Here is a 56,611-nt window from a genome sequence, read left to right as displayed (position 1 = left end):
CACGGATAGATGCAGGTCGCGTTTGGTTGCGGCGCCACACAAGCTGTCTATATCCGCCGAACTTGCGTGGCCGTTGGTCAAGACCAAAACACTTGCTTTGTTCATCGCCATTGCTCCTCTTTCTGCGGAACAATGATGACGTATATCGCCGGATTTCTGTTGATCTGGCGCAACGCGGAGGTCGTTGGGTGCCATATCGTTCCCTTTTACAGCGGGAGGATGGTGACCTGGCCGCCTCGACCGCGGCAGCAGCCGCTATCGAACCAGCAGCCTCGTATTGAGAGAAAATCAAATCATCAGTGGTTTCCATCTCATTTGGAGCAGAAGTCTCCTCCTGATCAAAACTTAAGTCTTCTTAACCGCTTTCCGTCTGATCACCGGTGAATTGCTCCCAATCGGTCTCACGCTGAATGCGGTCGATCGCATCGTCCTGGGTCATGCCTTCTGGACAGCCAAAACCAGCAGCACACCATCGTAAAGACTGGTCCAGCGACACACCCATCCCGCGCATTGAACGAGCTTGAGATGGGGTAAGATTGGACGGGCACGTGATGTATCCTGCACACTGTTGAACGATGCGCTGTCACGCGCTGTCTGCGCTTGAAACTGAGGGCGTTTGAACAACAAGCGCACCGATCAGAAGGGCGTGTGCGAGCAGAGATATGCCCTGTTTGCTGCGGTTCATACCTGCACCCATCCGTTCTGAACCGAAATCGCCAGAGCTTGCTCGCGGGTGAGCGCACCGAGTTTTCTAGGTGCATTTTTGAAGTGAAACTCGACCGTTACTGGAGAAATAGCAATCTGTTCGGCAATGCGCTGCGTGCGCATTCCTTGTGCCAGAAGCGTCAGGCATTCCTTCTCGCGCCGACTTAGACTTTTTGGTTCAGCTTCAGAGGCCACTTGGTCATCCAGGATGCGCATAAAAAGCGCGTAGCTTTGAATCGCGATCCGTTTTGCCGCTACCTTGCGATCGGGTCTCATCAAGCTATCGCTATCAACTGGTTCCAGAATCCATCCAGCCCTCTGATCGACACCAAGAGAGATCGTGAAACCGCCACGACATGCGGCATCCGGAAGCTCGCGCACCGCCAAACCAGCAACGTTTGATAACGCCGTATTGGAGCGCAAAACACAAAGCCCCGTCGGCAAGTGTTGGTGGCGCAATATGCAAGTGGCATTGGGAAAACCCAGTCGCTCCAATGCCCCGAGAGCGTTGATCCAGGCATCCTCCAGCGATGGCAGGGATGATGCAGCATCTTCGCCAGACCGTTCGTAGCCCGTGGCGTTTTTTATCTGATGTTTCATAGCCCTGCTATCCAGCGGTTGTTGGTAGCAAGCGTGTGCGCCGATGCGGCGCCGAAGCAATGGGGCAGTTGCCCTATAGGCTGAAAAACGCTTAAGTTTCAGTGGGGAATTGTTGCGGAGATCCAAGCGAATGCTCGAAGCGATCAACAAGATTCAGGCCGCCATACTCTCTGGCTACGATTCTCCAACCGATGTGTGGGCCGACGATGTCTGTTCCTCCATGGGTGCACTGCTGGGCACAGACCATTTGTATTTCATTGAGCCGGAAGAGCCGTCTGACCAGTCTGGTCAGGAAAGATTGGGCGTCTACAGCCGGTCCATCGGTCAAACATTTGCAGATGGCATCGCTTCGCACTTTGAGGGCTTTGACGATGATGGCTTTAGCCTTTTTCGCGAGGACTATGCCTCGGCGTTGCACCGCATCATTCGGGCCAGCGGTGTGGGCGCCTACCATGATGCGCCGCTGTACAACCGCCGTATCCGCGAGTCGATGGAACTGCATCAAGAAGTTTTTAAGCCGGTCGGCCTGGAACGTCAGATGGCCATTTCCGCGCCGTTGGTTCGTGGCGAAGCGATGCTAATTGCTGGCTTTGGGCACAAGGATTTTCCTGAACATGACGATGAGCGCCACCAGATACTTCAATTGCTCACGCCGGCCTTTGAGGCTGCCATCGCCTTCCGCGCTCGCCTGAAGCGCAGCTATTTGGAAACCAGAGACGCCATGGAAGGCGCTGGTAAACCCTTAGCTGTGGTGAGCATCGATGGCGCCCTTCTGTTCCTCAGCGCAGAGCTTCAGACCTATCTTGCTGCAGACGACAATCGCAAAGACATGCTCGCGGCGATCCTCTCAATGGCGCAAGATTCGACGCAGGCCTTACTGCGAAATCCGGGCCGCGCTCTGGTCCAACCTGTACGTCGCGCCAAGATAGGCCAAAGGCACCACACGTTGCGCGCGCGCATCGGCAGAGCTTTCAACGGGAATCCAGAGGTCCACATCTGGGTCGAGCCGCAATCGGGTAGGGCACTTAACCGAGATCTGGCGCGCGCCTATGGCCTCACGCCCAGAGAATGCGAGGTGGCCGCGCTTATTGCCGAGGGTTTGCGCGACAAAGAAATTGCTCGGCGCCTGTCCATCAGCCCGCACACAGCACGGCGCCACAGTGAAGCGCTTCTGCGCAAAACCGAACTTTCCAACCGCGCCAACGTAGGACCACTGCTCTTCCAATACATCTAGTGGTTCGGCAGAGCGGTATCATCTCCCCTATGGATTTCAGTAGCTGGTCCATACTGGCCCTATCAGCTTTTTATAGCTGTTAAGTTGTGGGGCCAATGAGATAACCAGGATGATGCGCATGACCACCCTCGTGAAAACCGCCGTTTCCTTCGGCTTTGCCCTAAACTTGATGGCCGGTACTGCAAGCGCCAACGAACCAGTCAGCATCTGCTTGGCTGCTGGTAGCGAGGCTGATGGCGTGACAGCCATGATCCATCATGCAGATGATAGTTCGGTGCGCGTTGACAGCCCCTATTCAGATAATCCCAACTCGCGGATCACCCGTTGGACGGAAGATGGCTATTTCGCGCGGTTCTGGGGCGCAGTAGCGCCCGCCCTTCCCGATATGGAAGGCATAAGCCCTGACAGTTGCGATGATGGCTGGCGGGACACACTTGCTGTTACGTTCGAAGACGGCACAGTTGTCCGCCATGATGCATCATGCACGCGCAATCCCATCCATTTGCTGCGCAACGACCTGGCCATGAACATGCCGAGCTTCGTGGAAAACGCCACCCGTGAGGAAACCGAAGGCGCAATCGATGGGGTCTACGATCCATGCGTCCAAGACTGGTGACGAAGCAAAGCGATGTGACCGACGTCACAGCACTCACCCTGAAGCCGGTGATTACGTCAACGAACGCCGCATGGTCTCAACCGCGGCCCAACCGATTTATGCGAGGCTGACAGTGATTGGACTTCTCAAACGTGGGTGTGCAGCAGGCTTAGGGCTGCTGGCCTTTTGCGGTCTGCCTGCACACGCTCAACAAGCCGACTTGGAACGGGCAATTTTGGTTTTCGATGGCTCCGGATCAATGTGGGGCCAGATCGATGGGGTGAATAAGATCGTGACCGCGCGCGATACTCTGGCGCGCGTATTGCCATCTTTCCCACCTTCCATGGAACTGGGTTTGATGGCGTATGGCCACAACCGGCGCGGTGACTGCAATGATATCGAAATGTTGGTCCAAACGGGCCCAGTAGCCACAACGGCTGGGCCAATATCTCAGGCCGTCAACACGCTGAACCCACGCGGGAAAACGCCATTGTCAGAGGCAGTGCGCCGGGCCGCTCTGGAACTGCGCTACACCGAAGAACGAGCCACGATCATTCTTATCACCGATGGATTGGAGACCTGCGAGGCCGATCCTTGTGCGTTGGCCAACGAACTTGAGAGCTTGGGAATTGATTTCACAACCCATGTGATCGGTTTTGGGCTGACTGACGAAGAGGGTCAGCAGGTTGCGTGCTTGGCGGAAAACACCGGTGGTCGCTACTTCCAAGCCACAGACGCAGATGCATTGGGTGAGGCGTTGACGCAGACCGTGGCGTTTGTGCCGCCACAGCCGCCAGCACCTCCGGCAGAGCCTGAATTGGAACCGGTTGAACAAAACCTGTTTGCCACAGTTCGATTGGATGCTGCCAGTGAGCCACTGACAACACAGGACCCCATTCGCGTTGAATGGGATCTTGAGCCGCTCGATCCGCAGATTGACCTGGCCTCCGTTCCATTTTTGGCGGCCGTGCCAAGCTTTGAGCGTTTTATCGAACCTGGTCGCTATAGACTGACTGCGAGCACCAACCGGGGTTTGGAGGCCAGCGAAGACATCACGCTGACCGCAACAGAGAGAACAGAAGTTGATCTGGTCTTCGGCGCCGGAACGCTGGACCTGCATGCGGTGATGCTAAACGATGGGTTTGGTCTTTCGAACACGGATTTCAGTTGGAACATTCGCAATGTCGATACCGGCCAATCCTTCACCGTGTTCACGCAGACAGCGCGCGAGATTGTTCCGCCAGGTCGCTATGAGGCCGCGCTGATCGTCACCCGACTTGAAAGCATGTCGCCGGGCACAGCAGCCTTTACGGTTTCGACAGGGGACGTGGTCGAACAGGAGGTCATCGCATCAACCGCTCGGGTTGGTTTCCGAGCCTTCAACTCCGATGGAAGCGAGCTGACAAGTTTTGATCTGCGCCATCAGGTTTATCGCGGCCCGATCGATCAAAACGATCACATCGCAAGCAAAATCGGCAGTGATCAGTACTTCCTTCTGCCTGGCAATTACACCGTTCGCTTTGAGGCTTGGGATGACGGTCCACGCCGCTCGGCTGAAGCAGTGTTTGAACTGGGTCCAGGCGATGATCAGGTGATCGAGGTCACGATGCCCGATGCACCGCGGTGATCACCCCTTGCACGCCCAACCAAGCAACGGAGCCTATTCATGAGCTGGAAAACTGTTATCGCCGTTGCCATGGCTTTGGTGACCCAATTGGCGCTCACCTCATCGCCGTCGCTCGCCGACCCGAACACCTGTGTTGGCAGCGCTCCCAATGGTTCAGCCCTTACCATTCATGACCAACCCAATGCACAGAGCGCCGTGCTTGGTGGCATCGGCATCGGGCAATGCGACGTCACGGTTACCAATCAATGCGAAGGCAACTGGTGCGTTATAGTCTACCAAGGGCTGAATGGCTGGATAGAAATGCGGCATCTCACCGGCAGTCCAGTTCAACCACCGCAAGGTGCTTCCGGTCGCCAGTCAGGTGGTGCGCCTCAAACATTTGAGATCATCGGTGGCAGCGGTACGGTCACGATGATGGGGCAAACCCAACCGACGCCAGTTGATCCTGGTGGCACGGTAAGCCTGACGCCTGTTGATGATTCAACCGCACACCTCAACCTGCCAGCAGCAGTCTTTCCAGGCCAGCCAACGATGCGTCGCGGCCCTGGGGGTGTTTGGACAGGTTCCTTTGGGGAATGGGCCGGTATTCCAGCCACTGTGACGGTCACCATGCGCGATCTGAGCGGACCAACACCACTGCTGGTGCTTGATGGAACGAGCCCCATCGCGGAGTTTTTCATCGAAATGCAGCTCCGTCCTGTTGGAGGCGTGCCGGGCGTTCAGCAAGGTGGTGGGCAAGCCGTCACCCCAGGTTCATCTCCTCAGCCCGGAACCGTTGCGGGGGACAGCTGCGCACGGTTGGAGGCCGTCAGCGCGCGCATCAACGCAATGGGCAACACCGATATCATCCAAGAGCTGCGCGGTATCTATGTATCCACTGATCTGGCCTTTGGTGGCGTGCAAACCCCTGACAAGTGCCAGAGGGCACTCGATATGATCGCGGCCTCGCCAACCATTCAAAGTCTTCTTGCGTCTGGCGCAAACCAGCCAGCTATATCAACGCCCAGCCAACGTGCTGTTCGCAACACAGGAGCAAACTGCACAACCGTCAATGAGATTGCGGTGGCGATTGAGCAAGCCAACAATCGCCGTCTGAGTGGCCTGTTTGGCCAGCTGATTGATGAGGTTGGCATCATGGACCTCTTTGCCGCCAATGAAGACCAGTGCGGTCGGCTTCTGGATTTGCTGGAAATGGAAGGCATCGTGGATGCGCCGTCTGTCGCAGTGCAAGCAACTGTCGGACCGAGCAATGGTACGCCGCCATCACCGTCGCCAGTCCAACCTCAAGGTCTCAGCAATGCGTGCCGTGAGGTCCTGGTCATCGATCAGGCAGTAGAAGCGGTCAACAACCGCACTGTGTCGGCGATCTTCACCAGTAGCATGCAGTCAATCCCTATGACCGATGTGTTTTCAGCCACCGAAGGTGACTGCTTGGCGTTGTTGGAATTGTTGGCAATGGAAGGAATGAGTTCACCAGAGCAGGTTCGCTCGTTGGCGCGACAGTTTGGTGAAAACAGCACGCCCGTTGCGCCAACACCATCATCACAGCCAAGTGGCTCTTTGGCAGCTTGCGATGCTTTAGCTGGTGCGATCCGGCCTTTCTTGCGGGGAGGCGAGGCCGGCCCGCGTCGTGCTGTGCTCGGTGCACTTCAGTCAAACGGTATCAGTGATGTCAGGAACGCGTCTGACCAGGCTTGTGCTCAGGTGATGGCGCAACTGATCGCCGCAGGAATACTGGCCGATGATGGTGTGGCATGGGGTCCAAGTGCCGCGTCACAGCCTTCTCGTCCAACGCAACCTACTGCGCCGACGAACGGCGAAGCCTGTTTGGCCCTAGGCGACCGTATCGTTTCGGTCGTCAATCGAGGCATGAATCGAGAGCTAACCGCGCTGAGCGACATTCTCGCCGACACAGGTATTCGCTCCCTTTCGAGAGAAACCAACACAGCGTGTGCCTCCGCGCTGAACGATGCCGTTGCGGCCGGAATTGGACAATGATGTCATGAGGGGCGGGCGGTTCGCCCCCCCAATATCTGATCGGCCGATTAGCCGTGCTTCGCTAGATCGGTAGCCTCTTTCAGATCGTTGAGATCACCGATCTGATTGGCCAGGATCAGCACCAGCCGTGCGTTCATGTCGTTGGCTTCCTCGTCTGACATGTCGCGCTGCGCGTCCGTCAGCAGCTCGTAGAACGCATCGGGGTTTTTGATGTTGGACTTCAGAATCAGGCTCATGACACAGCTCCTGCGGTGGCGCGGGCTATGGCTGCCCGGATATTGTCGACATCAAATGTGCGCCAGCGCGCCGCAACATGCTGGTCGGGACGCAGAAGGTAGACCGCACCGGCCCGCCCATCATAGCGCTGTGCTGCCAGGCTTTTGGTATCTTCAAAGTCCTTGCCGGCAATGATCAGTTTGGGCGTGAACACACCAGCTTCGACCTGTTTAGCTTCCAACCCAAAGACCAGAAGAGCGAACCCTTCGCCAAACTGTTCCAGCAGCCACGCATCCTGACCACCCACTTTGACAGGCGCATCGGCTGCGCAGGTGCCAGGCACCATGAGCCCCTTCCAGTCATCCTGATCAGGTGTGTTCAACGGGCTCTCCACATAAGGCGTCGGTGTTGACAAGCGGCCCGAGTTCACCAGCGGGCGGGCAAACTCATGGCTCTTGGCAAGGCTCAGCACAGCGTTGCGGTACCGACGCGATGCGTTGTTTTTGGGCGTGATAAAATCCGTCGACCGGGTGGAGTTGAGCAGATTGTCATCAGCAGCAAATGCCCGTTCCTCATGATAGCTGTCGATCAAGGCTTCCGGCGCTTCCCCACGGATCACGGCTGCAAGCTTCCAGGAAAGATTGTCGATATCCTGCACGCCGGTGTTTGCTCCGCGCGCGCCAAACGGTGAAACCTGATGGGCGGCGTCGCCAGCAAACAGCACCCGCCCATAACGGAACTGATCAATCCGGCGGCAAGCGAACTGGTAGACAGATGCCCATTCCAGCTCGAACTCCACATCATCGCCGATCATCGCTTTGACCCGCGGGATGATATTCTCAGGCCGCCTCTCGACGTCCGGATCGCTGTCCCAGCCAAGCTGGAAATCGAGCCGCCAGACATCATCAGACTGCTTATGCAGCAAGGCTGATTGGCCACGGTGGAAGTCCGGATCAAACCAAAACCAGCGCTCGGTTGGGAAGTCGGCCTTCATGACGATATCAGCGATCAGGAAGCGGTCCTGGAAGAACTGGCCCTGGAACTGGCCGTCCACCATGCGCCTGATGTCAGAGTTTGCACCGTCGCAGGCAAGCACCCAACTGGCCTCCATATTGAAAATGCCATCAGGCGTTTCAACGGCAAGCTCGGCATGATCGTCGTGCGAATGCAGCGCCACAACCTTGTGCTTCCAGCGCAGATCGATGAGTGGGTTCTGCTCGCACGCGGCGACCATATATTCTTCAAGATAGTACTGCTGAAGATTGATGAACGCGGGGATCTTGTGACCCTCTTCAGGCAGCAGGTCGAACGTGTAGACCTCCTTGTCGCGAAAGAAGACGCGGCCAAGCTTCCACTCAATGCCCTTGTCGAGCATCGGTTTGGCAACGCCCAGACGATCCCAGATTTCCAGTGGGCGCTTAGCGTAGCAGACAGCACGTGAACCGACCGAGACCGTGTTGTTGTCGTCAAGGACCACAACCTTCAGACCGCGCGCAGCAAAATCGAGCGCAGCGGTGAGGCCCATCGGGCCTGCACCAACCACCACCACATCGTGGCGCAGCATGTCGCCCGACTTCTGCTCCGGCGACTGGACATAGTCAAACTCGGGAAAGTCGTAGGTATTAAGCATCGCCCGTTCCCACATTCTTCTTGTCCAGCTCTTTGGCGTGCAACCAGTCCGCGTGCTGGGGCGCTTTTTTCGTGCGCGACCATTCCTCCAGCATGTCCCATTTAACTTCGTCCAAGCGCTTGATCATGGCCTCTTCGTCAGGGTCTGGGCAGGCCAATTCAACGCGGTGGCCGTTGGGGTCAAAGAAGTAGATCGAATGGAAGATTGAGTGATCGGTCACACCCAACACGTCGACACCATTGGCTTCCAGATGCTCCTTGAAGCCAAGCAGGGTTTCCCGGTCTTTCACTTTGAAAGCGATGTGTTGCACCCAGATCGGCGTATTTGGATCACGACCCATTTCCGGCTTTGTTGGCAGCTCGAAGAATGCCAGCACATTGCCGTTACCGGCATCCAGGAACAGATGCATATAGGGGTCAGGCTCGTGGGTAGAGGGTACCTTGTCCTCAGCGATTGCCAACACGAAATCCATGTTGAGCATCTTGGTATAGAACTCGACCGTTTCCTTGGCGTCCTTGCACCGGTACGCTACGTGGTGGATTTGGTCCAACTTCAGGTTTTGCGCCGTCATGATTGTTTCCTCCTTTTAATCATTGCATTTGCAATGAATAGCGCAAACCACTACCTTAACTTTTGACGCAGGTCAATTTGTTGCATATGAAACAATCGAATTGACCGCTCTTCTGGAACCATTCATGAAGCTTGAAACTTACTTCCCCTATTTGCTGGCAGCCACTGCTGAAGCCTTTTCACGTAAACTGGTGGAGGTTTATGGGCGGACTTATGGCCTGTCGCGCGAGGAATGGCGGTTGTTGCTTCTGTTGGCCGATGCCGGCGAGTTGAGTTCGCTGGAGCTGGCCAAGCGCACTACGCTCGATAAGGTTCAGGTCAGCCGTGCCGCTCAGAAGTTGGAAGAGAAAGGACTGATCAGCAGGTCTGTTCCGGCCTCTGACAGAAGGCTGCGGGTTTACACGTGCTCGCCGGAGGGCCACACGCTGTTCTCAGAAGTCTTCCCTAGCGTGCAGAGTCAGGCCGACGCCATTCTGGGCAACATGACCGCCGAGGATCGGGCCAACCTAGAAGCCGGTTTGAAGGCGCTTGCAGCTGCCGTGGCCACACATACAGAAAAGACGGCGTAGCGCGACAGTTGACGCACCGACTAGTCGGTTTCTTCCATCAAACGGTCAAGTGCCAAGTGGAGTGCGTCGGTGTCCTCTCCAAGGATCTGGTTCAGCTCAGCCTGAAATTTATCAGCAATCGGGATAAGCTTGGTCAGCAACTCTGTGCCTTCAGGTGTGAGAGTTAGCTTCAGCAAGCGCTTGTCGCGAGGGTCGATCTGCTTGGCCAGATAGCCTTTGGCTTCCAGCTTTGTCGCGGCGCGGCTGACCTTTGAGCGCTCAAGGCTGACACGCTGCTCGATGTCCCGGATCGAAAGATCCTCGGTGTATCCGACATTCAAGAGCACACGCCATTCAGGGATCGATATGCCGAACTCCCTCTTGTACTGCCGGGCCAACTTGCTGCTTAGCCGCGCGGCCAGAACGACAAACCGATAAGGCAAATATCGCTCCAGATCGAAGTCCGGCAGGGCTGTAGTTTGGGCTGAGGTCATGGCGCACACCTTTTCTCGTTCTCAACACTTTGGCGGAAAAGTCGTTGCATGTGCAATAATTTTCTTGACTTTGGCAGCGCTGCGCTGAATGATCGTATCAAATGCAACGATTATTTGAGGCGCATCACAGACGCGGGGATAATCGTTGCAGCATTCCTATCGGCAATTTCAGCGTCCTGAGAGGCGCGGCCGATGTTTGAAAGCCAATCCAAAGGGAGGATGACCACATGAAACTCAATTTACTGAATGTCGGCAAGACGATGGCTGCTGTCGCGGTTGGAGCGACGTTCCTGACGTCGGGCGCTGTGCTCGCCGATACCACACTGGCCATGTCCAGCTGGCTGCCGCCACGCCACCCCATCGTTGTCGATGCGATGCGCCCCTGGGCTGAAGAGGTGGCCGAGGTCACCGAAGGCCGCGTGACCGTTCGCATTCTGGCTCGCCCGCTTGGCGCGCCACCTGCCCACTACGATATGGCCGCCGACGGCATCGCTGACATCACCTACGGCCTGCATTCCTTCACCACCGATGATCGTTTCGAACGGTCCCGAATTGGTCAGTTCTCATTCCTCGGCGATGATGCCGTGTCCGGCTCAACAGCCTTCTGGAATGTCTATTCAGGTATGCTCGATGCCCAGGCTGAGCATGAGGGCGTCAAGCTTCTTGGTCTCTTCGTCCACGGCCCTGGCGTGTTGCATAACAATGTCCGCCAGATCGAAACGCAGGCTGACATTGATGGCCTGAAAATCCGCGTACCAGGCGGCTACATTTCCGATCTGATGTCGGATCTGGGCGCGGAAACGCTGTTCATGTCCTCCGGTGAAGTGTTTGAAAAACTTTCCCGCGGCGTGATCGATGGCGTGACCTTCACCTACGAAGCTGTGACCGCCTTCAATCTCACCGAAGATCTGCAGCACACTTTGCGGGTGCCCGGCGGGCTCTACAACACCACCTGGTTCCTGGTGATGAACGAAGCAGCCTGGGAAGGTATCTCCGAAGAAGATCAGGCCGCCATTGAAGCCATTTCCGGTGAGGCCTTTGCCGAACGTGTCGGCACAGCGTGGAACAATTCCGACGAGCGTGCGCTGGTTGTCATGGAAGAAGCTGGCATCGCGATCAACGATGCGCCTGTTGAGTTGCTGGAAGCCATCAAAGCTATGGCGGCCATTCGCGAGGCATCCTGGGCTGAAGCTATCGCTGAAGACGGGTTTGACGGCGAAGCGGCTCTGGCCGAGCTGCGCGACCAGACCGGCGTGGACTTCTAAACAATGGAGCAGCTTCGGCACAAACACCGGGGAAATGACGGCGGGCTTGATATCAACAAGGTCCTTCAGAACACCCTGGGTGTCGGGGCTGCCCTTCTCCTCTTCAGCCTCATTCTTGTGACCTGTGTTGATGTGATCGGGCGGTACTTCTTCTCCGCCCCCCTCAGCGGCGCGTTTGAAATCACAGAACTTCTTCTGGCAGCTCTGGTGTTCGCGGCTTTGCCGCTGACCACCGAGCGTCGGGAGCACATCGAGGTCGATCTGCTCAACGTCATGATCAATGACACGAGCAAACGCTATCTCAGCGCCTTTGCCGGGCTGTTCTCAGCGGCACTCTTGGCAACGCTTGCCTGGCGGCTGGCCTCCCATGCCATGTCGGCAGCTGAAGATGGCGCCACCACCAACGCTTTGGGCATCTCGCTTGCACCGTTTGGCTATCTGGCAGCTTTCTCCTGCCTGGTGAGTGCTTTCATCGCCTTCATGCGCGGGATCTATCCTCCGTCTCACCTCACCGAAGACGGGCCAAACGCAAACGAGCAGGACGACCATGTTTGAGGCGCTTCTTGGGTTTGCCATCCTTCTTGGCCTGATCTTGCTGCGTGTGCCGATAGCCTTCGCTATGGCAGCGGTGGGCGGCATCGGTTTTGCCCTTTTGCGCGGCTGGCAACCGGCTTGGGCCATGACCGGACAGATCGCGTTTGACTCCGCGCTGTCCTACAGCCTGTCGGTCATTCCGCTCTTTATCTTCATGGGCAATGTGCTGGCCGCCTCAGGCGTGGCGCATGGCCTGTTCGCGGCCGCTGACCGCATGTTCGGTCGCACACGCGGCGGCCTTGCCATGGCCTCAGTGTTTTCCTGTGGCGGGTTCTCTGCTGTGTGCGGATCATCTCTGGCGACAGCCGCTACCATGTCCAAGGTGGCGATGCCGTCGATGCGCAAGTTTGGCTATGATGATCGCCTGGCCACCGGCTCCATTGCTGCTGGCGGTACGCTGGGCATTCTCATTCCGCCCTCGGTTATTCTGATCATCTATGGCCTGTTGACCGAAACCAACATTGCCAAACTTTTCGTTGCCGGCATCGTTCCGGGTATCCTGGGGATCATTCTCTACCTCCTGGCAGTGAAAATTGCTGTTTGGATGAAGCCGAGCCTGGCTCCTGATGTTGTGACAGACAGCGAGCCCATGACCCGCTCTGATCTTATCGGTGTGCTCTGCGTGTTCGGGCTTTTCCTTTTCATCATGGTCGGCATCTATGGCGGGTTCTTCACGCCCACCGAAGCCGCAGGCATGGGGGCGGGGGCTTCGGTGCTCATCGCCATCGGATTGCGCACGATGACATGGCGCGATTTTCTGGTGGCAACTTTTGACAGTGTGCGGGCAACGGCGATGATCTTCGCTGTGGTGATCGGTGCGGAGCTGTTCTCTAACTTCATCAACTTCGCTGGTCTTCCCGACGCGCTAGCCTCGCTTGTTTTCGACCTAAACATGCCAGTCTGGGCCGTCATGCTGGTCATTATTCTGATCTATATGATCCTGGGCTGCGTGCTGGAAAGTCTGTCGATGGTGTTGCTTACGGTACCGGTCTTCTACCCACTGATGTACCAGCTGCCGTTCACCAACGAGCTGCTGCTGGACCCGGAATTGGCTTTGATCTGGTTTGCCATCGTGGTGGTGGTCGTGACCGAGATCAGCCTCATCACTCCGCCGGTTGGCATGAATGTCTTTGTGCTGAAATCGGTGCTGCGAGATGTGTCTTTGGGCACCATCTTCAAGGGTGTGCTGCCCTTCTGGTTTGCTGACATCTTTCGTCTGACACTTCTGGTGACGATCCCCTGGCTGTCCTTGTGGCTGGTTACCGCAATGTAGCTGGAAGTCGTCGCTATCCCCCCTTCACCTCGCTCCTGCGGAGGAAACCATGAATGTATCAGCTTCGCCCACACCGATGATCCAGGCACCGTCCTTGCCGGGGCCACATCAAGGCTACATGCCAGGTTTCGGCAACGATTTTGAAACCGAAGCGCTTCCCGGCGCCCTACCTCAGGGTATGAACTCACCGCAGAAATGCGAGTACGGGCTCTATGGAGAGCAGCTTTCAGGCACTGCCTTCACTGCACCCAGCCACCAGAATGAACGCACCTGGTGTTACCGCATCAGGCCTTCGGTGAAGCACTCACACCGCTACGAGAAGATCGACCTGCCGTACTGGAAGTCCGCGCCGAATGTTGTCGGCGATGTCACCTCGCTTGGCCAATACCGTTGGGATCCGGTGCCCCATGCTGGCGAGGAAACAAGCTGGCTAACCGGCATGCGCACCATGACCACCGCCGGTGACGTGAACACCCAGGTTGGCATGGCAACCCACGTTTATCTGGTGACCCAATCGATGGTCGACAGCTATTTCTTCTCCGCCGACAGCGAACTGCTGGTCGTGCCGCAGGAGGGCCGACTGCGGTTCTGCACCGAGCTTGGCATCATCGATCTGGAGCCCAAGGAAATAGCGATCATACCCCGCGGTCTGCTCTATCGGGTGGAAGTGCTTGAAGGGCCTTGCCGCGGCTTTGTCTGCGAGAACTACGGTCAGAAATTTCAGTTGCCCGGGCGTGGCCCGATCGGCGCGAACTGCATGGCCAATCCGCGCGACTTCAAGGCTCCTGTGGCAGCTTATGAGGATCGTGAAGTGCCCTCGACGGTCACCATCAAATGGTGCGGGCAGTTCCATGAAACCAAGATCGGCCAGTCGCCGCTCGACGTTGTGGCTTGGCACGGCAACTATGCGCCGATGAAATATGATCTGCGCACCTATTGCCCGGTCGGCGCGATCCTGTTCGATCATCCTGACCCATCGATCCTCACTGTGCTCACCGCGCCATCCGGCCAGCCCGGCACGGCGAACATCGATTTCGTGCTGTTCCGCGAGCGCTGGATGGTGGCTGAAAACACCTTCCGTCCACCCTGGTACCACAAGAACATCATGTCCGAGCTGATGGGCAATATCTACGGCCAGTATGATGCCAAACCGCAGGGTTTTGTGCCCGGTGGGATCAGCCTGCACAATATGATGCTGCCTCATGGCCCGGACAAGAATGCCTTTGAAGGTGCATCGAACGCCAAGCTGGAAGCCGAGAAGCTCGACAACACCATGTCGTTCATGTTTGAGACCCGCTTCCCGCAGCACCTGACGGCGTTTGCTGGCAAAGAGGCACCCCTGCAGGATGACTACATCGACTGCTGGGAAAGCCTGGAAAAGAAATTTGATGGAACGCCGGGCAAGAAATGAAACTCTATTCCTACTGGCGCTCCACAACCTCTTACCGGGTGAGAGCGGCGCTCAATCTCAAATCCATCGCCTATGATCTGGTGCCGGTCGATCTAATCGCCGGGCAGCAGCGCGATGAGGATTATCGCGCGCTCAATCCCAATGCCGGGGTGCCGACCCTTGTGCTGGACGATGGCACAGTGCTCACCCAATCGATCGCGATCCTGGATTATCTGGATGCCGCCTGGCCAACGCCACGCTTGATTCCGCAGGATCCACTGGATCGAGCAAAAGTGATGGCGGCAGCGCACACAGTGGCGTGCGACATTCACCCGGTGAACAATCTGCGGGTCATCGCGGAACTGAAATCACGCTTTGGCGCGACACCAGACCAAGCGCGCGAGTGGATGTGCCATTGGATTGGTGAGGGTTTCGCCTCACTGGAACACCAGCTGGCTAGCGATACCGCATTTTCGTTCGGATCCAGCCCCGACATCGCTGACCTGTGCATCGTTGCGCAGATCTACAACGCCCGGCGCTGGGGCTTGAACCTCACCCCTTTTCCAAAACTGCGCCGCGTGGAGGCCGCCTGCCTGGACGTTCCAGCCATCATGGCCGCCCATCCGGACCAGCAGAATGAAGCGCAAGACATAAGAAGAGCATCCGCATGAGCAAAAGGCTGACATCCTGGGTGGAGAGCGCCAACAACGCTGACACACCCTTTCCCCTGAACAATCTGCCCTATGGTGTCTTTTCAACACCAGGCACTGAGCCGCGCTGCGGTGTTGCCATTGGCGACCAGATTCTTGATGTGCAAGCGCTCGAGGCAGCGGGCCTGATTGACGCCGGCGGTGCTTTCAAAGAGCCCACATGGAATGCGTTCATGGGGCAAGGCAAACCGGCTTGGGATGCTTTGCGCGCGCGCCTCACCGACATTCTGACCGCAGGTAGCGATGATCAGTCCAAGGCGGGCAAGCTTTTGACCCCGCAGACCGATGCCACCATGCACATGCCGATCAGCGTTGCCGAATACACCGACTTCTATGCAAGCCGTGACCACGCGACCAATGTCGGCACCATGTTCCGTGGCGCGGAGAACGCCTTGCCGCCCAACTGGTTGCATATCCCCATCGGCTACAACGGCCGGGCCTCCTCGGTTGTGGTTTCTGGCACGGATGTCCGCCGCCCTTGGGGGCAGTTGAAGAGTCCGGACGACGACAAGCCTCGCTTTGCACCCAGCCAACGCTTCGATATCGAGCTGGAAATGGGTGCAATCGTTGGCACGCCGAGCAACGGCCCGATCTCCGTGCAAGAAGCCGACGGTAACATCTTTGGCTATGTTCTGCTCAATGATTGGTCGGCCCGCGACATTCAGCGCTGGGAATATCAGCCGCTCGGCCCTTTTCAGGCCAAGGCAACAGCGACCACCATCGGTCCATGGATCGTGACGACGGCTGCTTTGGAGCCGTTCCGATGTGACACGCCGGCGCGAGAGTTCGAGCTGCTCGATCACCTGAAGGATCAGGGGCCGATGCTCTACAACATCGACCTCTCGGTCACTATAGCCCCAGCTGGCAAAGCGCCAACGACCATCGTGCGCACCAACTACAAGGAAATGTACTATTCCTCGGCCCAGCAGTTGGCGCACCACTCAACATCCGGTTGCCCCATGCGCACCGGTGACCTGTTGGGGTCAGGCACCATATCCGGCCCGAACAAGGAAAACCGTGGCTCGCTGGCCGAGCTGACCTGGGGCGGCAAAGAACCAGTCACGTTGGACACCGGCGAAACGCGTAGTTTCATCGAAGATGGCGACACGCTGGTGCTGCACGGTACAGCCAAGGGTGAGGACTACACCATCGGGTTTGGCTCCTGCGTGGGCACGCTTTTGCCAGCGCTCAAGGACCCGTTCGCGCGCAGTTAAGCCAGCTTAATCACATCACGGCGGCGTCTATTGACGCCTAGAAGGAACAGACACATGGCCAAGGCATTCGCATCGCAAGGCGATATGAGCGAGAAGACAATCACCTTCGATGAGATTGGAGAGGGCCTTTGGGCGTTCACCGCTGAAGGGGATCCCAACTCCGGCGTGATCATCGGCGATGAAAGTGTGATGATCGTCGAGGCACAGGCCACTCCACGTCTGGCCAACATGGTCATTGAGAAGGTGCGCACTGTCACCGACAAGCCGATCAGCCATGTGGTGCTGACGCACTATCATGCCGTGCGCGTTCTCGGGGCATCGGCCTACAAGGCCGATCAGATCATCATGTCTGATGTGGCGCGCGCCATGGTAGTTGAGCGCGGCCAGGAAGACTGGGATAGCGAGTTCCAGCGCTTCCCGCGTCTGTTCGAAGGCCATGAAAGCATTCCTGGCCTGACCTACCCCACCACGACGTTCAGCGACTCCATGACCGTTTATCTCGGCAATCGTCGGATCGACATCAAACATATTGGCCGTGCCCACACAGCGGGCGATGCGGTGATTCATGTGCCTGATCAAAATGTCATGTTTACCGGTGACATCGTTGAGGATCATTCAGCTTGTTATTGCGGTGATGGCTATTTTGGCGACTGGGGCGGCACACTGGACCGCATCAAAGCCTATGATGTGGACGCGATTGCACCGGGTCGAGGCGATGCTCTGGTTGGCCGTGAAGCCGTTGACCGTGCGATCGAAAGCACGTGGGACTTCGTGGACAGCACGTTCAAGCCAGCACAACGTGTCGCCATGAAAGGCGGTTCGCTGAAGGACGCCTGGGATGCGGTGCGCGCCTCATGCGACCCTAAGTTCAAGGACTATGCGATCTACGAGCACTGCCTGCCGTTCAATGTCAGCCGTGCGTATGATGAAGCACGCGGCATCTGGCACCCTCGCATCTGGACCGACAAGCGTGATCTGGAGATGTGGGAACAGTTGCAGGGCTAGGAGACAATAGATGCGCTGCGAGGTGGGATCGGCCTAAACGCCCAAGTGGGCGAGCAAGCCACCATCGACAAGATAGTCGCCACCGGTGCAGAAGCCAGATTTCTCGCTGCAGAGAAACGCAATCAGTTCGCTGGTTTCATCCACCGTGCCAACGCGACCAATCGGGTGAGCTTCACCAAACTGGGCAATGGCAGGTTCAATGTCATTGCCTGCTCCGACCACCTCTTGTGCTGCAAACTCCAGCAGGGGTGTGCGCACAGAGCCGGGACTGATCGAGTTCACCCGCACTTTATCCTTGGCGCAATCCACCGCCATCGCGCGGGTCATCGCGTGGATGGCTCCCTTGGTCGTGGCGTAGGCCAACACATTGTTTTGATTGCCGTGGCCCTGCACCGACGAGACGTGCACGATCGCGCCGCCATCAGCCTTCATGAAGGGATAGGCATGGTGGCTGGTGAGAAAGCAGGACCGCAGATTGATCGCCATCACCCTGTCCCAATGCGCACTGTCCGTGGTTGAGATATCACCGTAGGTCTGGATAGCAGCCGCGTTCACCAGGACATCAATCTGGCCTTCAGACTGCCCAATGGGTTCAATCCAATCACGTACACTGGCTTCGTTGGACACATCCACATGCGCAACGGTGATATCGAGTCCTTCAGCAGCAGCCTCGGCTTTCTGATTGTGCGCATCATCATTGCCGCAGAGGAAAACCTTCGCGCCGCCACGTGCCAGGCGAAGAGCTGCGCCCAGCCCAATGCCGCTGGAGCCAGTGACCAAGGCGGTCTTTCCTAGAAAATCCTGATCCATCACATGCTCCTCAGTTCGCGGCTGCGATCAACGCCTTCATGTAGCCAACGGCGAACGCCTTTCCGGCATGCCACGGCGCATCGCATTCCAACTCTGGGGTATGGTCCGGGATCAGCACGCCTTGATAGTTGGCAGCCTTAAGAATGCTGATGATCCGCGCCATATCGATGTCACCTTCATCGATGAACACTTCATGATAGTTAGGCACTTTGCCGCGCACATTGCGGAAGTGGATGTAGCCGATACGGTCAGTGTTGGCGAACTCTTCAACAGTTTCGTAGACATCGCCATCGGCCATTTCTTGTAGGCATCCAAGGCAGAGTTCGGCGCGATTGTTCGTCGAAGAGTTGGCTGTAAAGGCACGCCGATAGGCATCGTGTGAGTTGATGAGTTTGGCACTCATGCGCAGCGCTTCAACTGGCGGGTCATCCGGATGCGCGGCTAAGATCACGCCTGCCTCTTCAGAAACCGGGATCATCTCGTCAAGAAAGCGCTGATAACGATCCCATATCTGCGCATGGGTCGTCGGTGCCTGGTGATCTGGGCCGACTTCATCGCGATACGCCATGTTCCACACCATGCCCTCGGGGATAGGCTTGTCGGGATCAATGTCACCGATGTCAAAACCAACCGATTGTGCGCCACCGCGCGCGTAGGGACCACGAGTCCAGCCCCACACGCCTGTGACGGAAAAATTATAGCCGATGCATGGCACGCCGGCTGCACCAGCCGCTCGCACAATGCGCTTCAGATGCGCTATCTGTTCGTCACGCTTGGGACCATCCAGCAGAACGTCATGCCAGTGGCGCACCGCGAAGTTTTCGATGGCGGCGAGCTTCAGATCAAATCTAGCAAGGTCATTGATCAGGGTGGTGAACGTTTCTTCGGTCCAATCATCCACTTGACCCAAGCCCCAAGATCCACTGGTCAGCGAACTGTCATGAGCATCGTCCGCAAGTTTGGGGTCGGCGGAAAAATAGTCTTCCAAGTGCGCAACAATATGGGTCACCCCAAGCTGCTGAGCGAAGCGATAGTGTCGCTCATTGAGCATCTGGCGGTAAAGGCCGAGACCGATTTTCATGCAGCCCTCCTATAGGGTTATGCCGCCATCCAAGACGAACTGCGTTCCGGTCACATAGGCGGCGGCACCCGACAGAAGAAAAGCGGCAACCTCGGCGATCTCATCTGGCTGCCCCAATCGACCGACCGGCTGGCGGGCAATGAAATTCGCAAGGGCAGCCTTGGGGTCGGGCGCTCCCTCAATTCGTGTGTGAAGTGATGGGCTCTCTACTGTTCCAGGGCAAATGGCATTGGCACGGATGCCCTGGCTCACATAATCAGCGGCGATTGACTTGGTCAGCCCAAGGACAGCGGCCTTGGTCGCTGAGTAGGCGAGCCGATTGGGTATGCCTTTCAGAGAAGACGCCACCGACGCCATGTTGACGATCGACCCGCCGCCGCTGTCGATCATTGCAGGCACAAAAAGTTGGCTCGCCAAAAACATGGACGTAGCATTGATCTGCCAAGAACGATCCCAAGCGTCTCTGTCGGTGGTCGCAAGCGTGCCTTCGTGTACCCACCCAACACCGTTGTAGAGCCCATGCCAGTCTGCGCAGACGTTCAAGCAAGCTCTGAGATGATCGGCATCGGTTGCGTCGCCAGCGAGGGTCGTTAGTTGACCTGCATGGCTACCCGCATCTTTGGCTAAGGCCGTAAGCGCGTTATCATCAAGATCTGTTGCAACAACGTGCGCGCCGCCGCCAAGAAGTCGCAGGGCAATCGCGCGACCGATCCCGGCACCTGCAGCGGTACAGAAGATCGTTTTTCCGGAGAGGTCAATCAAAGTGTCAGGCATGATGTCGCCCTAGGTTGGGGTGGGTGAGGGCGGCCATGATGCCACGCAGTTCGGCCAGACCCTTCAGGCGGCCAATCGCTGAGTAACCTGGGTTAGTTGTCTTGGTCTGATCGTCCAGCAATAGCGGCCCGTGATCTGGGCGCATAGGTATCCGCCAATCGTCGTGCCCAGAAGCGCGGCGACGGTTCTGCTCGGCAAGCAGGCCATTCAAAACCGCAACCATGTCGACGTCTCCGTCCAGATGATCGCTCTCGATAAAGGAGCCATCCGGTTCACGCGTCACATTGCGCAGATGTACAAAGTGAATGCGGTCGCCGAATTGTTCCACCATAGCCGGTAGATCGTTGTCAGGCCGTGAGCCTAGAGAGCCTGTACACAGTGTCATGCCGTTGGCGGGTGAGGGGGCGGCGTCCATCAGGGCTTGATAGTCAGCCGCAGTGCTGACCACGCGCGGTAACCCAAACAGAGGGAAGGGCGGGTCGTCAGGGTGGATGCAGAGACGTGCACCGCAGGCTTCAGCACGCGGCACCACAACCTTCAAGAAGGTGGCCAAGTTGGCGAACATCTGCGCATCATCAATCGTCGCGAACTCGGTGATCTTCTGCCGGATGCCTTCGCGACTGTGGGACAACTCTGATCCTGGAAGTCCAGCGATAACGGTGGTTTCCAGGGTTTTGATCGCATCGGACGATAGTGTTGCCGCACGCTCGTGTGCCTTCGCCACCATATCGCTAGTATAGTCGGCTTCGGCATCTGCTCGACCCAGTATGCAGATGTCATAGGCGGCAAAATCCATCGCATCGAAACGAAGCGTCAGCCCGCCATTGCGCATTGGATAACGCAAATCTGTGCGCGTCCAATCCACCACGGGCATGAAGTTGTAGCAGATCGTTCGAATGCCCTGATCGGCCAATCGCTCCATCGTTGTTGCGAAGTGTTCCGTGTAGGTGGGTGCCTCATCTGTGCCGAGTTTGATGGAGGGGTGGATCGGAATGCTTTCCACGACACTCCATGCAAGACCGGCTTTTTCGATCATTTTGTTGCGCGAGGCTATAGCGTCGGAGGTCCAAGGGCGGCCATCATATGTCTCGTGCAGAGCGGTCACGATAGCTTCGGCACCCGCTTGGCGAATATCTGCGAGCGTTACCGGGTCCGACGGGCCATACCAACGCCAGGCCTGTTGTAAGCCTTGGTTCGCCTCTGCGCCGTCTGTTACTCTGTGTGGGTTCTCTAAGCTCGATTTGAACACCCCCGGCATTCTGTCCCTTTCTGATCAGTCTGTCGCTATATCCTTTCAATCTGGTCCAACAATATCAAGCCCTAAATGACAAATGAAGGACGCCTGCCCAACTTAGCCCGTCCAACTCGAGGCGTTGATCGAGCATGACTTATTGAAATAATTGAGAAAAATAATTTTCCATTGTGGGCTTGCCATAAGCCTGGTTTCACGCAACCATAATCTGGACCAACAAATAAGGTGATGGCGTGCCAACAAACGCATATCAAGATCGATCAATAGACGCCCGCGATGCTGGCGATGGCAGCGCGGTCGACAATCTCGTTGAACAGATCAAGGGCTATATTCAAACCAATGGTTTGACCGTTGGTGACACATTGCCGTCCGAACGTGAGCTAGGTGAAAAGTTCGCTGCCGCTCGCAACACTGTGCGCGAGGCAGTCCGCATTCTCAAAGCCTATGGTGTTGTGGATGTGCGCCCGAAAATTGGTGCTGTGATCGTCAACCGGCACATGGATGCCGTGCTTGACCTCTTCTCATTTCAGCTGTCGATCTCGCGTGAAACTTTCCTAGATATTCAAGGGTTCCGCCGTTTGATCGAGGTCGGTTCTGCAGACGCTATTTTGGCCGTTCTGACCGACGCAGATGTTGCGCGGTTCCATGCGATCAACGACTCCATTGTGCAGGCAAGGTCTGCCGTTGAAGCAGCCGAGCGCGACTTTGCGTTCCATGCAGCTCTTTTGGAGTTGGCCGACAATCAGACGGTGCTCAACGTCTACACAACGATGAAGCCGATCATCGTGAAGTTGATGGAAACCGGCAAAGAAACCCACGGTTTGCAAGGCACCCACGATACCCACGCGAACATTCTTCGGGCTTTGGAGAAACGTGATCGCTTGGCCTTCCAATACTGGATGTCGAGCCATCTCGACCACGGCCTCAACTTTATTGAGAAGACGATGCCCGCTGAGGCCGCAGCCATCAACGAACCAACCAGCGCTCCGTAAGGGGCGCATACACAATCGCCAGCCGCGCCCAGCGAAGCTGGCTAGAAAACCCGCCGAGACAACAGGCGGACCGAACAGGAGGAAGACATGTCTCTCAAACAAACCCTAGCTGGCCTCGCGCTTGGCGCGATGGTTGCAACCGGTGCCGCCGGGCCGACCATGGCGCAAAGCGATATGACCATCGCTGCTGTCGTGTTCCAGCAAGATCAATTTTTCCGCACCATTCAGCTCGGTATGAATGCCGCCGCTGATGCCGCTGGCGTCGAGCTTTTGGAAGGCAATTCCAACAGCCAGCCGGAGCAAGAGATCAGTCTGATCGACACCTACATCGCGCGCGGTGTGGATGCGATTGTGATTTCACCGGTTTCCGCCGTGGCATCCATCCCAGCATTGATGCGCGCTCGTGATCGCGGCATCCACATCGTGACATACAACTCCAACGTTGATGATACCTCGATCCCGGTCTCTTATCTCAACTCAGCGCAACGCGACTTGGGCAACTCCACTGGTATGATGGCTGCTGAGTTCATCGCCAATGAGTTGGGCGGTGAAGCCAATGTTGCAACGCTTGGTTTCCGCGCTTTGTTGCCAGAAATCTCAGCTGACCGCGTCGACGGCTTCGTTGAAGAAGCAGAGCAGGGCAACACGCTCAATATCGTCTCACAGCAAGATGCATGGTTGGCTGAAAATGCTGTCCAAGTGGCTGGCGATATCATCACGGCCAACCCCGACCTCAACATCATCTACGCCGCCAATGAAGGTGGTACAGTCGGCGCTGTGCAGGCTGTGCGAAATGCTGGCAAGGAAGGCGAAATCTACGTCTTTGGCGTCGATGGCACTGAGCAGTTGGTGTCGTTCATCTTGGATGATGACAATGTGCTTCAGGCCGTCACCGCACAGCAGCCTTATGTGATGGGTCAGATGGCCGTGGAAGCGGCGATTGCGGCGATCAACGGTGAAGCCACCGAAGAAGCTGTGATTGTGCCCGTGCTTGGTCTGTCGCGCACTGACCGCCCTGCGGTTGAAGAGTTCCAAGAGTACCTTCAGTCTCTCAACTAAATTCCCTCCCTGAACCGACTGGCGGGGCGGCCTAGGCTGCCCCGTCCTCTTACAAGCGTCTGCCAAGGCCACCGGCCAGAAGACTGTCAAAAGCCCTAATGTCCGCCGCGATCCAAACCCAGTCATTGACCAAAGTGTACGGCAACGTCGTTGCGCTCGATGATTTTAGCCACACCTTTGAGCCCTCGCGCATTCATGCGCTGATGGGAAAAAATGGGTCCGGCAAATCGACTTTGGTGAAGATGCTTTCTGGCGTCACTCAGCCGACCGAAGGCACCATGGCGCTTGATGGTGAAGCGGTAAGCTTCAAATCCCCACAAGAGGCATTTGACGCGAACATTGTTACCGTCCACCAAGAACTGTCTTTGGTGCCTGAACTCTCCGTTACCGAAAACATTTTCCTCGGTCGCTTGCCGCGGGCGAGCATGCTTGGCGTCAGTGCTATCGATTGGCGCAAGGCGCACCGTCAGACCGAAAAGCTTTTCGACCGCATGGGTCTGTCACTTGACCCCAAAGCGACCATTTCCAGCTTGAGTGTCGGTCAACAGCAGACGGTCGAAATTGCAAAGGCGATGTCGTTTGAGCCGACCTTGTTGTTGCTGGATGAACCGACATCTGCACTCGCCACCAAAGAGGTGGAGATGCTGTTTGGCCTGTTGCGTACTCTGAAAGATCAGGGCGTAACGATGATGTACATTTCCCACCGCATGTCCGAGCTTGCTGAGATCGCGGACACCGTCACCGTACTGCGAGACGGCCAACATGTTGGGTCGATTGAGATGGCGGCCTCTTCGCTCGGCACCGTGGTCGACATGATGTTTGGCGATGTGGCGCGCGCCACCCGTCCGGCGCGCAACGCTGCGATCCCCAAAGACAATCCTGTTCTGCAAGTGCGCGGCCTCACCCGCGAACCTGTCTTTCGAGATATCTCGTTCGACCTCCGACGCGGTGAGGTTCTGGGCTTGGCAGGCATGTTGGGGGCAGGGCGCACCGAGGTGCTGCGATCCATCTTCGGTGCTGATCCGCTGGATTCTGGCGAGATAGTCTTAGACGGCAACACCATCGCAGAGCCAACGCCGGAGTTCATGGTGCAGCTTGGTCTGGGTTACACGCCAGAGAACCGCAAAGAAGTGGGGCTCGTTCAAGAGCATTCGATTCACAACAACCTATCGATGGCGAGCCTCTTTAAGCTTGCCCCCAATGGCCTCATTACCAAATCTGCCGAGGCCCCGGGCGTTTCGAAACAGATCGATCAGCTGCATATCAAGGTTGATAGCCCCGATTTGCCAGTATCATCACTATCGGGTGGCAACCAGCAAAAGGTGGTGATTGGAAACTGGCTGAACACCGACCCGAAAGTCATGTTCTTTGACGAGCCAAGTCGAGGTGTCGACGTCAACGCCAAGCAACAGATTTTCCAGATCATTTGGGAGCAGGCCGCCTCTGGCCTGTCGTCCATCTTTGTCTCCACTGAGTTGGAGGAGATGCTGGAGGTCTGCGATCGCATACTGGTCTTGAAAGAGGGCGAACTGCTTAGCGAGCTTGACCCTGCTGAAACGACTCTGGCCGAACTCTACACTGCCTGCATGGAGGGCCTTTGATGGCGCTGAATCTGTTCCGTCGTTACCCGATGGAGATCATTCTGGTGCTGATGTACATCTATCTAAGCTTCGCCGCGCCTGGCTTTGCCACGCTCGACAACCAGATGAATGTGCTGCGCAACATCACCATGCAGGGCATCATCGCGTTCGGCATGACGATGGTCATCGTATCGGGCGAGATCGACCTGTCGGTTGGGTCCGGTGTGGCCTTTTCTGGGTGTGTGACGGCTTGGGTAACGGGCGCGCTTTCTGACAGCATCGGTCCATGGCCGGCCATCACGATTGGCGCGATCTGCGCTATGGTGCTCTTGTTCGGTGTCGGCGTTTTTACCGGAAAACTGCGCCAGCATTTCAACATGCCAACCTTCATCACGACGCTCGGGCTTTTGACGGTTCTGTCAGGTGCTGCCAACCTCATTACCGGCGGCTTCCCCATCACCAGCTTCCCCTTCCAGTTCAACTTCCTGGGTGCTGGTCTTCTCTTCGGTGTTCCCTTCCCGGTCTACATTTTTGCTGCCGTGTTTGGCTTTGTGTACTTCCTCATGAACTACACAAGCTTTGGACGGGCCTTGTATGCAGTAGGTGGGAATCTGGAAGCGGCGCGCCTCTCAGGCATTGATGTATGGAAGACCAAAACGCTGGCACTCGGCATTACCGGCGTATTCACCGCTATGGCTGGTGTCCTTATCGCCTCTCAGATCCTATCGGGCAGCGCCAGCGCTGCGCGTGGCTGGGAACTGGACGTTATCTCGGCCGTCATCATCGGAGGAACCAGCCTGTTTGGCGGCAAGGGTACGGTGCGTGGCACGCTGATTGGCGTGCTGTTCCTTGGCATTATCGTCAATGGGATGACGTTGCTAAACGTTTCAGAATACTGGCAGCTGGTTGTTCGCGGTCTGCTGATTATCGGCGCGGTGCTTTTGAACCACGCCCTCGATAGCTCGGCTAAGAAGCACTAGAGTGTGGCCATGATCGGCGAAGTCAGATGTGTTGCACCCACCGGAGATATCTGCGGCGAGGCGGCCACATGGTCAGCCGATGAGAACCGTGTCTATTGGGTGGATATCAACCGCTTTCTGGTCCACCGCCTTGACGTTGAGAGCGGTGCTGTCACCAGCCATCCATTTGATGAGCCGGTTGTTGCGCTCTCACTGACGACACGCGACGGCACTCTGCTCGTCGCGTTGGGCTCCAAGCTCGTCTTGCTCCAAGTGGAAACCGACCAACGTCAGGATTTGGGTGTTACGTTGCCCGGCAGTCCGACCGTTCGTTTTAATGATGGCCGCACCGATCCCAATGGCGTCTTCTGGATTGGCTCGATGGGCAATAATGTCGGGCCAAACGGCGAGAATCTTGATGTGACCGATGGGTTGGGCAAGCTGTATCGCTACACCGAGGGCGGCCTGCTGGAAGAAGTTGAAGCCAACATTGGCATCGCCAACACGCTCTGCTGGTCGCCAGACAAGTCCACCTTCTACTTCGGCGACACGCTGAAAAACGAAATCCGAAGATATTCTTTCGATGCGGCCACCAGTTCCATTGGTGAAGGCAAAACCCATTTTTCCGGTTTTGAACGCGGCTTCCCTGATGGCTCCACCATCGATGCAGATGGTTACATTTGGAACTGCCGTTTCGGTGGCGGCTGTGTCGTGCGCATCGCCCCTGATGGCAGCATGGATCGCATCATCGAGATGCCAGTGAAGAACATCACCACCTGCTGCTTTGGCGGAGATGACCTTTCAACGCTCTACATTACCACCGCCAGCGTGATGAAGGACGAAAGTGATCGGCTGGCTGGCAGCCTGTTCGCCATCAAGACCCAAACACGCGGTCTGCCAGAAAATCGTTTCAAGCTTTAGGAACCCGCCATGGATATCGCCAAACTCACTGAACGCTTGGACGCCTGTTATTCCGGCGCGGTTTATGACGTAATGCGCGCACGCGGATTGGAAAACTGTGTGCTGCCGCATTCCATTGTCGGGCTAGACAATGAAACCCGCGTCGTTGGCCCGATCTCGACATTGCGTGGTGTTGCGTTCGACGCGAACCGGCACGACGAGGAGGTGGATTACCTTTTGCCGTGGGTGGAGTTTCTCTCCACCGCGCCTGCTGGTCATGTGGTGCTCTGCCAGCCCAATTCTGAACGCTTGGCCTTAATGGGCGAGCTATCGGCTGAAACGCTAAAAGTACGCGGCGTTCGCGGCTACATCGTTGATGGTGGCTCGCGGGACAACAGCTTTATCCGCTCCATTGGGTTCCCGGTCTTTTGCCGCTTCCGGACACCGCGTGACATCGTCGCCAAATGGGTGCCGCAAGGCGTTGATGACCCCATCACCATTGGTGATGTGCTGATTGAAGCCGGGGACTTTGTTGTCGCCGATTTCGATGGTGTGGTGATCATTCCCAAAGGCATTGTCGAAGATGTGGTCACCGAGGTTGAAGAGGTGATCAGCGCTGAAGACAAGGTGCGCGCTGCCATCCTGGCTGGTACCGATCCAGTCGACGCTTACAAGACGTATGGAAAGTTTTGACGCTTCAAGAACGCTGCACTGGGCGCATGGATCGTTGACGGTTCAGCGCTTGGGAGCGATGCTCGCGCCAGTTCGCTTCGATCTGTCTGATGGACGATCTGCGCAACCAATGCACATTCCGCCTTGGGCGGATGAAAATCTGCCGCCTGACCTTCCACCTATTCTCCGTGGCTTACGAGGCGAATGGCCTTGCATTCCATTTGGGGCTGATGAGCCGCAGACGCTATCAGCGGACTGGCAAGCATCGATGGGGCAATCCTCGCCTTTGCCACCAAACGCGCCGCCACATGGAGAAAGCTCCAACTGTGTTTGGGATTGGGTCTGTGTCGATGATAAGCGTCTCGTGCTCAACCTAAGTTATCCTGATGGTCACCCTATCGCTTCGGTTGAACGCGAGATTGTTCCTGACCCCAGCGCGCCTGCCATTGACTGCGTATTGCGGGTGATGCCGCGCACCGATTGCCACTTGCCGATTGGGTTGCATCCAACCTTTGCTCTACCCACCACGATTGGAGCGGCACGTATCAGCACCTCCAAAGCAAACAGCATTCGCAGCTACCCAGGTTCCCTGGAACCAGGCGCAGACATCTTCCCGGCAGATGCGCTGTTTGATGATTTGCATGGGGCGCCAGCCCATTCCGGAGGGCAGATTGATGCAAGCCGCTTGCCCTTTGAGGCGCCGGGCGAAGACCTGCTTCAACTGGTAGGTCTGCAAGAAGGGTATGCTGCGGTGGACAATCACCAAGCCAACTATCGCGTAACGTTGACATGGAATGCGGAGCACTTCCCCAGCCTCCTCATATGGTTCAGCAATCGCGGTCGGAAACACGAGCCCTGGAATGGGCGTCACGCCGCGCTTGGCTTGGAACCGATCTGCTCAGCCTTTGATCTTGGTGCTGGCATTGCTTCGGCTGACAATCCAATTGCGCGGCAAGGCACGCCAACGAGCCATTCGTTTCAGGCTAGCAAAGTCTTTGAAACACGCTACCACATCGCTGCGTCGTCGCTCGTCTAGCCCGTAAACCATCGCCACTCTCAGGTAAGATCTTCGGCTTTTACCCGGAGCGCATTGACGTGCGCGTTGCAAATGTCTACAAATTTTCAAAACCTGTCATACAGGTTAAGGAGAACTAATTTGCAAAATCAAAGCAATCAAGCGGAAAAAAATGGCGTGGGCCGGGTCAGCGAGGCCATTGGCGCGATCACGCGTCATATCCGCGAGCACGAGTTGATGCCCGGTGACAGGCTGCCCTCTGAGCTTGCTTTGTCGAAGGATTTGAAGGTCTCACGCACGGTCGTGCGCGAAGCATTCCGCTCATTGGCAGCCATGCGGATCATCGAGCTTAATGTTGGTAAGCGTGCGACTGTTTCCAACATCGACCACGGCGCGATGTCGCTCATCATTGAGCATGGTGTGCACACCGAGCAGATCAATGTGCAGCAGATCTATGATGTCCGCCGTACGATCGAAACACGTATCGTCACACTTGCGTCCATCCGCAGAACCGATGAGGAAGCAAAACACATCCTGTCGCTTGCTAGGGGTATGCAGGATGCGGTGAGCCGACCGGAAGAGTTGATGGAACTTGATCTGGCGTTTCACACCGCGCTGGCGGGTGCATGCCGAAACCCGGTTTTTGCGCTCATCGTCGGTGCGTTCCAAGGCATCACGCGCCAGACATGGCCCATCGGTTGGAAGAGCAGATCCACGCCTGAAGCGCGCCAAACCATGATTGAAACGCATGGGCAGATTGCGAGCGCCGTGGCCGCTGGTGACCCTCAACAGGCCGTTGAGGCCATGAGCACGCATTTTGACGAGAGTGTTCGCGCGCTCCTACAGGCGGGTCTCTCATGAGGACTGTCTTGTGAAAATCACCGCTGTTGAGACCATACGCGTCGCCGAGAGGCCCAACCTGCTGTGGGTGCAGGTGCACACCGATGAAGGGCTGATCGGTCTTGGCGAAACCTTCTTTGGGGCCGCGACCGTTGAGGCGTATGTCCATGAGTACATCGCGCCGCGCGTCATCGGACGTGACCCCCTACAGATCGATCTCTTGGCCAGCGAGCTGGTCGGTTATGTCGGCTTTCGTTCCTCAGGTGCGGAGGTGCGCGGCAACTCAGCTTTTGACATCGCGCTGTGGGATCTTTTCGGCAAAGCCACAGGCCAACCCATTGCTCAGCTTCTTGGTGGTTTCACGCGCCAAAGCATCCGCACCTACAACACCTGCGCTGGAACAGAATACATCAAGAAGGCCACCGGCCAGACCACCGCCAACTATGCGATGAACGGCGATCGCCAGCAGTATGATGATCTTAATGCCTTCCTGAACAACGCTGAGGAGTTGGCACTTTCGCTGAAAGAAGAGGGCATCACGGCCATGAAGATTTGGCCGTTTGATATCGCCGCCGAAAAGACTCGCGGACAGTATATCTCGTCCGCCGATCTCAAAGCCGCATTGAAGCCCTTTGAAAAGATCCGCGATGCCGTCGGTGACAGCATGGATATCATGGTGGAGTTTCACTCCATGTGGCAGTTGCTGCCAGCCATGCAGATCGCCAAAGCGTTGGAACCTTTCCAAACATTTTGGCACGAAGACCCGATCAAGATGGACAGTTTAGCGAGCTTAAAACGCTACGCTGACATATCGCCAGCACCGATCTCAGCGTCCGAAACGCTCGCCTCGCGCTGGGGATTCCGCGATCTTTTGGAGACCGACGCAGCGGGTGTCGTGATGTTGGACATTTCCTGGTGTGGGGGGCTTTCAGAAGCGCGGAAAATCGCTGCCATGGCCGAAGCCTGGCACTTGCCCGTCGCCCCGCATGATTGCACCGGGCCAGTCGTTTTGGCCGCCTCCACCCATCTGTCGCTGAACGCGCCCAACGCCTTGGTGCAGGAGAGCGTGCGCGCCTTTTACCGCACTTGGTATCGCGACCTCGTCACCGCACTGCCTGAGGTTGAAAACGGCATGATCACGGTTCCACCAGGCCCAGGACTTGGAATGGAACTCAATCCCGACCTTGAAAAAGCTTTCACCACGTCGCGCAAAACGTCCGACGCAACCACGGTCTGATCAACAGGCTCAACCATGCTTCCGGGAGGAAACAAAGATGAAACTCAAATTGCTTGCCGCCGCGGCTCTACTTGCGTCCGCATCGACGCCAGCATTGGCGCTTGATGTCGTCTTCACCCATCACTCGTCGGCGTCCAACACGTTTTGGCAGGCCGTGCAGAAAGGTTTCGACGATGCCTGCGAGCGGGTCGACGCCAACTGCCAAATGATCTTCACACAGACCGAAGGGTCCGTTCAGGAGCAGCTTGCCAATATGGAAGCCGCGTTGGCACGTGAGCCCGATGCGATCCTAACCTCCATCGTTGACAACACGGCTCTCGATGAAATCGTTCAGCGCGCTCGCGATGCCGGTGTCATCGTTATTGGCGTGAATGTCGATGATCTAGAAGGTGCGGCCGGAAACGCCCGTCAGGCGTTCGTTGGCCAGGGTTTCTTACCCGCCGGCTACTCGCTTGGCGAAGCGCAGTCTGCCAACTTCCCAGAAGAGGGCCCGATCAATGTTCTGGTTGGTATTTCGGCACCTGGCCAAAACTGGTCTGAGCAGCGCGGCGCTGGCGTAATGAACTTCATGGAAGACTATGCCGCGGCCAATCCAGGTCGTGAGGTCAATGTGGAGCGGATTGATTCCGGCACTGACCTTGCCACCGTGTCCGACCGTGTTGGTGCGTATCTGGCTGCCAATCCAGAAACCACAGCTTACTTCGATACTGGGTTCTGGCACGCGGGCGTGGCTCGTGTCCTTGCCGATCGTGGCATTGAGCCTGGTGAAGTGCTGCTTGGTGGTTTTGATCTAGTTCCTGAAGCCGTTGAGCAAATGCAGGCTGGCTACATTCAGGTTCAGGTCGATCAGCAGCCTTACATGCAGGGCTTCATGCCTGTGATGCAGGTCTATCTCTCCAAGACCGTCGGGCTGGCGCCTGCTGACATCGATACCGGACAGGGTATCGTCACACCGGCTGACGCCGATGCGATCATGGAGTTGTCCGCACAAGGACTGCGCTAACCCCACATCCTCCCAGGCTCCCTTTTCGAGCCAACGGCGACCGGCCGAACCGCCGGTCGCCACCTTATCGACTGTTAGGAGCTCGCACGTCCATGAAACGGCTGCTCAAATTATCGCTTCAAAAACCTGAGTTGGCAGCGCTTCTGCTTCTTCTCATTTTGGTCGGCGTGTTCCAAATCACCTCAAACGGCTTTTTCCTAAGTTACGCCAACATGCGTGGCCTATTGGGATTCTTGCCAGAGATGGCACTGGTCGCCATCGGCGTCACCTTGCTGATGATCTGCGGTGAGTTTGACCTCTCCGTCGGTTCGGTCTTCGCTTTGATGCCGATGACCATGGCTGTGTTGATGGTGGACGGCTGGGCATTTTTGCCAGCGGTTTTGGTTGGTATCGGGTTTTGCGGGCTGATCGGTTTTGTGAACGGTTTTCTGACCATTCGCTTCGGCATCCCGTCCTTCATCACCACGCTCGGTATGCTGTTCATGGCGCGCTCGCTGACGGTGGTGATCTCTGGAGGGTTCCCACCGCGCTTGCAGATGGACCGCATCCCCGAACAGCTGTTCATCGCCTTCGTCGGACCAGGCGATCTGTTTCGTGCATCTTTTCTTTGGTTCGTTGGAATTGCTCTCTTTATTGCTTTCCTCTTGGGCAAAACCAATTTCGGCAATTGGGTGCGCGCAACCGGTGGCTTTCTGCCTGCCGCTCAAGCCATGGGCATCCCAACCGCACGTGTGAAGATTGCCTGCTTCATGCTCTGCTCCATGCTGGCGGGCTTCGCGGGGATGATCCAAGTCCTGCGCCTCGGCTCGCCTCTGCCGTCCATCGGTGAGGGGCTTGAACTCCAGGCCGTTGCAGCAGCCGTTATTGGCGGCACGTCGCTGTTCGGTGGGATTGGCTCCATCTTTGGCGGCATCATCGGCGCCACGCTTATCCGCGTGATCGACAATGGCATGGTGCTCAGCCAGGTCGATAGCAACTGGTTCAAATTCGCTGTCGGGGCGCTCACCATCCTTGCCGTGGTGGCCAATGCCTGGCTACGCAAGCGAGGCCGCGCGATGAAAGTGGAGACGTGATCATGAGCGATAGCCCGATCATCTCCGTGCACAATCTGCACAAATGGTACTCTGGCGTGCATGCTTTGAAAGGTGTTTCGCTGGACTTCAAACCGAACGAAGCCGTTGGACTCGTCGGCGACAATGGTGCTGGCAAGTCGACCCTCATCAACATCCTCTCTGGCCTGCACACGGCAGACGAAGGGGATGTGTACGTTGAGGGGGAGAAGGTCTCCATCGCCAACCCGCGCGATGCGATGGATCTAGGTATCGAGACGATCTACCAGTACAACTCCATGGTCCCAATCATGTCGATTGCCCGCAACATGTTCATCGGACGCGAGCCGTTGAAGATGTCGATTGGCGGCATTGGTATCCTTGATGAAGCCAAGATGCGCGAGCAGAGTGTCGAGGCTATTGCCGATGTAGATCTGCATTTGCGCTCACCCGACGCTTTGGTGGGGGAGCTTTCCGGCGGTCAACGTCAGGGTGTTGCCATCGCCCGTGCGATGCATTTCCGCTCTAAGGTGATGATCCTCGATGAGCCAACCAATCATCTGTCGGTGAAAGAGACGACAAAGGTGATCGGTTTCGTAAAATCGCTGCGAGAGCAAAACGTCACCGGCATCTTCATCAGCCACAACATGCACCATGTGTTCGCCTGTTGCGACCGGATCGTCGCGATGGCGCTCGGCGAAGTCGTGCTCGATAAGCCGGTGGCTGAAACCAGCATCGATGAAGTGCATGATTTGCTGTGAGGAGAGAATGATATGACGGATCTGTCGGGCAAAAACGCACTAGTCACCGGCGGTCTAGGCACGTTGGGCGCGGCAATGGCTGAAACGTTCAAAGCCGCGGGCGCAAACGTGACGATTCTGGATCGGCCTGATGGGACGCCGCTGGAGGGATATGGCTATCTGGGCGTCGACCTCAACGAACTGGCAGGAGCCGAGGAAGCGGTGAGGCAGGCCGTGCCCTTTGATATCCTGATCAACAATGCCGCCCTCATCATCAACAAGCCTCATGATGCGTTTTCGCTGATGGAGTATGAGGACCAGATACGGGTCAACTCCTCAGCAGCCTTCGCACTGTCGCGGGTCTGCGCTCCAGCAATGAAAGAGAAAAACTGGGGCAAGATCATCAATCTCACCTCCATCACGCTGAATGGCCAGTGGGATGGCTATGTGCCCTATGTGGCTTCGAAGGGCGCAATGCTCGGCCTCACCAAAGGGCTAGCACGCGAACTCGGACCCTTCGGGATCAATGTGAACGCTATTGCACCCGGCGCTGTAAAGTCGGCCGCTGAGAACCGCGTGTTTGCCGATCGGCTCCAGGAATACAACGATTGGGTGCTGGATCGGCAGTGCCTGAAATCGCGGGTCGAAGCCAGCGATGTGGCAGACCTTGCGCTCTTCCTGTGTTCGGACGCTGCCCGTATGATCTCAGGTCAGAACGTGGCAATTGATGGCGGCTGGTAATGCCGGAACTGAAAGCGGGTGACGCGAAGCTAAGCCTGCACCCCGAAATGGGTGGCGGGATTGCCGGGCTTTGGGTGGATGACAAACCTGTCTTACGCGCCTGGTCTGGCAAGGCTGAAGACGGTCCGTTCGCTCTTGCGTCCAACATCTTGGTGCCGTTTTCCAACCGGATCGACGGTGGTTTCAGCTTCCAAGGCACATTCCACGCCATGGCGCAGAACATGGATGTCGATCCCTTGGCCATTCATGGTGACGGTTTCCAGAAGGAATGGACTGTTCTTTCTGCCACTGAAGATGAAGCTGTCCTTCACCTATCCAATGGTGCCTTCGGGCCGTTTGCCTATGAGGCTCGACAGACCTTTTCACTGACGAGTGATACGCTCACCAACACGCTGACCATGACCAACCGGGCGGCCATCGCCCTGCCTTTTGGCGGTGGATTTCATCCTTGGTTTCCGCGCACCGAGGAGACGCGCCTGCAAGCCATCGCTCCTGATCACTGGCCAGAAGGTGAGGGCAGTTTGCCGTCCTCGGGCAGGCCACAACAACCGCCTGAGGATTTCGATTTTTCCAGCCTCAAGCCCTTGCCTAGCCGGTGGATCAATGCTGGTTTTTCTGGTTGGGACGGCAGTGCCCGAATTGAACAGGGAAGGGGAGCGGTCTCGCTCAAGCTTTCCAGCAACACACTGACCACCGCCATCATCTACTCCCCTGAGCCTGATTGCGGGTTCTTCTGTTTTGAGCCCGTTTCTCACCCTGTGAATGCTCACAATCTGCCAGGCATGCCAGGTCTGAAGGTGCTAGAGTCTGGGGAAAGCCTTACCTTGGACATGCGCCTGGATTGGGGTTCGTGATGGACTTTTCACCGATCCATGACGGCCGGTATTCTGTCGCTGAGGGCCCAGTTTGGGATGCCCATCTGGGCAAGCTCTTTTGGGTCGATATCATCAGTAAGACCATTCATGCCTTCGATCCAGACAGCGGTGAACAGCAGGTCTGGACATCGGCGGACTTCCCTACAGCCCTGGCATTGGCCGAAACCGGAAACCGCGCGCTGGTCGCTTTGGCATCCGGGATGGCGTGGCTTGACTTCGATACTGGCACGTTCACGCCCTTTGCTGATCCCGACACGATGCCTGGCAATCGTCTCAATGAGGGCAAGTGTGATCCACAAGGCAGGTTTTGGACGGGGTCCATGCAAACCAATCTCAATGAGGATGGTTCGGGCTGCGACATGGATAGAAACTCTGGTGCGCTTTTCCGCGTTGACGTGGATGGAGCAACGCGCTGCCACACCGAGCATGAGTTTGGCATCTCCAATACGCTGGCTTGGTCGCCCGATGGCCAAACCTTTTACTTCGGTGACAGCATTCGCAACGTCATTTTTTCCTATGACTGGAATGCCGATGAAGGGGCTATCAGCAACAGACGTGTTCTCCTTGAAGGCTTTGAACGCGGAGCCCCCGATGGCTCAGCCATGGATGAAGATGGGTGCCTGTGGAACGCGCGATTTGGCGGTTCCTGCCTGATCCGCATCACACCTCAGGGTAAGATCGACCAGACGGTCGAATTGCCCGTAACCAATCCCACAAGTTGCACCTTTGGGGGTGCGGACCGTAGAACACTGTTTGTAACGTCGGCACAGTTCACTTTGAGCAAGAGACAACTGGCCGACAACCCTGAAGAAGGCGCGGTGCTGGTGGCGGAGGCCTCCGTGACAGGTGTGCCGGACCATCGATTTGGAGCCTAACATCATGAACACCGCTTTGTTGCTTGGCCGCATTTGGCGCGCTGATATTGGACCGAGCGTTGTCACGGTGCGCGATGGCGAGGTGATCGACATCACATCAAAGCGCACACCTACGGTTCGCGATGTGTGTGAGTTGGATGATCCGGCCGGCTATGTCGCTGATGCCGAAGGACACCCCATAGGCTCGCTTGATGACATCGTCTCTGCACCAGTTGGCGATGAAACAAAGACGTATCTTCTTGCACCATGTGATTTGCAGGCCGTCAAAGCGTGCGGCGTAACCTTTGCAGGATCGATGGTCGAGCGAGTGATTGAGGAACGTGCTGCTGGCGATCCATCGGCGGCCCAAGCGATCCGCAACCGGATCGGGGCGCTGATCGGTGAGAGCTTGCGTAACATCACGCCGGGCTCCAACGAGGCTATGGCGGTCAAGCAGGCGTTGATCAAGGAAAGCCTATGGAGCCAGTATTTGGAAGTGGGCATTGGACCAGACGCAGAGGTGTTTTCCAAAGCTCAGGTGCTCTCATCAGTTGGTCATGGTGCCAAGGTGGGCCTGCACCCATCCTCCAAATGGAACAACCCTGAGCCCGAGGTTGTGCTCGCGGCCTCATCCAAGGGGCAGATCATTGGCGCAACGCTTGGCAATGATGTGAATCTTCGCGACATCGAGGGGCGTTCAGCGCTGCTTCTTTCCAAAGCCAAAGACAACAACGCATCCTGCGCCATTGGTCCCTTCATCCGACTGTTCGACGGCGCCTTCACACTCGACACTGTGCGCAATCAGACTTTGACTTTGCACGTAGAGGGCCCAGATGATTTCGTGCTGCATGGGCACTCCGATATGGCGCAGATCAGCCGTGATCCGGCAGACCTGGTAAGCCAGACGCTCGGCCCCCATCATCAATACCCAGACGGGATCATGCTGTTCTTGGGCACATTGTTTGCGCCGACACGGGATCGCGATCCAGAAGGCGCACCTGGCGACGGTTTCACACATAAGTTGGGCGACGTTGTAACCATCTCCTCGCCCGATCTCGGGGCGCTTACCAACACCGTCGATCTTTCAACCAATTGCCCACCTTGGACCTTTGGGACACGATCCTTGATGGCCAATTTGGCGAGCCGAGGTTTGCTTTAGCTCGCTAGGTTTGACGTGCGGCCAGCCAGTGGAAGTAGGCCGCATGATCCATGTCAGCGCCGCCATGCTGATCAACCAAATCTCGGAACGCATCGCGCACGGTTTGTGTTAGTGGGAGATCGAGCTGCGTTACCTCGGCCTGTGCGGCGGCGTTATCGAGGTCCTTCAACTGGGTTGCAGAGCGTCCCCCAGGCTCGAAGTTAGACGCTACCATCCGCGCTCCGTGCAAATCCAAGATACGGCTATCAGCGAAGCCGCCCATAAGCGCCTCTCGAAGCGCTGCCAGATCGCAGCCACCTGCCTCCGCCAAGCGAAAGCCCTCAGCCACAGCCCCGATCGTGGTTGCTACAATCACCTGGTTGGCAAGCTTGGCGATCTGACCGGAGCCCAGAGGACCAAGGTGTTTGGGGCGGCCCAGAACCTCCAAGATGGGGGAGGCACGGCGGGCAGCTGCTTCAGACCCACCAACAAAGATCGATAGCGTTCCAGCCTCAGCGCCGACGACACCGCCGGATACTGGTGCATCGAGATATTCTATACCGCGAGCTTTGGCTGCGTCCCCCAGCGTCCGGTCTGTTGCCGGATCCACGGAACCCATATCGACCACCAATCCGCCCGAAGGCATGGCATCCAGAGTACCATGGTCCACCAGAACGGACCGTGTCGCGGGGCCGTCCACAAGCATCATGATGACCAGTTCAGCCTCTTCTACAGCCTCTTTCGGTGTGGCGCAGACATTGGCAATGTTGCCAAGGGGTGCCGCTCGTTCCAGGGAACGGTTCCAGACCGTCAAGGTGTGCCCTGCCACGATCAAGCGCTTGGCCATTGGCATGCCCATCAGCCCAGTGCCTAAAAAGGCGATCTTCATGATGTTGCTCCCGTTGGGGTCAAAAGGTTGCTTGAGGCATAACAAATGGCCTTCGTGCGGCAAGGCCAAGAACATCACGATGTGATGTTTTGATCTGCGAGGGGCGGGTCGCTGTGGCAAGCAGATCGGTAGTGACCCTAAGGTAAGGTTGGCGTGAAACTTGCTCCGTTACCGATGAGTACCTGTTCCCCATCGCCCATCGTAGGAGGCGGCCAATCATGGCATCATCTAAAAAAGCAACCGTTTCGGTAAGCCAGGCGACAGCTAAGTCACTGCCGGTCATTGATCTGTCAGGCTTTGGCGAAGGAGATGCTGCGCGTGACGCAGCGGTGGCACACGCTATGCGGGACGCCTGCGAGGACAAAGGTTTCTTTTACGTGGTCGGCCATGGCGTCGAGCCGGATTTGGTCGCGTTGCTACGCCAGCAGGCAGAAGCCTTCTTTTCCAAGCCGTTAGAGCAGAAAGAAGCCGTGTCCAAAGACCTATCGGCCTGCAACCGCGGGTATGAGCGTCTTGCCGCGCAGACGCTGGAAAAAGGCGGCTCTCCCGATCAGAAGGAGGGGTATTACATCGGTGTAGAGGTGCCTGAAACGGACCCGCGTGTGCTCGCTGGAAAGTTCAACCATGGCCCCAATCAATGGCCCGTCAACATGCCAGCATTCCGCCAGACGGCTGACGAGTATTTCGAAACCATGGTCGCCTTCGGAACTAAGCTGATGCAGGCCATGGCTCTATCGCTGGATCTACGACATGACTATTTTTCAGGCTACACCGCCGATCCGATGTGCACGCTGCGCCTGCTGCATTACCCTCCACAAAGACCAAATGCCGAGCCCGACGAGAAAGGTTGCGGAGCACACACAGACTTTGGTGGCCTAACTCTGCTCTGGCAGGATGAGGTGGGTGGCCTTGAGGTGCTTGATGAGGATGGCTGGGTACCCGCCCCGCCCATTGAGGGTGCCTTCAATGTCAATCTGGGCGACATGATCCAACGCTGGACCAATGGGCGCTATCGCTCAACATTGCATCGCGTGATCAACCGCTCTGGCCGTGAGCGCTACTCCATACCGTTCTTCTATACCGGCAACCCGGACCATGAAGTACGCTGCATTGAGACGTGTCTGGCGCCCGGCGAGACGCCGGCTCACCCGCCAATCACGGTCTCAGAACATCTGCAGGCCATGTACAAGCAAACCTACGCTTAAACACTGTAAAGCCGCTCCATTGTAGCCTGATGATCAGCGAGCGCTTTGTCCAAGTCAAACGCTGTGAACTGACGATCTTGCACAACTTGAACGCCGTTGATGAAAGAGTGGTCAACTTGAAATGGCCCGCACCAGATAAGCGCTGCCAACGGATCGCGTTGTGATCCTGAAAGTCCCAAATGATCGCGCTTCACGGCGATGAAGTCGGCACTCATGCCGGGCGCAATCTGGCCGATATCGTCGCGTCCGAGGAGCTTCGCACCATGCCGGGTCGCCATGGTCAGCGCTTCGCGGGCTGACAAAGCCTGAGGTGAGCCAGCGAATCCGCCGCGTCCGCCAGGTTTTTCCGAAAGGTAGCGCGTCGGTGCGACCCGCTGCAGCGAAATGCCGAGCCGCGCTTCCAGGAACAGATTGCCAGTATCGTTGGAGGCCGAGCCATCGACACCGAAGCCCACAGTCACACCGGCGTCGAGCATCTCGCGTGCCCGCATGATACCGGAGCCGCATCGCATGTGCGCAGACGGGCAATAGGTTGCGCCGGTGCCGGTGTCGGCGAACAGCTTGATTTCGCGGTCATTCAGAAAGATGGCATGGGCAAACCAAACATCATCGCCCATCCAATCCACGCTTTCGCAAAACTCGATGGCCCGCATGCCATAGATCTCGGTGCAATAGGTCTCTTCGTCCAGCGTCTCGGCGATGTGGGTGTGCAGTCGCACGCCATCATGTTGGCGGGCAAGTTGCGCGGCCTCCTTCATCAAGCCATCGGTCACCGAGAAGGGTGAACACGGCGCCAAGATGATCCGGTTCATCGAATGGCGCGACATGTCGTGATATTGATGAATGAGGCGCTCAGAGTCTTTTAGAATCGCCTCTTCATCCTCAACGCAATTGTCCGGCGGTAAACCGCCTTGGCTCTTTCCCCGCGACATGGCCCCACGTGAGGCGTGAAAGCGCATGCCGATCTCGCGCGCCGCTTCTATGGTGCTGTCGAGCGTGCAGTCGTTGGGCAGAATATAGAGGTGGTCGGACGCCGTGGTGCAGCCGGACATGATAAGCTCGGCCATAGCAATCTTGGCCGATACCTTCACTGCCGCATCGTCCATCTGCGCCCAGATTGGGTAAAGCGTTGTCAGCCAGGTGAAGAGCACATCGTCCTGCACCATGCAGCGGGTCATGTTCTGATACATGTGGTGGTGGGTGTTGATCATGCCTGGCATCACGACATGACCGGACCAGTCAACGACGCGGTCAGCACCACCGGTCTCGCCAGCCAGTTCGGCTGTCGTACCGACCTTTTCAATCACATTACCACGGACCAGGATCGCACCGTCGGCAATCTCGCGCGCCTCATCATCAAACGTGCCAAGCACGTCAATGTTTTTGATCAGCAAGCTCGTTGTATCGCCGCCCAAAACACTCTCCTCACTAGGTCGATGCGCTATGCGTTACCGACCCAAAAGCCGTCATGCACAACCGCGCTTTCTTCCGAAAGCAGCGGGCCGACGACCTCCACTTTGCGCTGACCTGCCTCAAACACGACCTTGCATGGCAAGTCCATGGTTAGGTTTTCTGGGTCAGGGCCGATCAAATCCTTCAGCGCTTTCTCAGTCATGCCGTGCACAACGCGACCAACGCCTGCCCAGTAAACGGAGCCAGCACACATGGCGCAGGGTTCAGCGCTGGTGTACATGCTGCAGGTCTGCAAGAAGTCGGTGTCATAAGTTGTTGATGCTTCGGTCATGAGGTTGCGCTCGGCGTGGCCTGTCGCATCACCTTTGGTGCCGCCGGTGTTCATAGCCTCCAAAAGAATCTTGCCATCAGCATCGGCCAACAACGCGCCAAACGGATGGTCGCCACGAGCACGTGACTGCTTGGCGAGTTCAATGGTGCGGCGGATCAGCTCTTCGTCGCGCTCAGGTGAAATTGACATGGAATGGCTCACTAATCAGGTGCATCGATCCCAGTTGCTTAGCATGTGGGCAACCACGTAGCATGCCTGTTTAGCAGGCAAAATGAACGTAAGTTCGACAGCGTGTGAACGCTATTGAGGCGCAGATCGGCCAATTGCACCTGCGCGGATAGCAGGGGCCGTGGTTTCATCATGGGCGAGTAGAAGCGGTCAGGTGGATCAGCTCACCAACGATGAGCTGTAAATCGGGACATTGCTCGGTCTTCCTACCCCACCGCTTGGTTTGTGCCGGGCGGCGATGGAGCCGAGTTCGCATGCTGCTTCTTCTCTCCTCCCAACCGGCGCTCCGCTTAACGGACACCTTCATGCTTCCGCGGTTCAGCGCCCCGCTATCCAGTCGGCACGCCGGCGTTGCTGGGTTCAGCAGCGCTCAAAACGGCTGGGAAAGGACAACCTTATGCGTATGAAGCATTTTTCAGCAGCCCTTTTTGGGGGCTTTACTTTGGCCGCAACAGCCACATCGGCCAACGCTTTGGATCAAGTCACCTTCCAGCTTGATTGGCTTCCAGGCGGAGACAAATCACCGATCTACGTCTGCATAGAGCAGGGTTTCTGCGAGGAGGCTGGCATCGAAGTCACCATCGAACAGGGACGTGGCTCGTCTGAAGCTGTCACCAAGCTTGCCACCGGTATCTCCGACATAGGCACCGCCGGTCTTGGCGCATTGATGGCCGCCACCATCACCGAAGATGTACCGGTGACAGCCGTCATGTCTTATTTCAACCAAGGGCCTCACGCGTTCTACACACTGGAAGGCAATGGTATCGCGACAGTGGAAGATGTGCGTGGGATGACCATCGCCACATCGCCCTTCACCTCCTCCAATGTCTATCTTCCACTCGTTCTGGCAGACCTTGGGATGACGGAAGAGGACATCGTTCTCAACAAAATGGATCCAGGTGCCCTTGGGCCAACGCTTATGACGGGCCAGGCTGACGCCATCATCGCTTGGGTTGTTGATATCACGCGCTACACCACGCAGGCAGAAGAAGCTGGCAAAGACATTGTGGTCATCCCCTGGTCGACGGCTGGTCTTGAACTCTACTCAGCTTCTGTGGTTGCCAACGATACGTTCTTGGCGGAACGCCCGGATGTGGCTCGCCGGTTCCTTGAAGCCTATCAGCGCTCGATCGTCTTCGCGTCGGAAAACCCAAGCGAAGCCGCCGAGGCTGTTGTTTCGGTTGTGCCGGAACTCGATCTTGCGGCCATTGAAGGTGGCGTAAACGATGCCATGCTGCTGGTCTTCAATGAGGTCACAGAGGCCGATGGCCTCGGCGCCTTCGAGGCTGGCCGTTTGGCGGCGACTTGGGAGCGCGTGGCCGCTGCACAGGGCTTCGACGTTGATGCGCTTGACCCTGAAACCATCGTCGATCGTTCCTTCCTTCCAACCAACTAAGCTGACCAAGCCATGCCAAACAACGCCGCGATCGCGTTTGAAAATGTTGGCCAAGTGTTCGCCACGGACACTGGCCCACTTGAAGCGCTTCGCGGCGTTTCCACCAGCATTGCCCGGCACCAGTTTGTTGCCGTGCTCGGGCCTTCAGGCTGCGGGAAATCAACACTTCTGCGCCTGACATCCGGCCTGTTGAAGCCGACATCTGGCAGCGTGAAGGTCTTTGATCTTGAGGTCACCGACCCGCGCGATGATGTCGGTATCGTCTTTCAGAAACCAACCTTGCTGCCCTGGGCGAACACCATCGACAATGTACTCTTCCCGTTGAAACATCGCGGCGGCTTCGTTGCCAAGGATGATCGTCAACGGGCGCACGACTTGGTCAAGATGGTGGGCCTGGAGGGTTTTGAAACTCGGCTTCCAAACGAACTTTCCGGCGGCATGCAGCAGCGCGTTGGCATCGCTCGCGCCCTGTTGATGGACCCAGACATTTTGCTGATGGATGAGCCGTTCTCAGCGCTTGATGCTCTAACGCGCGAAGAGATGGGCTTTGAGCTTTTGCGCATTTGGCAAGAGAGGCCGAAGACCGTCCTCTTCATCACCCACTCAATATCTGAGGCCGTTCTGCTGGCCGACCGCGTGATCGTGATGACCGACCGACCAGGCGCTATTCTCGAAGATCTGAAGGTGCCGCTGGACCGGCCGCGCACCGTTGAAACCACCACATCAAAGGTGATGCATGAGTTTGCAGGATATCTCCGCAGCCTCCTCCTCAAGCGCGCCGCCTGAGGATTCCACAGCGCCAGCAACACCGGCTGCCGTTGAGGCAGCGAAGGTGCCACTTGGCCGCCAGATGATGGCAGTGCCTGGCTTGTTGCCAGGGCTAACGATCATCACCCTTCTGGTGGTCTGGGAGCTTGTGACAAGCATCTTCCCAATCCCAAGTTTCATTCTGCCTGCACCCACACGCATTGGCGGCGCAATTGACGCGGTGCCCGCTGATCGCTGGTTTGATCATGTCTGGGCGACGCTGCGGGTGGCGATGATCGGCTACGTGATTTCCATCTGCATCGCGCTGCCGGTGGCGATAGCGCTCACCCGGTCGAAGGTGGTTTCCGCCTGCCTTTATCCGCTGCTCGTCGTAATCCAATCCACGCCTGTCGTGGCCATCGCGCCCATCATCATCGTGATTTTGGGGTCCGGCGATGCACCGCGTGTCACCATCACGTTTCTCATCACGTTCTTTCCCTTGGTCGTCTCCATGACCACGGGCATGATGGCAACACCGCGCGAGCTGATCGAACTTTCTCAAAGTCTGAAGGCTCCGCCCTGGCGTGAGTTCACGCAAATCCGCATTCCCTATGCGATCCCTTACATTTTTTCGGGCCTTAAAATCTCTATTACCTTGGCGGTCATCGGTGCCGTGGTGGCCGAGTTTGTGGCGTCCTCGCAGGGGCTTGGATTTTTCATCCAGTTCTCAACGTCCAACTTCAAACTGCCCCAAGCCTGGTTGGGTCTGGGGTTTTTGGTTCTGATGTCGCTGACGCTCTTCAACCTGGTGGTGTTGGTTCAGCGCATCTTCTTCCCCTGGTCGATGCCCAAGGATGAGCGGTGACCAGCTTTTTGATCCATGGCGCTGAAGGCATTCTGACCGGTCAACTGGGCGAAGCTGCGCGCGCCAGCGGCTCCATCCGCGTGCGAGATGGCAAGATCACCGCCATTGGTGTCCTGATCCCAGAGCCGGGCGAAGAAATCGTTGATGCCGCAGGCTGTGTTGTGACACCCGGGTTGGTGAACAGCCACCATCATCTTTTTCAAAGCGTTCTGAAAAGTGTGCCTGAAGGCATGAACGAACCGCTGACGCCTTGGCTGCGCCTGGTGCCCTATTCCTATTGGGACACGCTCGACGCTGATGTGATGCAGGCCGGAGTCACACTCGGCATGGCCGAGCTTGCCCTGTCGGGTGCAACGACCATTGCCGATCATCACTATTTCTATTCAGACCGTTTCGATTTCGACCCATCGACCATACTCTGTGAAACAGCGCAGCGCTTTGGCGTGCGGTTCATGCTTGGGCGCGGCGGCGCAACAAAGGCGCGTGCGTTTGACTCGCCCGACATCGTGCCGCTGCCGACGGAAAGCTTCGATGCCATGCTTCGAGCGGTAGAGGCCGATGTGAGCCGCTGGCATGACCCCGATCCAGCTGCGATGATAAAAGTCGCCTTTGCGCCGACAACCCCGACCTATTCCCTGCTTGAGGGGGAGTTGAAAGAGATCGCCCAAGCAACGCGCGCCATGGGCGTGCGGCTCCATTCCCATCTATCGGAAAACCAGGGCTATGTGGACTACACGCTAGAACACTACAACAAACGTCCTGTGCATTGGCTCGCTGAGCATGACTGGCTGGGGCCCGATGTATGGTTTGCCCATCTCGTCGATTGCGATGAAAGCGAGGTGCGGCTGCTCGCCGAAACCGGCACCGGCATGGCGCACTGCGTGCAGGCCAATGCCCGGCTCGGCTCCGGTGTCGCGCCCGCTGATTTACTGCACAAGCTTGGCGGAACCGTCTCTTTGGGCGTGGATGGCGCAGCGGCCAATGAAGCCGCTGACATGGTCTCAGCGCTCTACGCCATCTTCTGCACCCACCGGATCACCAAAGGTGTCGGGGCGGTGGATGCGGAAACCTGCCTGCATTGGGCCACCGCAGGTGGCGCCAAGGTTCTAGGCTTTGAAAACATCGGAACGCTGGAAGTTGGCAAAGATGCCGACATCGCCCTCTTTGATCTGTCGGCGCCACGCTACCTCGGTCAACATGATCGTTTGATTGGTCCGATCGTTGCCGGTGGGCAGGCGCATGTCCGGCATTCCTTCGTCAAGGGAAGGCCACTCGTCGTTGATGGAGCACTGCCGTTTCTCGACATGGACCAACTTTCGCACGACTGCTTCCAAGCAGTCGAAACCATCAAAGCGCGACGCGCGCTCAAACTGAAGGAGGCTTGCTGACCCGTTCACGATCAGGAGTAGAAGCAGGCAGCGCACCAATCTCGAAAAGCGCAGGTCATTGCTCCGTTTGACGTTTTCCCGCCCCAACTGCGGACAAATCACTCAACCCTGATGGAGATAAACATGGCCAATGCAGCCGACTACGCCCTCAAAGAACTGAACAAAGAGACCACCATTGGTGGTGTCGGTGTCGAAATCGAACGCACCGTACCGCGCATAGATCTGACCGACTTTGATGCCCGCAAAGCCGAGATCACCGAAGAGTTGTGGGCCGCAGCCACCGACATCGGCTTTTTTCAGCTGATCAATCACGGGGTACCAACACATCTGATCGATGATGCTTTTTTGAAATCAAAACACTTCTTCGACCTGCCGCAGGAGGTGAAGGCGCAGTATCCCATGGCGCGCGGCACCAACTCCGGTTGGGAGTACAAGGCACAGGTGCGCCCTTCCACTGGTACCGCCGATCAGAAGGAGAGTTACCAGGTCACCATCTCGCGCATGGATGAACTTGGCCTCTGGCCAACCCCTGAAGAACTGGCAGGCTTCAAAGCTTCAATGCTTACTTTTGAGCGCGCCAATTGGGGCGTTGCGATGAAGGTTCTCGGGTGCTTCGCCGGCAAACTGGGCATGCCGACGGACTTTTTCACCACAGCTCATGACCCGATGAAGCCAACCTATCAGTCCACCGTGCGGCTGATCCACTATCTTGCGATGAAGGATACCAAGCAGGAGGACTACAAATATTGGCGCGCCGGCGCGCACAGCGACTACAACTGTCTGACGCTCTTACATCAACGTACAGGGCAGGGCGGTCTGCAGGTTGCGCCAGGTAAGGACCAAGTGGAAAGGCTCGCCTGGACGGAAGTTGAGCCGCTCGATGGCATCATCACCTGCAACATCGGCGACATGCTAATGCGCTGGTCAGATGATCTCCTTCAATCGACGTTGCACCGGGTGCGTATGCCTAAGCCGGGCGAATATGATGGCCCGCGCTACTCGATTGCGTTCTTCGCACAGGCCAACAAAGATGCCATGATTGTTGGGCCTCAAGAGAAGTATGAGCCCATGAGCGCTGGCGATTATATGCAAATGCGCCTGTCAGCCAATTTCGACAAGAAAGAAACCTGACCGGCTACAAACACCACGCTGGTTTTCGTCGGGCGGTTTTTTTTGAAGCCACCTTAGCCGCAGGCATCTCTTAGAAAGGTGTCTGCGGCAAGACGTCGTGTGGCCTAGTATGTGGCTCGGCCACCTGACAGATCAAAAACTGCGCCTGTTGTGAAACTGTTTTCTGGGCTGCAAAGCCAGCCGATCATGTCAGCGGCTTCGTTGACTTCCAGGAAACGACCTCGGGGAATTTTCGAGAGCATATAGTCGATATGCTCTTGGCTCATCTGATCGAAAATACGTGTGCGTGCGGCGGCAGGTGTCACGCAGTTAACCGCGATATCTTGGGCTGCGTGTTCTTTGCCCAGCGTCTTGGTCAGCGCCATCACGCCAGCCTTGGAGGCGGAGTAAGCGCCGGCGTTGGGGTTGCCCTCCTTGCCGGCGACAGAGGCAATGTTCACCACCCTACCGTAGCCTTTGCCTGCCATGTGGCGCAGCACCGCTCGGCAGCAATGAAACACACCATGCAAATTGACCGCGACGATCTGATGAAACTCTTCCACCGAATAGTCGATCACCGGCGCATTAGAGCCGGCAATGCCCGCTGACGTCACAAGCATATCGATCTTGCCAAGCTGCTCTGCAACATCGTCAGCAAGCGCTGCAACCGCGTCGGCATTGGTCACGTCGATCGCTGCACCTTGCGCACGCTCTCCAAGATCTTCGGCCGCCTTGTTCGCAAGATCTCCATCCAAATCCCACAAAACCACGTGGGCACCGCGTTCGTGCAAGTGCTTGGCCACGGCATAGCCGATGCCCTGCGCTCCGCCGGTGATGACGGCCGACTGTCCCTCAAACATCGCAATTCCTTCTCATAGTACAGCGCTGATCGCTGGCCTCACCGCAGCGCGGCGATCACCTGGTCGGTTTTGGTGACCAATGCGACGTTCTGCATGGCGTAATTGATCGAGGCATTGTGCCAATCGGCGTTCATGGTTGAGCAGCCATCCTCAGGGATCACCATCACATAACCCTTGTCGGCTCCCGTGCGCGCGGTGTGCTCCACCGACATGTTGGTCCAGGCTCCAGTCTCGATGATCATATCTCGGCCCTCGGCCTTGAGGATGGTTTCCAGCTGACTGCCTTCCCAAGCCGACATGCGGTTTTTTTCCACCACATAGTCGCCAGGGCGTGGTTCTAGCTCGGCCACTGGTGAACCACCCCAGGTGCCCTTCACAAGGGCGTTGCTGTCGAGTGTTGTTTCAAACAGTGGCGCGTTGAGGGTCAGGCCGGGCGCGCCGGGGGGCACCAAGAAGTGTACATGAATAACGGGCACACCAACCTGTCGGCATCGTTCGGCGAGCCGGGCAACATTGGCAATGGCGTTCTGTTCACGGCAGTGAATGGGGGAGCCGGACTCGGCAAAAGCACCGCCCTCCATCACCACATCGTTCTGCATGTCTTGAATGATGAGGGCACAGCGTGAGGCATCCAACTCAAGCGCATCGCCCGAAGTGGCTGGAGCGGATGCGGCCGCAGCCGATGGCGCTGCAACGGCAGGTGCCGGGCCGCGGGCGCGCATGAACGGCTCGTTGCGCGGGCCAACTTTTGTGTCCACCGCGTAAACGCTGGTGGATGCGCAAACGTAAAGTGTGCGCCAGTCCGGCCCGCCCCAATGCAAATTGGCGGAAAGTTCCGGAATAGCTACCTTGCCGATCAACTGGCCTTCAATGGTATAGACCCACAGACCGCCGGGAGCAGTTACCCAGATATTGCCTTGCGCATCACACTTCATGCCGTCTGGCACACCGGGCAACATGCTGTCCTTGATGCCGGAGGCAAAAACGCGTCCGTTGACCAGCGTGTCGCCTTTGATGTCATAGACGCGAATGTTGGCCTGTTCAGTGTCGTTGACGAACAACCGATCTTCGGTCGGACAAAAGCAAAGACCGTTGGGCATGGTGAAAGTGTAGCGATCCACCATCAGCTCAGGCTCGTCACCGGGCTTGTGGTTGGGCGGCAATCGGAAAACTCCTTGCCAACCCAGTTCACGCGGCCGTTCCACGCCGAAGCCCGGCATCCGACCATACCAAGGATCGGTGAACCAGATCGATCCATCTGATTTGACGCACAGATCGTTGGGGGAGTTGAGCTCACGGCCTTCAAAATGACTGCACAGCACAGTGCGGGTGCCATCTGGCGCGAAGCGCGTGACGCTGCTTGTTGAGTGTTCGCACACAAGGAGGTTCAGGTTGGCATCATAGGTCATGCCATTGCCTTTGTGCGAGGGCTTGAGAACCTCACGCACACCAGAACCATCGAGCCGCCGCCGCACGTCGGCAGGCATATCGGAGAAAAGCAGATACTGTTCTACCGGATGCCAGATTGGCCCTTCGGTAAATGTGAAGCCAGAGCCCACTTGGCGGACCGGCGCGTGCTCATCAATCAGCCCTGCAAAGGCTGGATCCATCACCTGATGTGTCATGGCGAGTGCCCTTCAGCGTTGCATGGAACGGTGTATGCGATGGCCCTACATGGGGAACCAGTCACGGCGCGGCACGGACTGTGTGACGGGCCCCGGGATTGCCATATCGAGCCGCCCGACCACTTGACCATTCTCGATCAGCGCTGGTTTGTCATGCACAGGTAGCAGGAACTTCGCACCCGAATACATAAGTTTGCGTACCTGTGCCTTTTCATTGCGCTTGGAACCACCATGATTGCCGGTGGGCTGATACTCCTCTGGCCCGAACGTGTGGATCGGATTGATAATCTGATCGTTGAAGTCGTAGATGACATCGCCACACAGAGTGGCGCGCCCTTCGGCCGTATCCACATGCACATTCATGGAACCTTCGGTGTGAGCACCTGCCGCTTCCAAGTAGACACCGGGGATCAGCTCGATTGGCCCAGAGATTTCAAGGTCCTCAAGCCGCAGAGCACCGGGCGTGTGCAGCCGCTCCACCAGATGCATGATATCGGGCTTGGGATATTGCGGGTGCATCAAGCCCGAGACGGAATACTCAAGTTCACGCCGGTTGATCACCACGGTGGTGTTCATTGAGAAGTGATCGTCCTTCCCGGCATGATCGATGTGCAGATGCGTGTGCAGCACATAGCGCACATCGCTCATCTTCACGCCGTGATTGGCCAGTTGGCGCTCAATCATGTTCTCGTGGAACTGTAGGCCGCGCATGCCCAGTGTTTCCATAATCGCGTTATCGCGATAGCCGGTGTCGACCACGATGGGATACTGGCCGCCAAGGATCAAAAAGCCATAGACCGGCACGCGACGGGTGCGGCCGCAGTCGCGCGCCAGCACCAAAAAGCTGGATTCCAGCTCAATGTCTCCATAGTCGAGTACCTTAACTTCTAACGCCATGACGTCCTCCCAAGTTTAGTGTTCGCTGAGCCGGTAGACCCGGCTTGCAGTGTCGTTGAAAATGGCCGCTTGCTCGGCAGTGCTTAAGGCGCCTGCCGCCATGCGATGGGTATCGAGAAGCGACGGGTAGTCGGTCCAGAGCTTTTCGATGGGAAAATTGGAGCCCCACAGACAGCGCTCAGCGCCAAACAGTGCCACCGTCTCGCGCGTCAGCCAGGTGATGTGCTGCGCGTCGCGCTTGTGAATGAAGGTGCCAAAACCTGAAAGCTTGGACGTCACATTGGGCCGGGCCGCGAGCTTAGCCGTCTGCCTGCGCCAGTGGTCACGACCTTCCTGGCTGGTGTCGGTCAGCATGCCTGCATGTTGCAGCACAAACGTCACATCCGGGCAGGCGTCGACCAGCTCACAGGCGCCATCCATTTGACCGGCAAAGACTTGCAGGTCAAAGCTCCAACCATAATCAGCCAAGCGCGCTACATTCGCCTGAACGGTCTTGTCCTGGCAGACATCGCCGTGAGCCGCAAACCGAAACAGCGGATTTTCATGCCAATGAAATTGCTGGCGAATGCCGCGCATGCGCGGGTATACGGTTAGGCGGTCGAGCGCTGAACGCACATCCTCCACGGTCATATCGGCATAACCAACAATACCGTGCGGCCAGCCCGTCTCCTTGGCAATTGTGGAGACCCAGGCAACTTCGTCCTCAGCTTGATCAACTGGCCAGTTGGCCTGCACATAGACCGATTTCTCAACACCGGTATGGCGGGTGTCTTCGAGATACTCTGCCATCAGATAGTCACGACGGATCGGCTCATAGGGGCCAAAAATGCGCGGCTGCATAGGACCGGAAAGCCAGGGCAGGTCTGCCTGCTGCCAAACGTGGAAATGGCTGTCGACAACCTGCATCAGCGCGCTCCCTTGGCGAACGAGATCACTTCATGGGCCAGGGTCTGCCCCGTTGAGCCATCGCCCAATTCGTCGATCATTGGCAGGATCATGCGCATGGCTTCGGTGTCCGGCCGATAGGCTGGATCGGCTGCCAAGGGCGAGAGCCAAAGAGTAGACCAGGAGAGGCCGCGCAGCTTTGTCATGGCAGCTACCAGCGCTTCCGGCCGACCACGCTCTAGCCCGTCAGACACGATGACTGTCAGCGCGCCTCGGGCAAAAGATGCGAAACGTGGAACGGAGAGGAAAACGGCCAAAGCATCGCCCAACCGTGTGCCACCATCCCAGTCGGCAACAAGACCAGAGGCAAGAGCCATGGCTTGATCGCGGTTGCGGTGCTTAAGGGCTCGTGTGACCCGTGTCAGGCGTGTGCCGAGGGTAAAAACTTCCACGCGCTCACCCGCTTGCACCAAGGCGTGGGCCAACCGAAGGCGACTGTCGGTTCCCGTCTTCATGGAACCTGAGACATCTATCAGCATGAGCACACGGCGTTGACGCTGGCGACGTGTGCGTGTTGGCAATGCGGCGATTTCGCCATCTCTGCGCAACATGTCGCGGAACGCCCGGCGCGCGTCAGCCAAACGTCCCTTTCCGCCTTGGGTACGGCGCGACTTGCGCCGTGGCAGCGCACGTGACGCACTCTTCGCAAACAACCGCAGGGTTGCGTCCTCATCCTGCGTGTCGAAAACGCGCTGGTTCAGCCGTTCAAGCTGTGTTGCATCCGCGCCGGAAGGTTCTTCCTCATCGGGATCAGGCAGCAGCTCAAACTCGCCGCCATCATAGGCATTGGGCATATCTTCTGGCGCACCCTCAGCTGGCGCCGCAAAACTGCGGCCAAGGAAGATGCTGTCGAACACTTCGTCGAACTCATCGCGGCGTTCCGGCGCGGGTCCAAAGATAGCATGTGCCGCCCGACGAATATCCAACATGGATGTCGGGCCAAGCAGGCCAACCGAAGCAAGGAACATCTCGCTTTGCTCGGGCGCCGCAGGAAAGCCTGATTGCCGAAGTGCCAGCGCAAACCGCAGAAAGGGTGTGGCAGCAGTGGGCAACGCGTGTACGCTCATGATGCCACCCGCTCCAGCAGAGCATCCACCTGCGGTGCTATGAACTCCAGATCATCTTGGTCTTTCAGGACGACCCCGATAGCGCGCGCGAAAGCCCGTGGCCAGGTTGCGCCCTGTTGGTGCAACAGTGTTGCTGCCTCGGCCCACTCCACCGTTTCCGCCACGCCCGGGGGCTTGGCCAGAGGTTGCTCGCGCAACTGGCCAACTGCAGCAACCACCTTGTGCGCAGTGTCGTGAGCGACGGTCGATGCGCGCATCATGACAATGCTCGCCTCAAGCGCTGGGTCTGGATAGTCGATCCAGTGATAGACACACCGGCGTCGCAGCGCTTCATGCAGTTCACGGGTGCGATTGGACGTGAGAACAACAATGGGCGGCTCAACCGCACGCATTGTGCCGCGCTCGGGAATGGAGAGTGTGAAGTCGGACAGGAACTCCAGCAGGAACGCTTCGAACTCATGGTCTGCGCGGTCGATTTCATCGATCAACAGCACACGATCACTCGGCTGCTCCAACGCTTGCAGGATTGGCCGAGCGATCAGAAACTCATCGCTGTAGAGGTTCACATAGTCATCACCAGCTTGGCGGATGGCCAACATCTGGCGCGGGAAGTTCCACTCATACATTGCCGCTGATGCATCGATACCCTCATAGCATTGCAGGCGAACCAGCTCGCGCCCCATAATGGAGGCAAGTGCTTTTGCGCCTTCAGTTTTGCCAACCCCTGGCGCACCCTCAAGAAGCAATGGCTTTTGCAACGAAAGCGCCAGAAAGGTCGCCGTCGCCAAATCGTCGGATGCAATATATTGCGCATCACGCAGCGCGCTCGCCAGCGCTGGCGGTCCACCCAATCCGGCAGGGAGTCGGCGAACGGGCATGCTTTATCCAGCCATGCCTGAGATCATCTGGCGTGGTTTTGCCCCACCATTGGCTTGCAGGCCGCGCAGAACCTTTTCCGGTGTGACCGGCAGTTCATACAAGCGCACACCCACCGCGTCGTAGATCGCGTTGACGACAGCAGGAAGGACAGGATTGGCGCACATCTCACCGGGGCCTTTCCCGCCAAAAGGACCGTCCTCAGCCGGGCGTTCCAGAACTGAGATGTGATGGGGTGCAAGATCGCCAGGACCTGGCATCAGATAGTCGTTGAAATCGACAGGGCCATGGTCACGCTGTGGGTAGTAAGGCTCCGTCGTTTCCCAAGCGGCATGGCTCATGCCCATCCAGGCACCGCCACGCAGTTGCTGCTCCACCATCCCCGGGTTCAAGGCGCGGCCAACCTCATAGGCCGACTGCATGTCGGTGACGGCCACTTCTCCGGTTTCATCATCCACCTCGACTTCCACCAGCATGGCGGCATGGGCGAAGGTGGTAACCGGTGACATCTCACCGGTTTCTGGATCCACTTCGGACAATGGGACGAGGAAGATGCCGCGCCCCGCAATGGTGCGGCCTTGCTTAAACTGTGCGGCCTGCGAGGCAGCCATGGTGGTGATGGAGCGCGATGGCGCGCCCCTTACATGGATGTTGCCTTGCCCATCGGTGACCAGATCGCCCGGATCGACTTCCAGCTCTTCGGCGGCTGCTTCTAGCATCACCGAGCGAGCTTCCAACGAGGCTTGGATGACCGCATTGCCCATCCGGTGCGTGCCACGGCTGGCAAAGGAACCCATATCGTGCGGGCCGGTGTCACTGTCGGCGGTGTCGACATAAACATCAGCCAACGGCACGCCTAAGGTTTCGGCGGCGATCTGTCGGGTCACCGACTTCATGCCTTGCCCCAGGTCAATAGCCGATAGGGCCACGGTGAACTTGCCGTCAGGGTTGGAATGGACAAGCGCCTGCGACGGGTCTCCGCCCAAATTCATGCCGATCGGATAGTTGATCGCCGCAAAGCCGCGACCTGTGTGAATGGCCATCAGCGCCTCCTGAAGCCAGAGATGGAGGAAAAGCGGGAGGGTGAGCGCCTCTTGGTTGCCGTGCTGGCAGGCGCCGGCGCGGTGGGGGGAGTTTGCGCCGGGGTTGACTGAGTTGTGGGCGTTGACTGCTGTCTTGGTGTGTTGGGGGGAGGCGGCGATGGTCGCGTCGTGGGTTGAGAAGCAGGTGCAGACGGCACGACCGGAGTTGAACTCGAAGGTACGCTGCCGGTCGTGGCATTACCCCCGCCCTTGCGCGCGTAGCTCCAGCCTTCAAAGCCCTCCACGCGCCCATGTTCATCGGTTGCAGTGTGCGCTGGCAGTTGACCGCGTGCGCCGCCGCCATCGCGCAAGGACGAGGCCGCCTTCGACTCTGGCTTGATCGTCACACCAGCCTTTTCGGCAACAACCTGGCAACACTCGATGAACGCACAGTTCTTGGCGATACGCCGATGGGCCTTCATATCGCCATCGCGATAAGCATTGAGAATACGCAGATCGATGGGATTGATGCCCACTGTTTCTGCGACCTGATCCATATGCGCTTCGATGGAAAAATCCACGCCAGTGATGCCAAAGCCGCGCATAGCCGTTGCAGGTGTGCGGTTGGTATAAACGCAGTAAACATCTGCGTAGACATTCGGGATGGTGTACGGGCCAGGAAGGTGCCCGACTGACTTGATCACGGCGTAGGATGAGAGCCGTGTGTAGGCGCCACAATCGAAGTAACCGCGAAACTTGCGAGCGACGATGCGGCCATCATTCATAACCCCGTCGGTGATGTACCAACGCTCGGCACCACGTGGAGCACCCACCTGCATTTCTTCTTCGCGGTCCCAATGCGATTTACACGGCTTGCCGGTCAGCATCGTGCCCAAAATGGCCAGAGGCTCATGGATGGAATCCACTTTCCCACCAAAACCGCCGCCAACTGTACCGCCAATGAAGTGCAACCGCGAAGATGGCTGATTGAGTACCTTAGCCGCCGTACCAAGCGAGAAGAACAAGCCCTGGGTGCCGGTGTAGCAAACATAGCGGCCGTTCTGCTCAGGTGCTGCAATCGCGCCGCATGTTTCTATGGGAGCCTGCTCGATGGGCGACATCTGATGGCGTGTTTCAACAATATGGTCCGCTGAGGCCATGGCGGCATCCACATCGCCATAGCGAAGCTTCTGATGGTCGTACTTGCCGTGGTAGATGAACGCGTTGCTGGGATAGACGTCACACACAGTTGGCGCGCCGGGCTTCAGGGCTTCTTCCACATCATGGACATGGGGTAGGATGTCCCATTCCACCTGTACCGCCTTCACCGCCGCGCGTGCTTCGGCTTCGGTATGGGCGATGACAGCGGCAACGGGCTCGCCGACATAGGCCACCTTGGAGACGGACAGAACCGGCTCATCATCCAGCCCAAAATCGAGCAGCGATAACAGCGTGTTCATGTTGGTGGGAACATCAGCACCGGTGATGATGCGCACAACGCCCGGCATGCTGTCTGCCTGTGAGGTATCGATGCGACGAATGCGGGCGTGGTGGTGGGGCGAGCGCACGCAACGCATGTGCAGTAACCCATCGAACAGGTGATCGTCGTAGAAGGGTGATCGGCCCGTTACATGGCCCTCAATGTCCTGGCGCCGCGCGCGCTTGCCGATTTCGTTGAGGTTTTCGTCGCGCTCATCAGCGAACAGTTCTTTACGAAACTCAAAAGTGTTGGTCATGTCGTTCACGCCGAAGCCCTCCCGTTCGCAACAGAAAGGATGGCTTCAATGATTGGCTCGTAGCCTGTGCAACGGCAGAGGTTTCCCGAAATGCCTTCGATAACGTCTTCACGTGTTGGGTTGGGATTGCGCTCCAACAGCGCACGCGCAGAAACCAGCATGCCCGGTGTGCAATACCCGCACTGAGCCGCGAACTTCTCCATGAACGCCTCTTGCAGCGGGTCCAGCTGCGCACCGTCAGCAAGACCGCCTGCGGTGCCGACAGCCTTGCCGTCAACGGTTTCAGCAAGCACGAGGCATGAGAGTTGCGTTTCACCGTCAATGGTCACGGTGCACGCGCCGCAAGTGCCTTGTCCGCAACCGTATTTGGGTGTCAGGTCGCCCACGCCGCGCCGCAGAAACTCCAGCAGGTTTTGTCTTGGATCAGCGAAAGCTGCTGTCGGCATACCGTTCAGCGTTAGATTGACGGGCTTCTTGGCCATCAGCGGCCTCCCATGGATTGGAGCAGTCGACGCAGATGAACCCCTGCCACTTCCTGGCGATACCAGCTGGTTGCCAGCGGATCCGTTGGTGGGCTCAGGCCATCGGTTGCAACCTGAGCGGCTCGCTCTATCGTGGTTGAATCCAACGACTGGCCATCCAGGGCGCGTTCCACGGCTTGTCCGCGGACTGGCCCAGACGCCATCGCGCCCCAGGCAACACGTGCTCCTTGGATGCGCCCGCCGGACTGCGGCGCGAGAACCGCAATCGACATGACTGACACGCCCTTGGG

The 56,611-nt window shown here is 57.4% G+C and carries 58 protein-coding genes (2 of these 58 cut by a window edge); 34 read left to right on the top strand and 24 right to left on the bottom strand.

The genetic code is table 11. The features are described 5' to 3' along the window. The 3 genes from ABWH92_RS17595 to ABWH92_RS17585 form a co-directional block, all read right to left on the bottom strand. Positions 1-105, bottom strand: the start of a protein-coding gene (locus tag ABWH92_RS17595) for a universal stress protein (protein ID WP_375570613.1). Its footprint begins 750 nt before the window's first position; 105 of the gene's 855 nt are visible here — the first part of the coding sequence; the start codon lies at positions 103-105; its stop codon lies beyond the left edge, outside the window. 250 nt (positions 106-355) lie between these two features. Continuing rightward, the gene (locus tag ABWH92_RS17590) at positions 356-511 is read right to left on the bottom strand and encodes a hypothetical protein (RefSeq protein WP_375570611.1); all 156 of its coding nucleotides are present in this window, start codon (positions 509-511) and stop codon (positions 356-358) included. Between the two features lie 170 nt (positions 512-681). Beyond that, complete coding sequence (locus ABWH92_RS17585; protein WP_375570609.1) at positions 682-1,128, bottom strand: LuxR C-terminal-related transcriptional regulator; 447 nt, start codon at positions 1,126-1,128, stop codon at positions 682-684. Between the two features lie 307 nt (positions 1,129-1,435). Between ABWH92_RS17585 and ABWH92_RS17580 the strand changes: the two genes are divergently transcribed. From ABWH92_RS17580 to ABWH92_RS17565, 4 genes are all read left to right on the top strand, one after another. Beyond that, positions 1,436-2,539 (top strand): LuxR C-terminal-related transcriptional regulator, encoded by a 1,104-nt coding sequence (locus ABWH92_RS17580; protein ID WP_375570607.1) that lies wholly within the window; start codon positions 1,436-1,438, stop codon positions 2,537-2,539. Positions 2,540-2,657: 118 nt separating this feature from the next. Continuing rightward, positions 2,658-3,155, top strand: coding sequence for a hypothetical protein (locus ABWH92_RS17575; protein ID WP_375570605.1), 498 nt, complete (start codon positions 2,658-2,660; stop codon positions 3,153-3,155). Next, entirely contained in the window at positions 3,121-4,761 is a 1,641-nt protein-coding gene (locus tag ABWH92_RS17570) for a VWA domain-containing protein (RefSeq protein WP_375570603.1), read from the top strand. Before ABWH92_RS17575 ends, ABWH92_RS17570 begins: the two co-directional genes overlap by 35 nt. A gap of 39 nt (positions 4,762-4,800) precedes the next feature. After that, positions 4,801-6,759, top strand: coding sequence for a hypothetical protein (locus ABWH92_RS17565; protein WP_375570601.1), 1,959 nt, complete (start codon positions 4,801-4,803; stop codon positions 6,757-6,759). 47 nt (positions 6,760-6,806) lie between these two features. On the opposite strand, the gene ABWH92_RS17560 is transcribed toward ABWH92_RS17565, so the two are convergent. From ABWH92_RS17560 to ABWH92_RS17550, 3 genes are read right to left on the bottom strand one after another with little or no spacing between them, the layout of a single operon-like run. Continuing rightward, positions 6,807-6,995 (bottom strand): DUF2783 domain-containing protein, encoded by a 189-nt coding sequence (locus ABWH92_RS17560; protein ID WP_375570599.1) that lies wholly within the window; start codon positions 6,993-6,995, stop codon positions 6,807-6,809. Next, positions 6,992-8,605: an FAD-dependent oxidoreductase gene (locus ABWH92_RS17555; protein WP_375570597.1), complete on the bottom strand. Its 1,614-nt coding sequence runs from the start codon at positions 8,603-8,605 to the stop codon at positions 6,992-6,994. Before ABWH92_RS17555 ends, ABWH92_RS17560 begins: the two co-directional genes overlap by 4 nt. Beyond that, positions 8,598-9,161 carry a VOC family protein gene (locus ABWH92_RS17550; protein WP_375574282.1) on the bottom strand — a complete coding sequence of 188 codons (564 nt, stop codon included), beginning with the start codon at positions 9,159-9,161 and terminating at the stop codon, positions 8,598-8,600. The genes ABWH92_RS17555 and ABWH92_RS17550 overlap by 8 nt, the downstream gene beginning before the upstream one ends. 139 nt (positions 9,162-9,300) lie before the next feature. Between ABWH92_RS17550 and ABWH92_RS17545 the strand changes: the two genes are divergently transcribed. Then, positions 9,301-9,744, top strand: a complete 444-nt coding sequence (locus ABWH92_RS17545; protein WP_375570595.1) for a MarR family winged helix-turn-helix transcriptional regulator — start codon at positions 9,301-9,303, stop codon at positions 9,742-9,744. A 20-nt stretch (positions 9,745-9,764) separates the two neighbouring features. On the opposite strand, the gene ABWH92_RS17540 is transcribed toward ABWH92_RS17545, so the two are convergent. Next, complete coding sequence (locus ABWH92_RS17540) at positions 9,765-10,217, bottom strand: MarR family winged helix-turn-helix transcriptional regulator (RefSeq protein WP_375570593.1); 453 nt, start codon at positions 10,215-10,217, stop codon at positions 9,765-9,767. 227 nt (positions 10,218-10,444) lie between these two features. On the opposite strand from ABWH92_RS17540, the gene ABWH92_RS17535 reads away from it, so the two are divergent. The 7 genes from ABWH92_RS17535 to ABWH92_RS17505 are packed head-to-tail and all read left to right on the top strand — an operon-like array spanning position 10,445 to position 17,668. Then, positions 10,445-11,482, top strand: coding sequence for a TRAP transporter substrate-binding protein (locus ABWH92_RS17535; protein WP_375570591.1), 1,038 nt, complete (start codon positions 10,445-10,447; stop codon positions 11,480-11,482). 3 nt (positions 11,483-11,485) lie between these two features. Then, on the top strand, positions 11,486-12,037 hold the full coding sequence (locus ABWH92_RS17530) for a TRAP transporter small permease (RefSeq protein ID WP_375570589.1): 552 nt from the start codon (positions 11,486-11,488) through the stop codon (positions 12,035-12,037). Next, positions 12,030-13,349, top strand: a complete 1,320-nt coding sequence (locus tag ABWH92_RS17525) for a TRAP transporter large permease (protein ID WP_375570587.1) — start codon at positions 12,030-12,032, stop codon at positions 13,347-13,349. The genes ABWH92_RS17530 and ABWH92_RS17525 overlap by 8 nt, the downstream gene beginning before the upstream one ends. A gap of 49 nt (positions 13,350-13,398) precedes the next feature. Beyond that, positions 13,399-14,760 carry a homogentisate 1,2-dioxygenase gene (hmgA, locus tag ABWH92_RS17520; protein WP_375570585.1) on the top strand — a complete coding sequence of 454 codons (1,362 nt, stop codon included), beginning with the start codon at positions 13,399-13,401 and terminating at the stop codon, positions 14,758-14,760. Continuing rightward, positions 14,757-15,410, top strand: coding sequence for a maleylacetoacetate isomerase (maiA, locus tag ABWH92_RS17515; protein ID WP_375570583.1), 654 nt, complete (start codon positions 14,757-14,759; stop codon positions 15,408-15,410). Before hmgA ends, maiA begins: the two co-directional genes overlap by 4 nt. After that, positions 15,407-16,663, top strand: coding sequence for a fumarylacetoacetase (fahA, locus tag ABWH92_RS17510; RefSeq protein ID WP_375570582.1), 1,257 nt, complete (start codon positions 15,407-15,409; stop codon positions 16,661-16,663). The genes maiA and fahA overlap by 4 nt, the downstream gene beginning before the upstream one ends. A gap of 54 nt (positions 16,664-16,717) precedes the next feature. Further along, positions 16,718-17,668, top strand: coding sequence for an MBL fold metallo-hydrolase (locus tag ABWH92_RS17505; protein ID WP_375570580.1), 951 nt, complete (start codon positions 16,718-16,720; stop codon positions 17,666-17,668). Between the two features lie 33 nt (positions 17,669-17,701). Here ABWH92_RS17505 and ABWH92_RS17500 read toward each other — a convergent pair whose 3' ends face one another. Genes ABWH92_RS17500 through uxuA form a run of 4 tightly spaced genes read right to left on the bottom strand, consistent with a single transcriptional unit; the run spans position 17,702 to position 21,591 of the window. Continuing rightward, positions 17,702-18,478, bottom strand: a complete 777-nt coding sequence (locus tag ABWH92_RS17500) for an SDR family NAD(P)-dependent oxidoreductase (RefSeq protein WP_375570578.1) — start codon at positions 18,476-18,478, stop codon at positions 17,702-17,704. A 10-nt stretch (positions 18,479-18,488) separates the two neighbouring features. Then, on the bottom strand, positions 18,489-19,559 hold the full coding sequence (locus tag ABWH92_RS17495) for a mannonate dehydratase (RefSeq protein ID WP_375570576.1): 1,071 nt from the start codon (positions 19,557-19,559) through the stop codon (positions 18,489-18,491). Positions 19,560-19,568: 9 nt separating this feature from the next. Continuing rightward, the gene (locus ABWH92_RS17490; RefSeq protein WP_375570575.1) at positions 19,569-20,333 is read right to left on the bottom strand and encodes an SDR family oxidoreductase; all 765 of its coding nucleotides are present in this window, start codon (positions 20,331-20,333) and stop codon (positions 19,569-19,571) included. Beyond that, the gene (gene uxuA / locus ABWH92_RS17485) at positions 20,326-21,591 is read right to left on the bottom strand and encodes a mannonate dehydratase (RefSeq protein WP_375570573.1); all 1,266 of its coding nucleotides are present in this window, start codon (positions 21,589-21,591) and stop codon (positions 20,326-20,328) included. Before uxuA ends, ABWH92_RS17490 begins: the two co-directional genes overlap by 8 nt. A gap of 227 nt (positions 21,592-21,818) precedes the next feature. Here uxuA and ABWH92_RS17480 point away from each other — a divergent pair, with 227 nt between their 5' ends. The 16 genes from ABWH92_RS17480 to ABWH92_RS17405 all read left to right on the top strand — a co-directional run bounded on the left by ABWH92_RS17480 (position 21,819) and on the right by ABWH92_RS17405 (position 37,260). Then, a complete protein-coding gene (locus tag ABWH92_RS17480; protein ID WP_375570572.1) occupies positions 21,819-22,577 on the top strand; it encodes a FadR/GntR family transcriptional regulator in 759 nt (252 codons plus the stop codon). Between the two features lie 87 nt (positions 22,578-22,664). Beyond that, on the top strand, positions 22,665-23,636 hold the full coding sequence (locus ABWH92_RS17475) for a substrate-binding domain-containing protein (RefSeq protein WP_375570570.1): 972 nt from the start codon (positions 22,665-22,667) through the stop codon (positions 23,634-23,636). A gap of 98 nt (positions 23,637-23,734) precedes the next feature. Further along, positions 23,735-25,237, top strand: a complete 1,503-nt coding sequence (locus tag ABWH92_RS17470; RefSeq protein ID WP_375570568.1) for a sugar ABC transporter ATP-binding protein — start codon at positions 23,735-23,737, stop codon at positions 25,235-25,237. Beyond that, entirely contained in the window at positions 25,237-26,196 is a 960-nt protein-coding gene (locus tag ABWH92_RS17465; RefSeq protein WP_375570566.1) for an ABC transporter permease, read from the top strand. Before ABWH92_RS17470 ends, ABWH92_RS17465 begins: the two co-directional genes overlap by 1 nt. 9 nt (positions 26,197-26,205) lie before the next feature. Then, complete coding sequence (locus ABWH92_RS17460) at positions 26,206-27,096, top strand: SMP-30/gluconolactonase/LRE family protein (RefSeq protein ID WP_375570564.1); 891 nt, start codon at positions 26,206-26,208, stop codon at positions 27,094-27,096. Between the two features lie 9 nt (positions 27,097-27,105). Continuing rightward, positions 27,106-27,768, top strand: coding sequence for an RraA family protein (locus ABWH92_RS17455; RefSeq protein ID WP_375570562.1), 663 nt, complete (start codon positions 27,106-27,108; stop codon positions 27,766-27,768). Next, on the top strand, positions 27,755-28,783 hold the full coding sequence (locus ABWH92_RS17450; protein ID WP_375570560.1) for a hypothetical protein: 1,029 nt from the start codon (positions 27,755-27,757) through the stop codon (positions 28,781-28,783). The genes ABWH92_RS17455 and ABWH92_RS17450 overlap by 14 nt, the downstream gene beginning before the upstream one ends. A gap of 120 nt (positions 28,784-28,903) precedes the next feature. Continuing rightward, positions 28,904-29,623: a FadR/GntR family transcriptional regulator gene (locus ABWH92_RS17445; protein WP_375570559.1), complete on the top strand. Its 720-nt coding sequence runs from the start codon at positions 28,904-28,906 to the stop codon at positions 29,621-29,623. Between the two features lie 10 nt (positions 29,624-29,633). Continuing rightward, positions 29,634-30,839: a mandelate racemase/muconate lactonizing enzyme family protein gene (locus ABWH92_RS17440; protein ID WP_375570557.1), complete on the top strand. Its 1,206-nt coding sequence runs from the start codon at positions 29,634-29,636 to the stop codon at positions 30,837-30,839. Between the two features lie 37 nt (positions 30,840-30,876). Continuing rightward, complete coding sequence (locus ABWH92_RS17435; RefSeq protein WP_375570555.1) at positions 30,877-31,842, top strand: sugar ABC transporter substrate-binding protein; 966 nt, start codon at positions 30,877-30,879, stop codon at positions 31,840-31,842. Between the two features lie 92 nt (positions 31,843-31,934). Next, positions 31,935-32,915 carry an ABC transporter permease gene (locus tag ABWH92_RS17430; protein WP_375570553.1) on the top strand — a complete coding sequence of 327 codons (981 nt, stop codon included), beginning with the start codon at positions 31,935-31,937 and terminating at the stop codon, positions 32,913-32,915. 2 nt (positions 32,916-32,917) lie between these two features. Continuing rightward, positions 32,918-33,652, top strand: coding sequence for an ATP-binding cassette domain-containing protein (locus ABWH92_RS17425; protein WP_375570551.1), 735 nt, complete (start codon positions 32,918-32,920; stop codon positions 33,650-33,652). Between the two features lie 12 nt (positions 33,653-33,664). Continuing rightward, positions 33,665-34,372, top strand: a complete 708-nt coding sequence (locus ABWH92_RS17420) for an SDR family oxidoreductase (RefSeq protein ID WP_375570549.1) — start codon at positions 33,665-33,667, stop codon at positions 34,370-34,372. Further along, positions 34,372-35,226, top strand: coding sequence for an aldose 1-epimerase (locus ABWH92_RS17415; RefSeq protein ID WP_375570548.1), 855 nt, complete (start codon positions 34,372-34,374; stop codon positions 35,224-35,226). The genes ABWH92_RS17420 and ABWH92_RS17415 overlap by 1 nt, the downstream gene beginning before the upstream one ends. Then, the gene (locus ABWH92_RS17410; protein ID WP_375570546.1) at positions 35,226-36,122 is read left to right on the top strand and encodes an SMP-30/gluconolactonase/LRE family protein; all 897 of its coding nucleotides are present in this window, start codon (positions 35,226-35,228) and stop codon (positions 36,120-36,122) included. The genes ABWH92_RS17415 and ABWH92_RS17410 overlap by 1 nt, the downstream gene beginning before the upstream one ends. A 4-nt stretch (positions 36,123-36,126) precedes the next feature. Then, complete coding sequence (locus tag ABWH92_RS17405; RefSeq protein ID WP_375570544.1) at positions 36,127-37,260, top strand: fumarylacetoacetate hydrolase family protein; 1,134 nt, start codon at positions 36,127-36,129, stop codon at positions 37,258-37,260. Positions 37,261-37,264: 4 nt separating this feature from the next. Here the strand turns inward: ABWH92_RS17405 and ABWH92_RS17400 are convergent, their stop codons facing one another. Then, positions 37,265-38,128, bottom strand: coding sequence for an NAD(P)-dependent oxidoreductase (locus ABWH92_RS17400; protein ID WP_375570542.1), 864 nt, complete (start codon positions 38,126-38,128; stop codon positions 37,265-37,267). A 218-nt stretch (positions 38,129-38,346) separates the two neighbouring features. Here ABWH92_RS17400 and ABWH92_RS17395 point away from each other — a divergent pair, with 218 nt between their 5' ends. Beyond that, positions 38,347-39,333 carry an isopenicillin N synthase family dioxygenase gene (locus tag ABWH92_RS17395; protein WP_375570540.1) on the top strand — a complete coding sequence of 329 codons (987 nt, stop codon included), beginning with the start codon at positions 38,347-38,349 and terminating at the stop codon, positions 39,331-39,333. Here ABWH92_RS17395 and ABWH92_RS17390 read toward each other — a convergent pair. Continuing rightward, entirely contained in the window at positions 39,330-40,748 is a 1,419-nt protein-coding gene (locus tag ABWH92_RS17390; RefSeq protein ID WP_375570538.1) for an 8-oxoguanine deaminase, read from the bottom strand. The two genes, ABWH92_RS17395 and ABWH92_RS17390, sit on opposite strands and share 4 nt — an antisense overlap. A gap of 26 nt (positions 40,749-40,774) precedes the next feature. After that, positions 40,775-41,266 carry a nucleoside deaminase gene (locus ABWH92_RS17385; RefSeq protein WP_375570536.1) on the bottom strand — a complete coding sequence of 164 codons (492 nt, stop codon included), beginning with the start codon at positions 41,264-41,266 and terminating at the stop codon, positions 40,775-40,777. A gap of 436 nt (positions 41,267-41,702) precedes the next feature. On the opposite strand from ABWH92_RS17385, the gene ABWH92_RS17380 reads away from it, so the two are divergent. The 5 genes from ABWH92_RS17380 (at position 41,703) to ABWH92_RS17360 (ending at position 46,832) form a co-directional block, all read left to right on the top strand. Continuing rightward, positions 41,703-42,701 (top strand): ABC transporter substrate-binding protein, encoded by a 999-nt coding sequence (locus ABWH92_RS17380; RefSeq protein ID WP_375570534.1) that lies wholly within the window; start codon positions 41,703-41,705, stop codon positions 42,699-42,701. A 12-nt stretch (positions 42,702-42,713) separates the two neighbouring features. Beyond that, positions 42,714-43,487: an ABC transporter ATP-binding protein gene (locus tag ABWH92_RS17375; protein WP_375570533.1), complete on the top strand. Its 774-nt coding sequence runs from the start codon at positions 42,714-42,716 to the stop codon at positions 43,485-43,487. After that, positions 43,438-44,313, top strand: coding sequence for an ABC transporter permease (locus ABWH92_RS17370; RefSeq protein ID WP_375570531.1), 876 nt, complete (start codon positions 43,438-43,440; stop codon positions 44,311-44,313). Before ABWH92_RS17375 ends, ABWH92_RS17370 begins: the two co-directional genes overlap by 50 nt. Beyond that, a complete protein-coding gene (locus tag ABWH92_RS17365) occupies positions 44,310-45,701 on the top strand; it encodes an amidohydrolase family protein (protein ID WP_375570529.1) in 1,392 nt (463 codons plus the stop codon). Before ABWH92_RS17370 ends, ABWH92_RS17365 begins: the two co-directional genes overlap by 4 nt. A 123-nt stretch (positions 45,702-45,824) precedes the next feature. Beyond that, complete coding sequence (locus ABWH92_RS17360; protein ID WP_375570528.1) at positions 45,825-46,832, top strand: isopenicillin N synthase family dioxygenase; 1,008 nt, start codon at positions 45,825-45,827, stop codon at positions 46,830-46,832. A 104-nt stretch (positions 46,833-46,936) separates the two neighbouring features. Here the strand turns inward: ABWH92_RS17360 and ABWH92_RS17355 are convergent, their stop codons facing one another. The 10 genes in view from ABWH92_RS17355 to ABWH92_RS17310 are tightly spaced (at most 45 nt apart) and all read right to left on the bottom strand, a layout consistent with a single transcriptional unit that may run on beyond the window. Next, positions 46,937-47,671: an SDR family NAD(P)-dependent oxidoreductase gene (locus ABWH92_RS17355; protein WP_375570527.1), complete on the bottom strand. Its 735-nt coding sequence runs from the start codon at positions 47,669-47,671 to the stop codon at positions 46,937-46,939. A 38-nt stretch (positions 47,672-47,709) separates the two neighbouring features. Continuing rightward, positions 47,710-49,296, bottom strand: coding sequence for an isochorismatase family protein (locus tag ABWH92_RS17350; RefSeq protein WP_375570525.1), 1,587 nt, complete (start codon positions 49,294-49,296; stop codon positions 47,710-47,712). 45 nt (positions 49,297-49,341) lie between these two features. Continuing rightward, positions 49,342-50,193 (bottom strand): N-acyl homoserine lactonase family protein, encoded by an 852-nt coding sequence (locus tag ABWH92_RS17345; RefSeq protein ID WP_375570523.1) that lies wholly within the window; start codon positions 50,191-50,193, stop codon positions 49,342-49,344. 15 nt (positions 50,194-50,208) lie between these two features. Further along, positions 50,209-51,102 (bottom strand): amidohydrolase family protein, encoded by an 894-nt coding sequence (locus ABWH92_RS17340; RefSeq protein ID WP_375574281.1) that lies wholly within the window; start codon positions 51,100-51,102, stop codon positions 50,209-50,211. Further along, positions 51,099-52,205, bottom strand: coding sequence for a VWA domain-containing protein (locus ABWH92_RS17335; protein WP_375570521.1), 1,107 nt, complete (start codon positions 52,203-52,205; stop codon positions 51,099-51,101). The genes ABWH92_RS17340 and ABWH92_RS17335 overlap by 4 nt, the downstream gene beginning before the upstream one ends. Then, the gene (locus ABWH92_RS17330) at positions 52,202-53,083 is read right to left on the bottom strand and encodes an AAA family ATPase (protein WP_375570519.1); all 882 of its coding nucleotides are present in this window, start codon (positions 53,081-53,083) and stop codon (positions 52,202-52,204) included. Before ABWH92_RS17330 ends, ABWH92_RS17335 begins: the two co-directional genes overlap by 4 nt. A gap of 3 nt (positions 53,084-53,086) precedes the next feature. Further along, positions 53,087-54,124, bottom strand: a complete 1,038-nt coding sequence (locus tag ABWH92_RS17325; RefSeq protein ID WP_375570517.1) for a xanthine dehydrogenase family protein molybdopterin-binding subunit — start codon at positions 54,122-54,124, stop codon at positions 53,087-53,089. After that, positions 54,124-55,839, bottom strand: a complete 1,716-nt coding sequence (locus ABWH92_RS17320; protein ID WP_375570515.1) for a xanthine dehydrogenase family protein molybdopterin-binding subunit — start codon at positions 55,837-55,839, stop codon at positions 54,124-54,126. Before ABWH92_RS17320 ends, ABWH92_RS17325 begins: the two co-directional genes overlap by 1 nt. A gap of 5 nt (positions 55,840-55,844) precedes the next feature. Beyond that, entirely contained in the window at positions 55,845-56,321 is a 477-nt protein-coding gene (locus ABWH92_RS17315) for a (2Fe-2S)-binding protein (protein WP_375570514.1), read from the bottom strand. After that, a protein-coding gene (locus tag ABWH92_RS17310; RefSeq protein WP_375570512.1) for an FAD binding domain-containing protein crosses the window boundary here: on the bottom strand, positions 56,321-56,611 show its end. It continues 516 nt past the right edge of the window; 291 of the gene's 807 nt are visible here — the last part of the coding sequence; its start codon lies beyond the right edge, outside the window; the stop codon is at positions 56,321-56,323. Before ABWH92_RS17310 ends, ABWH92_RS17315 begins: the two co-directional genes overlap by 1 nt.

Origin of the sequence: Ahrensia marina (genome assembly GCF_042140245.1) — a bacterium.
In the GTDB taxonomy this organism is placed as follows: domain Bacteria; phylum Pseudomonadota; class Alphaproteobacteria; order Rhizobiales; family MH13; genus MH13.
This window is presented reverse-complemented; position numbering and strand designations above follow the sequence as displayed.

Excerpts from the sequence above, each read along its gene's own strand:
- ABWH92_RS17590 (WP_375570611.1), bottom strand. The coding sequence starts at position 511 with ATGCGCGGGATGGGTGTGTCGCTGGACCAGTCTTTACGATGGTGTGCT.
- ABWH92_RS17580 (WP_375570607.1), top strand. The coding sequence starts at position 1,436 with ATGCTCGAAGCGATCAACAAGATTCAGGCCGCCATACTCTCTGGCTAC.
- ABWH92_RS17575 (WP_375570605.1), top strand. The coding sequence starts at position 2,658 with ATGACCACCCTCGTGAAAACCGCCGTTTCCTTCGGCTTTGCCCTAAAC.
- ABWH92_RS17570 (WP_375570603.1), top strand. The coding sequence starts at position 3,121 with ATGGGGTCTACGATCCATGCGTCCAAGACTGGTGACGAAGCAAAGCGA.
- ABWH92_RS17565 (WP_375570601.1), top strand. The coding sequence starts at position 4,801 with ATGAGCTGGAAAACTGTTATCGCCGTTGCCATGGCTTTGGTGACCCAA.
- ABWH92_RS17560 (WP_375570599.1), bottom strand. The coding sequence starts at position 6,995 with ATGAGCCTGATTCTGAAGTCCAACATCAAAAACCCCGATGCGTTCTAC.
- ABWH92_RS17555 (WP_375570597.1), bottom strand. The coding sequence starts at position 8,605 with ATGCTTAATACCTACGACTTTCCCGAGTTTGACTATGTCCAGTCGCCG.
- ABWH92_RS17545 (WP_375570595.1), top strand. The coding sequence starts at position 9,301 with ATGAAGCTTGAAACTTACTTCCCCTATTTGCTGGCAGCCACTGCTGAA.
- ABWH92_RS17540 (WP_375570593.1), bottom strand. The coding sequence starts at position 10,217 with ATGACCTCAGCCCAAACTACAGCCCTGCCGGACTTCGATCTGGAGCGA.
- ABWH92_RS17535 (WP_375570591.1), top strand. The coding sequence starts at position 10,445 with ATGAAACTCAATTTACTGAATGTCGGCAAGACGATGGCTGCTGTCGCG.
- ABWH92_RS17530 (WP_375570589.1), top strand. The coding sequence starts at position 11,486 with ATGGAGCAGCTTCGGCACAAACACCGGGGAAATGACGGCGGGCTTGAT.
- ABWH92_RS17525 (WP_375570587.1), top strand. The coding sequence starts at position 12,030 with ATGTTTGAGGCGCTTCTTGGGTTTGCCATCCTTCTTGGCCTGATCTTG.
- hmgA (WP_375570585.1), top strand. The coding sequence starts at position 13,399 with ATGAATGTATCAGCTTCGCCCACACCGATGATCCAGGCACCGTCCTTG.
- maiA (WP_375570583.1), top strand. The coding sequence starts at position 14,757 with ATGAAACTCTATTCCTACTGGCGCTCCACAACCTCTTACCGGGTGAGA.
- fahA (WP_375570582.1), top strand. The coding sequence starts at position 15,407 with ATGAGCAAAAGGCTGACATCCTGGGTGGAGAGCGCCAACAACGCTGAC.
- ABWH92_RS17505 (WP_375570580.1), top strand. The coding sequence starts at position 16,718 with ATGGCCAAGGCATTCGCATCGCAAGGCGATATGAGCGAGAAGACAATC.
- ABWH92_RS17500 (WP_375570578.1), bottom strand. The coding sequence starts at position 18,478 with ATGGATCAGGATTTTCTAGGAAAGACCGCCTTGGTCACTGGCTCCAGC.
- ABWH92_RS17495 (WP_375570576.1), bottom strand. The coding sequence starts at position 19,559 with ATGAAAATCGGTCTCGGCCTTTACCGCCAGATGCTCAATGAGCGACAC.
- ABWH92_RS17490 (WP_375570575.1), bottom strand. The coding sequence starts at position 20,333 with ATGCCTGACACTTTGATTGACCTCTCCGGAAAAACGATCTTCTGTACC.
- uxuA (WP_375570573.1), bottom strand. The coding sequence starts at position 21,591 with ATGCCGGGGGTGTTCAAATCGAGCTTAGAGAACCCACACAGAGTAACA.
- ABWH92_RS17475 (WP_375570570.1), top strand. The coding sequence starts at position 22,665 with ATGTCTCTCAAACAAACCCTAGCTGGCCTCGCGCTTGGCGCGATGGTT.
- ABWH92_RS17470 (WP_375570568.1), top strand. The coding sequence starts at position 23,735 with ATGTCCGCCGCGATCCAAACCCAGTCATTGACCAAAGTGTACGGCAAC.
- ABWH92_RS17465 (WP_375570566.1), top strand. The coding sequence starts at position 25,237 with ATGGCGCTGAATCTGTTCCGTCGTTACCCGATGGAGATCATTCTGGTG.
- ABWH92_RS17460 (WP_375570564.1), top strand. The coding sequence starts at position 26,206 with ATGATCGGCGAAGTCAGATGTGTTGCACCCACCGGAGATATCTGCGGC.
- ABWH92_RS17455 (WP_375570562.1), top strand. The coding sequence starts at position 27,106 with ATGGATATCGCCAAACTCACTGAACGCTTGGACGCCTGTTATTCCGGC.
- ABWH92_RS17450 (WP_375570560.1), top strand. The coding sequence starts at position 27,755 with ATGGAAAGTTTTGACGCTTCAAGAACGCTGCACTGGGCGCATGGATCG.
- ABWH92_RS17435 (WP_375570555.1), top strand. The coding sequence starts at position 30,877 with ATGAAACTCAAATTGCTTGCCGCCGCGGCTCTACTTGCGTCCGCATCG.
- ABWH92_RS17430 (WP_375570553.1), top strand. The coding sequence starts at position 31,935 with ATGAAACGGCTGCTCAAATTATCGCTTCAAAAACCTGAGTTGGCAGCG.
- ABWH92_RS17425 (WP_375570551.1), top strand. The coding sequence starts at position 32,918 with ATGAGCGATAGCCCGATCATCTCCGTGCACAATCTGCACAAATGGTAC.
- ABWH92_RS17420 (WP_375570549.1), top strand. The coding sequence starts at position 33,665 with ATGACGGATCTGTCGGGCAAAAACGCACTAGTCACCGGCGGTCTAGGC.
- ABWH92_RS17415 (WP_375570548.1), top strand. The coding sequence starts at position 34,372 with ATGCCGGAACTGAAAGCGGGTGACGCGAAGCTAAGCCTGCACCCCGAA.
- ABWH92_RS17410 (WP_375570546.1), top strand. The coding sequence starts at position 35,226 with ATGGACTTTTCACCGATCCATGACGGCCGGTATTCTGTCGCTGAGGGC.
- ABWH92_RS17405 (WP_375570544.1), top strand. The coding sequence starts at position 36,127 with ATGAACACCGCTTTGTTGCTTGGCCGCATTTGGCGCGCTGATATTGGA.
- ABWH92_RS17400 (WP_375570542.1), bottom strand. The coding sequence starts at position 38,128 with ATGAAGATCGCCTTTTTAGGCACTGGGCTGATGGGCATGCCAATGGCC.
- ABWH92_RS17395 (WP_375570540.1), top strand. The coding sequence starts at position 38,347 with ATGGCATCATCTAAAAAAGCAACCGTTTCGGTAAGCCAGGCGACAGCT.
- ABWH92_RS17385 (WP_375570536.1), bottom strand. The coding sequence starts at position 41,266 with ATGTCAATTTCACCTGAGCGCGACGAAGAGCTGATCCGCCGCACCATT.
- ABWH92_RS17380 (WP_375570534.1), top strand. The coding sequence starts at position 41,703 with ATGCGTATGAAGCATTTTTCAGCAGCCCTTTTTGGGGGCTTTACTTTG.
- ABWH92_RS17375 (WP_375570533.1), top strand. The coding sequence starts at position 42,714 with ATGCCAAACAACGCCGCGATCGCGTTTGAAAATGTTGGCCAAGTGTTC.
- ABWH92_RS17370 (WP_375570531.1), top strand. The coding sequence starts at position 43,438 with ATGAGTTTGCAGGATATCTCCGCAGCCTCCTCCTCAAGCGCGCCGCCT.
- ABWH92_RS17360 (WP_375570528.1), top strand. The coding sequence starts at position 45,825 with ATGGCCAATGCAGCCGACTACGCCCTCAAAGAACTGAACAAAGAGACC.
- ABWH92_RS17355 (WP_375570527.1), bottom strand. The coding sequence starts at position 47,671 with ATGTTTGAGGGACAGTCGGCCGTCATCACCGGCGGAGCGCAGGGCATC.
- ABWH92_RS17350 (WP_375570525.1), bottom strand. The coding sequence starts at position 49,296 with ATGACACATCAGGTGATGGATCCAGCCTTTGCAGGGCTGATTGATGAG.
- ABWH92_RS17345 (WP_375570523.1), bottom strand. The coding sequence starts at position 50,193 with ATGGCGTTAGAAGTTAAGGTACTCGACTATGGAGACATTGAGCTGGAA.
- ABWH92_RS17335 (WP_375570521.1), bottom strand. The coding sequence starts at position 52,205 with ATGAGCGTACACGCGTTGCCCACTGCTGCCACACCCTTTCTGCGGTTT.
- ABWH92_RS17330 (WP_375570519.1), bottom strand. The coding sequence starts at position 53,083 with ATGCCCGTTCGCCGACTCCCTGCCGGATTGGGTGGACCGCCAGCGCTG.
- ABWH92_RS17325 (WP_375570517.1), bottom strand. The coding sequence starts at position 54,124 with ATGGCCATTCACACAGGTCGCGGCTTTGCGGCGATCAACTATCCGATC.
- ABWH92_RS17320 (WP_375570515.1), bottom strand. The coding sequence starts at position 55,839 with ATGACCAACACTTTTGAGTTTCGTAAAGAACTGTTCGCTGATGAGCGC.
- ABWH92_RS17315 (WP_375570514.1), bottom strand. The coding sequence starts at position 56,321 with ATGGCCAAGAAGCCCGTCAATCTAACGCTGAACGGTATGCCGACAGCA.